Genomic DNA, 56,360 nt, shown 5'->3' with positions numbered 1-56,360 from the left:
TCGGCTTCAAGGGCGTGATCGTCAATCTGGTGGTCCGCAGGGTGAAGAAGATGGTGCCGGCCTGGTCGATCCCGGGCTCGGTCTCCTTCAACGATGCGCTGGCCGCCGGCCGCGGCATGAAGTTCAACAAGCCGCAGCTAACGCGCGAGGACGTCGCCTTCCTGCAATATACCGGCGGCACGACCGGCGTTTCCAAGGGCGCGACGCTGCTGCACCAGAACATCCTCGCCAACGTGCTGCAGAACGACGCCTGGCTGCAGCCGGCGCTGAAGAAGCCGCCGATTGTCGACCAGATGGTCATCGTCTGCGCGCTGCCGCTCTATCACATCTTTGCACTGACCGCGTGCTACCTCCTGGGCGTGCGCGCCGGCGGCACCAATCTGCTGATTCCCAACCCGCGCGACATGCCCGGCTTCGTCAAGGAGCTGTCGAAGTACCAGGTCAGCTTTTTCCCGGCCGTCAACACGCTTTACAACGGCCTGTTGAACACACCCGGGTTCGACAAGCTCGATTTCTCCAAACTGAAAATCTCCAACGGCGGCGGCATGGCGACGCAAAAGCCCGTGGCCGAGAAATGGCTGAAGACCACCGGCTGCACACTGTCGGAAGGCTACGGCCTGTCGGAGACGTCGCCGACGCTGACCTGCAATCGCGCCGACATTGAGGAGTTCTCCGGTACGATCGGCCTTCCGGTGCCCTCGACCCATATCTCGATCCGTGACGACGACGGTAAGGAATTGCCGCTCGGCGAGGCCGGCGAAATCTGCGCCAAGGGACCGCAGGTGATGGCCGGCTACTGGAACAGGCCGGAAGAGACCGCGAATGTGATGACGGCGGACGGCTATTTCCGCACCGGCGACATCGGAGTGATGGACGAGCGGGGCTACACCAAGATCGTCGACCGCAAGAAGGACATGATCCTGGTCTCCGGCTTCAACGTCTATCCGAACGAGATCGAGGAAGTGATCGCCAGCCATCCGGGCGTGCTGGAATGCGCCGTGATCGGCGTCCAGGACTCCAAGTCAGGCGAAGCGGTCAAGGCCTTCATCGTCAAGAAGGACCCGAACCTCACGGCCGAGGACGTGATCAAGTACTGCGGCACGCAGCTTACCGCCTACAAGGTCCCCAAGCAGATCGAGTTCAGGACCGACCTGCCCAAGACCAATGTCGGCAAGATCCTGCGTCGCGAGCTGCGCGACGAAAAGAAGGCCGCGGCCTGAGACCGAAAAGCGGAGCGAGCGTCCGATCATGTCTGACGCTCGCGACACCGTGCCGGCTGACATCCTGAAATTCTGGCGCGAAGCCGGCCACGACCGCTGGTACAAGCGCGACGACGCGTTCGACGCGGAAGTGCGTCAGCGGTATCTCGAGCTGTGGCGGAAGGCGGCCGGGGGCGAATTATCGTCCTGGGAAGCCAGCGATGACGGCGCGCTGGCGCTCACCATCGTGCTCGACCAGTTTCCCCGCAACATGTTTCGTGGTGACGCCCAGACCTATGCGAGCGACAGGCTGGCGCGCGACGTCGCGGCCCGCGCCATCGACCGGGGTACCGACAAGCGCATCGACCCGGCGCTGCTCGAATTCCTCTATCTGCCGTTCATGCATTCGGAACATTTGCCCGACCAGCTGCGCTGCATCGAGCTGTTCGGCGGCACGGCCAATACCGAAAACAAGGAATATGCCGAGCATCACGCCGACATCATCCGCCGGTTCGGGCGCTTTCCGCACCGTAACCGCATCCTGGGGCGCGAAACGACGCCTGAAGAACGGGCATTCCTCGACGCCGGCGGGTTTACCGGCTGATGACAGAACAGTGAACGCACGGCGGCATTGCCGTTTCCGGGACACCGAATATTGTGCCGGTCATCCGCAGAGGTTAGTCTTGTTTTGAGGCGTTTTCTTCACGCGAACCGGTACCCACTTCGCTCGAAAACGCTATAAGACCCATCCGCACATTGAGGGAGAATTCACGATGACGATCCAAGTTGGCGACAAGCTGCCGGAAGCCAAGTTTCGCGTGATGACGGCGGAAGGGCCGCAGGTCAAAACCACCGACGATATTTTCAAGGGCAAGAAGGTCGCGCTGTTCGCGGTGCCCGGCGCCTATACCGGCACCTGCCACAAGATGCATCTGCCGAGCATCTTCCTCAACGCCTACGCCATCAAGGACAAGGGCGTGAACACCATCGCGATCGTCTCCGTCAACGACGCCTTTGTGATGAACGCCTGGAAGCGCGACACCGACCAGCGTGACGAAGCCACCTTCCTCGCCGACGGCAATGCCGACTTCACCAAGGCGATCGGCATGGAGCTCGACGCCTCCGGCAACGGCCTCGGCATCCGCTCCAAGCGCTATTCGATGCTGGTGGAAGACGGCGTGGTCAAGAAGCTCAACCTCGAGCCGGCGCCCGGCAAGGTCGAGGTTTCCGGCGGCGATACGCTGTTGGGGCAGCTGTAAGAGCTGCGCTCGCACTTATCTTCCCTTCTCCCCTTGTGGGAGAAGGTGGCGCGAAGCGCCGGATGAGGGGTCTCTATCCGTAGAGGGAATTGCATCCGCGGAGAGAACCCCTCACCCGTCCGCGATGCTTTGCATCGCGTCCACTGCCCTGCTCCGGCGTGGGATCTTGCCGACACCAGCTGTTCTTGGCTTCAGCCCACGCGGCGAAGTTGATGACGGTCAACTCCGTTTTACTGGAGCCGGGCGGGCAGTTAACCAGCAGCCGCGGTATCTCCCCCCGGTGGACCGCCTCTAGGTGCTCGCAAATCTCCTCATGGTGCCAGTTGACCATGAACTTCGACCCGAACCGGGCCTTGAACATAAAGCGGGTGAAGAAGAGGAGGCTTTGCTCAGCCAGGGCGCGTGCGACGGCAATCTCTTCCGGCGTCACGCATCACACGTCCTCATTGATTTTCTTGGCAATCGCCGCTGCCGTCTTAGAATCGAGGGCGAAGGTAGGCCCGCCAACCGGCTTCCCGTTGGCGCCTGTCACCTCGTGTCGGTCGCGCCAATTCTCAGGGTCACGGTTTTTCAGCCAGAATATGCCTGCCGCCGTTTCAGGGGGATAATGCTCTGTGTAAGGGACAACCAGCGCCGAGCCGTTGGCGTTGAATATCTTCACGGCCGGGCCTTCATAGCCCACCGCCCTTTGGTAAAGGCTCCTCACAACACGGGCGTCAGCTTCGGCCTTGGCATCCTTGAGGGACTTTAGAAACTCAGGATACTTCTTCTTCCATGCGTTCAGCGTCACAACGCTCGTACCGAAGAATTCTGCAATGTCCTTATCGATCGCACCGAGCAAACAGAGCTTAGCGGCTTGCTGGATATACTCGGGCTTGAAGCCTGTCGGCCGCCCCGCCCCGGTGTTCTTATTCCCCACTCAGTATGCACACAGCATCGGGATTGTTGGCAATCAGTTCTTGCAAGGCCAATTCGATCAGTCGTTTACGGCAAAGTCCGTCAGTTTCCAGCCGGAACTATCCTTGCCAAAAACGTAGATGAGCGAGTCGCAAAAGGCAGAATAACTGACTTTGTCCTTCTGCTTGTCCATGACGGGTTTCTGCTTGGCAAGACACGCCCGATGTGCCGGTTTGAAAGCGCCTCTCCAGATCACAGGGAAGTCAGCCTCTTGCCGCAGATCATAGAGTAGGACCGGATATTTGATCATCTGCGATACGGCCTTCTGATCGCTCTTGGCGACTGCAGCTTTGAATTGCATCCAGAACGCTGCGAAACCGTCATCGCTCCCCGTCGCCAGCGCCGGTCCCGCTGATATAAGCAAACCAGCCACAAGCAGTCCCCTCCTGACTAGCGATCCAATCGAACTCATATTCGCCTCTCCGTCGCTTGTTCGGTGCCGCCGCTGTCGGGTTTGAAACAGGTCAGGCCTCGCCCCATACCAAGAATATCGTTACTTTTGTCGAAGAGAAGAACCGATGGGTTCAACAAGCAATAGCGCCCCGGAGGGCGCCGTTCTAAATAACCACGCGGGCCGCGCCACCGGTCATCAGGTTCGCTGGTGACTGTTGAAGCGGAGCGTCTAGACCAATCTTCACTCCCTGTATTCGTTCTATTTCAATGTTGAGCGCGCGCAGGTCAACATTCACCCTCTCTCACAAGGGGAGAGGGAAACAGAGGGCAGCTCCCCGAAACCTACGCCTTCAACCTTGCCATCGCGACGCCGTCGCGGGCCAGCTGATCGGCGCGTTCGTTCTCGTCGTGACCGGCGTGGCCCTTGATCCAGTGCCAGCGCACCTCATGCGCCTTCAGCGCCGCGTCGAGGCGCTGCCACAGGTCGACGTTCTTGACCGGCTTCTTGTCGGACGTGCGCCAGCCGTTGCGCTTCCAGCCATGGATCCATTCGGTGATCCCCTTGCGGACATATTGGCTGTCGGTGGTGAGGTCGACGACGCAGGCTTTCTTCAGCGCTTCCAGCGCCGAGATCGCCGCCATCAATTCCATGCGGTTGTTGGTGGTGTGCGCTTCGCCGCCCTTCAATTCCTTTTCGGTGTCGCCGAATTTCAGGATCGCGCCCCAGCCGCCGGGCCCGGGATTGCCCGAGCAGGCGCCGTCGGTGAATACCGTGACATGCGGCCTGGAATCGCTCACGCCGCGCATCCCGCCTGCATCAGGCCGTAATCGCGCGCGGACTGGACGCTCTGGTGGAAGCGCAGCTTGCGGACATATTCGACCGGGTCTTTCGGCTTCACCAGCGCGCCCGGCGGCACGTCGAGGAAATCGACCAGGCGCGTCAGCAAAAAGCGCAGCGCGGCGCCGCGCGCCAGCAATGGCAGCGCGTCCTGCTCGGCATCGGACAATTTCCGTTCGCGGCCATAGGCGCCGAGCAGCGCGCGCGCCTTGGTGACGTTGAAGGAATGGTCCGGCTCGAAGCACCACGCGTTGAGGCAGATCGCGACGTCATAGGCCAGGATGTCGTTGCAGGAAAACGGGAAGTCGATCAGCCCGGACAGCTTGTCGCCGAGGAAGAAGACGTTGTCGTTGAAGAGATCGCCATGGATGACGCCGAGCGGCAGATCCTTTGGCCAGTTCGCCTCGAGGTGATCGAGTTCGCAGGCGATGAAATCGCGCAAACCCGGCTGCACGCTGTCGGCACGCGGCGCCGACAGCTCGAACAGCGGCCGCCATCCCTCGACCGACAGCGGATTTTTCCGGACAAGAGGAAAGTCGCCGCCCGCCAGATGCATTTTGGCGAGCGCCTCGCCGACGCCGCTGCAATGCGCGGCGTTGGGCCGCCGCGGCCACATACCTTCGAGGAAATTGATGATCGCAGCGGGCCGCCCGACGAGATGGCTGTAGACTTCGCCCTGGCGGTTTTTCGCCGGCTGCGGGCAATGCACGCCGCGCTCGGCCAGATGCGCCATCAGCGACAGGAAGTAAGGCAGATCGTCCACCGCCACGCGCTTTTCATACAGCGTGAGGATGTAGGCGCCCTTGCTGGTGTGCATCAGGAAGTTGGAATTCTCGACGCCTTCGGCGATGCCCTTGTAGGAGAGCAATTCGCCGATATCGTAACTCTTGAGGAACTCCGCGAGGTCTTCGGCGGCAACGTCCGTGTAAACCGCCATGGCACACGCGCCCTAAGCTGCGTCGGGCCGCAGCGAACGCGGCAGCGGGAAGAATTCGTTTTCTTCCGCGGCCGAGACCGTCTCCACATGCAGCGTATAGCGCTCCGCGAACGCGCCCATGATCTCCTCGACGATCACTTCCGGCGCGGAGGCGCCCGCCGTGATGCCGAGGCTCTTGATGCCTTCGAACCGCGACCAGTCGAGATCGCTGGCGCGCTGCGCCAGCACCGAGACCGGGCAGCCCTCGCGCTCGGCGACTTCGCGCAGGCGCTGCGAGTTCGACGAGTTCGGCGCGCCGACCACGATCAGGGCGTCGACCACCGGCGCCACCTTCTTCACCGCAAGCTGGCGGTTGGTGGTGGCGTAGCAGATATCTTCCTTGTGCGGGCCGGAGATATTCGGGAAACGCTCCTTCAGCATCGCGACGATCTCGGCGGTGTCGTCGATCGACAGCGTCGTCTGGGTCACGAAGGCGAGGTTGTCCGGATTCTTCGGCGTGAACGTCTTGGCGTCTTCGTTGGTCTCGATCAGCGTCACCGCGCCCGGCGGCAACTGGCCGAGCGTGCCGACCACTTCCGGATGATGGGAATGCCCGATCAGCAGGATTTCACGGCCGCGCTTGAAGTGGATCGCGGCCTCGCGGTGCACCTTGGTGACCAGCGGGCAGGTCGCGTCCAGCGAGAAGAAATTGCGCGCCCGGGCGTCCGCCGGAACCGACTTCGGCACGCCATGGGCGGAGAACACCACCGGTGCGTTGGTATTGTCCGGAATTTCGGCCAGTTCCTCGACGAAGATCGCGCCCTTGGTCTTCAGGCTGTCCACGACATAGCGGTTGTGCACGATCTCGTGGCGGACATAGACGGGGGCGCCGTAGATCGCGAGCGCCCGCTCGACGGTGTCGATGGCCCGTACCACGCCCGCACAGAAGCCGCGGGGGGAACAAAGCACGATTTTCAGGTCTGGTTTGGCTGATGCCGATAAAGAGGTCATGGGGGCCATCTCGGGGACCGAATCACCCCTCGCCGGCGGGCGGGGAACGGCCAGTTCGTATAAGGACTTGGGGCTGCTTTTGGGCGCTGTCAAGGCACTTTAGCAGGCCATTGCGCCAATGGGGCCTCAAGGGGTATATAGGCCCGGAATTCCCGTCATCCCCGATGACCGCAGACTTCGCCTCCAAAAAGAGGTGGGCGAGGCACAAAGGAGATTTGCCATGAGCAATGCACCGCTGATGCCAAAGGCGACTGCCGTGTGGCTGGTTGATAATACCGCGCTGACCTTCGACCAGGTGGCCGATTTCACTAAAATGCACCCCCTGGAGGTCCGCGCCATCGCCGACGGCGACGCGGCGCAGGGCATCAAGGGCATGGACCCGATTTCGACCGGCCAATTGAGCCGCGACGAGATCGAAAGGGGCGAAAAGGACCCGAATTACCGCCTCAAGCTCGGCGAGAGCAAGGTTACCCTGCCCCCGGCGGCCAAGAAAAAGGGCCCGCGCTACACCCCGGTGTCGCGCCGCCATGAGCGGCCGAGCGCGATCCTCTGGCTGGTGCGCAACCATCCCGAGCTGAAGGACGCCCAGATCATGCGCCTGGTCGGCACCACCAAGACCACCATTGCCTCAGTCCGCGACCGCACCCACTGGAACGCCTCGACCTTGACCCCGATGGACCCGGTGACATTGGGCCTGTGCTCGCAGATCGAGCTCGATTTCGAGGTGCAGCGCGCCGCCAAGGAAAAGCCGGTCCCCGCCGCCTACGGCGGCGCCACCCTGCTGCCGGCCTCCGAGACCACCAAGAAGGAGCCGGAATTCGAGCCGACCGAAAAGCAGCGCGACGACCTCAACGTCGACGCCGTGTTCGCCAAGCTGAAGACGATCGGCGGCAAGAAGCAGGACGACGACGAGGAGTAGTTTTTCGTACTCCGGTTACGGGATTTCAAACGCGGCGGGGCAACCTGCCGCGTTTTTGTTTGGCGGCGAGCTGAAAACAAGCGCAACGCGCCGATATCTAGCTCTCCATTCCAACTTGATCGCCGGCCGGATTGGTCGGTAACCCACGCGCTGAATCCCGGTAACGTTCAGCGATGTGCTGCAACAGTTCGTCCGCGCGGAATGGTTTGATCAGAACGGAAATGCCGAATGCAGCGATCGATTGAACGATGTCCGAGCGGATGTCGCCCGTCATCACGATGGCCGGGACGTTGGTGCCGAGCGCCCCGCGCAGGGCGTTGACCGTGTCGACGCCGTTCGCCGATCCGCGAAGATTGTAATCGCAGATCAGCAAATCGGGACGGATGACGTGTCGGGTGACCTGATCCAGTGCGTCAGTCGCTGTTGCGACCATGATCGCCTTGATGCCCTTCAATTTCAGCAGGCGGCTTAGCGAGGTCCGGACGCTCTCCTCGTCCTCGACGACAAGAATGAGGTCAGGGAAGCCGTTCGTCTCGGGTGCCGGCGGCTCGGCTCGTTCCGCATCCGCATCATTTGGATCGCCACGCGGAACCTCGATTGAAAAAACGGTACCCTTGCCGGGGGTGGAGCGCACGTCGATCCTGTGGTCCAGCACCTCACCGATACGTCTGACGATGGCGAGGCCCAGCCCAAGGCCGCCGCGCTGCGCGCCTTGCTCACCCTGATAGTACTCCTGGAAAATCTGTGGCATCTGGTCCTGCGACATGCCGATGCCGCTATCCCAGACTTCGATCCGGATCCGGTCACCGGCGCGGCGGCAGCCGAGCAGGACTGTCCCCCGATCCGTATATCGCACCGCATTCGACAGCAGGTTACGCAACATTGCCTCGAGCATTGTCTTGTCGGTATGGACCCGGAGTTCCGAACGCACCAAGCGCCACCGCAACCGCTTCTCGGTAACCGAACCGAGAAAATCGGACGCGAGAGAGTCAAAGACTTCGTTGATTGCGAAGTCGCTCTTCGACGGACGGAGATTGCCGGCCTCCAGGCGATTAACATCGAGAAGGCTCGAGAGGATGCTCGACATGGTGTCGAGCGATCGGCTCATTCCGTCGACGATATGGCGCCCTTCTCCATTCGACAGATGCGGCTCGAGCGCGTCGTGCAGGAATCTCAGTGTTTGCAGCGGCTGTCGCAGGTCATGGCTGGCGGCAGACAGGAAACTGGATTTGGCCTGATTGGCCATTGCCGCCGATTTCCAGGCGCGGGAAATCTCCTCTTCAAACCGCTTCCGCTCCGTGACGTCGGTCGTCAGCCCATTGATGCGTATTGGCTTTCCCGCAACGTCAAAGTGGGTAACGGCAACTCGCTCCAGCCACACCTCTCCATGTCCATCCGGCCGCAGGAAGCGAAACGTCATCGAATGCGAGCGCTCGCTGAGACCCGCGGCGTTCAAGCGAGCCGCCACCATTGCACGATCGTCTGGATGAATTTGTCTCATCATATTCGCCGCGCTTAGCGACGGTTCCGAACCGAGACCGAGGATTTCCGTCGCATTCTGGCTCAACTGGATCATTCCAGTCCGAACTTCCCAGTCAAACGTCATTACTCTGCCAGCACGAAGCGCCTCTTCCAACCGTCGCTCCCTTTCGAGAATCGCGAGTTCGTGCATCCGCCGCTCGCTGAACAGCGCCGCCAGAACCAGCGCGCCGAACGACGTGGCCAGAATGGTCGCCTGCGCAGACAGGATACGTTCTCCAAGCGGTAAACGCGCATCGCCGAAAACACCGATGGCAAATACGGTGGTACATACAATCGTGATTGCGCACATGAAGGTCGCGACTGCCGTAAAGGCAGGTTGCAGGCGGGCAGCGATCCACACATACAGCGGACAGAACGCCGCGACTGCCAGCTCGAGTGTCCACGGATCCTTTGGCAGAACAACCAACAGCAAACATAGCGTGGCTACGATCGCGAGCGCGAAGGCACCCTCGACAATGTCGCGCCGCGGCGCAGGTTTGCGCAGCAGTGATGCGAACCCGATTATCATCGGCGCGACCGTAATGGTGCCCAGCGTTTCAGTGACGAACCAGTGCCGCCATATCGTCGTGGCCGATGAAGCCGAGGGGTGAAAGAACACAAATCCGAGCGTGCCGACGATACCGGTCAAGAAGGAAGTGGCTATCGTGGCGCCGAACAGTCCAAAGACGTGGCGCAACTCGTTGAGCTCGAATGGCGTGCCATAGAACCGCTGGATGAGTCCCGCGACGATGACCGGCCCACCAGCATTGGCCACAACAAATAGAGCCGTGCTGGCGAGATTGCGATCGCCGAGCAGATTGGCTGCAATCGTGGCCGAGGCCGCGCCGATGACGACCGGCCATCGCATGGTCGGACCGAAAGCCACCAGGAAGCCGGTCGCGATGCCCGCGGCCGGCCAGAACACCGCGATCCCATCGATCTTGTCGACCAACGACAGGCTAAGGCGCGCGGCAAGAAAAAACAGGATCGCGACGGTGATCGCAGCGGCCCATGGCCGCCACACCGTAAACGACCGGGCTGCAGGCGCACTGGTTTTGGCAACCTCCAGGCTCATCGGACAAACCCACCGGGGATGTGCAATTCAGCTCAAATGCAAACCGGCGTCAGGGATTTCTGCCGGCAAATTAGCGCCGCCAGACAGTATTTATTGCCATAATTGGCCTGACAAGAGCCATTCGTGCCATTCGGGCGCGCGACGGAGCGTCCGGCCGCTTCGATTGCGGCGCGTCAGCAAAAGGCCGGTCTCGACCTACCCGTATTTCAGCTTCATCACGAGGATTCCGCCGGCCAGCACGATCGTGATGGCATTGGCAACGATCAGCGGTCCATCGCCGGAGAATAGGCCATAGAGTAGCCAGAGCAGGATGCCGAGCACCATGACGAGAAACATTCCAAGCGAAATGTCTTCCGTCGAGCGGGTTCGCCAGACCTTTACGAATTGCGGGGCGTAAGCCAGCGTCGTGCACGTCGCGGCGGCAAAGCCCAGCAGCTTGATGGCAAGTTGTTCCATGAGCTTCTTATAGCATCGATTCGACGCACGAGATGGGCGCGAAGCCACCCTCTCCCACACGGGAGAGGAAAAGAGTCGCACTCAGCCCAGTTCGATCTCGTCGTTAATCTCGTGCGTGAGGCTGATGCCGCCAATAGTCAGAACCATCTTGGCCGGCAGCTTTTCGTTGCCCTTGAGACTTCCGTTGGCGAGGGCGTCGCGGACGGCTTTTTCGATTTCACGCTGCGAGGTGATGCCGACCTTCTTGAGAAAGCCGCGCAGGCTGGTGTTGAAGACGTCTTCGTTCATGATGACCTCCTGATCACGGCCGGACTGGATTGTTCAGCATTTGCTCGGCGAGGTTTCGCTGGGCACGGTCGGTGCGGGCGTTGGCATTGCCGCGCTGCACGTCGCGGTTCTTGCGGCAGATGACGTAGTCGTTCGACCCCGGCGCCACGTTGTTGGCGCGGCAGAACGCATCGTCGTCGGCGCTGGTGTCGACCATGGTCGGCTGGCCCTTCTCCAGGCAGCCCGCCAGCAGCGGGGCGGCGAGCAGGAGGGCGATGAGAAGTCGAGCAGGGTTATGTCGCATGACTGATCCATGGGTCCGGTTTCGTCATTGCCGGGCTTGACCCGGCAATCCATCGAAATCAAGGCATTTTCGGAGATTGATGGATGCCCGGGTCAAGCCCGGGCATGACGGAGAACTGTCATTCACACCCTGCCCTTCAGCGCGTCGCCGATTTCGTCGAGCACCTTGGGGTCCTCGATGGTCGCCGGCATGGTCCAGGCATCACCGTCGGCGATTTTCTTGATGGTGCCGCGGAGGATCTTTCCGGAGCGCGTTTTGGGCAGGCGACCAACCGTGATCGCGAGCTTGAAAGCGGCAACCGGGCCGAGCTTGTCGCGCACCAGCGCCACCACGTCCTTTTCGACATCGGCATGGCTGCGCGTAACGCCGGCCTTCAGCACCAGGAAACCGCAGGGCACCTCGCCCTTGATCGCATCCTTGATGCCGAGCACCGCGCATTCGGCGACGTCGGGATGCGAGGCCAAAATTTCCTCCATGCCGCCGGTGGAAAGCCGGTGGCCGGCGACGTTGATGATGTCGTCGGTGCGGCCCATCACGAACACGTAGCCGTCTTCATCCTTGTAGCCGGCGTCGGAGGTTTTGTAATAGCCCGGAAATTCGGTGAGATAGGCTTCCTTGAAACGCGCCTCCTGCTCCCACAGCGTCGGCAGGCAGGCCGGCGGCATCGGCAATTTGATGACGATCGAGCCCATGGTGCCCGCGGGCACCGGTCTTGCCGCCTCATCGACCACATCGACCTGATAGCCCGGCATCGGCACCGTCGGCGAACCGTGCTTGACCGTCAGCATGCCGAGCCCCACCGGATTGCCGGCGATGCACCAGCCGGTTTCGGTCTGCCACCAGTGATCGATGACAGGCACCTTCAACTGCTGCTCGGCCCATTCCACCGTCGGCGGATCGGCGCGTTCGCCGGCGAGGAACAGCGTGCGAAATTTCGAAAGATCATACTTGCGGATGAATTTTCCGTCCGGGTCTTCCTTCTTGATGGCGCGGAACGCGGTCGGCGCCGTGAAGAAGGCGACCGCCTGATGCTCGGAGATCACCCGCCAGAACGCACCGGCGTCGGGCGTGCCGACCGGCTTGCCCTCATACATGATCGAGGTCGCGCCATGGATCAGCGGTCCGTAAATGATGTAGCTGTGGCCGACCACCCAGCCGATGTCAGAGCCGCACCACCAGACCTCGCCGGGCTTGACGCCGTAGAGGTTGAACATCGACCATTTCAGCGCGACCAGATGCCCGCCATTGTCACGCACCACGCCCTTCGGAATCCCCGTAGTGCCCGAGGTATAGAGGATGTACAGCGGATCGGTTGCCTTGACCGGTACGCAGGGCGCGGCTTTGCCGGCATCGAGCGCGGCGTTGCGCAATTGCGCCCAGTCATGGTCGCGGCCTCTAGAGAGCTCGCAGGCCTGTTGCGGCCGCTGCAGGATGAGGCAGGTTTGCGGCTTGACGCTCGACAGCCGGATCGCCTCGTCGAGCAGCGGCTTGTATTGCACGATGCGGCCAGGCTCGATGCCGCAGCTCGCCGAGAAGATCAGTTTTGGTTTCGCATCTTCAATCCGGCTCGCGAGCTCCTTGGCCGCAAAGCCTCCGAACACCACCGAATGAACCGCGCCGATCCGCGCGCAGGCCAGCATCGCGAACACGGCTTCCGCCACCATCGGCATATAGAGGATGACGCGGTCACCCTTGGTGACGCCGAAATCCTGCATGACGGCCGCGAGCGTCTGCACCTCTTTCAGCATCTGCGCATAGGTGAAGCTGGAAACGGTGTTGGTCAGTGGCGAGTCGTGGATCAACGCCACCTGATCGGCGCGCCCGCCTGCGACATGGCGGTCGAGCGCGTTGTAGCAGGTGTTGACCACGCCATCCGTGAACCAGCGGCCGTAGGGTCCCATCGTGGGATCGAAGATTTTCTTCGGGGCCTCGATCCAGTCGATTTCGCACGCCGCCTCGGCCCAAAAACCTTCGGGATCCCTCAGCGAGCGGGCGTGGATTTCGTGGTACCGGCTTTTGTCGTGGACGTTCATGGCGCGCTCCCGGTCTGTCGCCTCCTCCTTCGTCATGGCCGGGCTTGTCCCGGGCATCCACGTTCTTTGCTCACCATTGGAGAAGCGAGACGTGGATGGCCGGGACAAGCCCGGCCATGACGGCGGGGCGACAATCATATTTGCCACGCATTGTCACGGGAAGCGGCGCGAGATCAAGCCGGAACAGCTTGGCGATCGGCTAAAGCCCGACCACCGTTCAGCGCGACTCGATCGCCAGCAATTGGTCGAGCCGCTCTTTCATGGCCCTGCGCAAATCGTAACCCGGCTGGCCGAAGGCGGCGCTGCGGCGGGCGACGAAATCATCCTGCTCACGCTGCAGGGCACGTGCGCGCGAGCTGTCGGCGCTCGCATCGCGGACCACCTTGGTGTTCACGGCACTGATCTCGCGGTCAAACTTGGCAAGGTCCGGACTGGCGCAGATCGCCTTCTCCACCGGCTGCTTCGTGGTGGCGCAGTTGAAGCTCGGCTTGTTGTATACCGCCATCAGCGCGCCGAGACGCTCGAGCTCCTGCGCCAGCGATTTGTAATTGCCGCGCGCGGTGGGATGCTTCGGGTTGAGTTTGATCGCCATGCCAAAGTCCTGCAAGGCCTTCGGCCGGTCGCCCTTCTTGCGCCAGAGTTCGCCGCGCGCGTTGAAGATATCCGCCAGCGCCGGATCGAGCCGCAGCACGCCGTCATAATCGGCAATGGCGCGGTCGATCAGATCCTTGCGATCGTTGGCGCCGCCGCGCGCGATCAATGCCTTAATGCGGTCGAGCCTCGCGGTCTTTTCGTTGCCGATCAACGCGCCGCAAACGCTGATGGTCTTGTCGTCATCATTGGCCGCCGCCGCCGCAATGCAAGGCGCGGGATCGACTTGCGGATCCTTGGCTGGCTCGGCGCCGGTTGCGAAGGCGGCTTGCGCGAACGCCGTCCACAGCAGGGAAGCGACGACAATATTGCGGATGATAGGACAACCTCGCATCAACAGACCCGAAAAAACGCTCTCGACGACGAACAATCCTAGCAAGCGAGGTGCGCTTCCGACAGCGGCCCACGCGAATTTCGTTAGCCGTTCGAAACCCGATTTTGGCTGAAACATGACGTCCGGGAAGCCGCGCTTTTTGCCTGCAAGTGTCCATATCGATTGAAGAATTTTCGTTGAACCTTTCCCCTTCCTGGTCGACTCAAAACCATGGCCATCCTCACCGACACCACTCCGCCGCGCGCGACCGCGTATTCCCAAACCGGTTATTTTTATTTTTACATGGCGCTGGCCTGCACGGCCGTCGCGTTTCTCGGCTTTGCCCCGACCTATTGGCTGCCGATGATGTCGCGATCGCTGTCAGCCTCGCCCGTCGTCCATTTTCACGGCCTGCTGTTCTTCGCCTGGTCGCTCTACTTTGTGCTCCAGACCTGGCTCGCCGCATCGGGAAATGTCACCCGGCACCGCGCGATCGGGATGATCGGCGTGTCGCTGGCGACGGCGATGACGATCTTCGGCTTCCTGGTTGCGGTCAACGCGATGAAGCGATCGGCGGCCGCCGGACTGACCAGTGAAGGCATCGCGTTTGCGATCGTCCCGCTCAGCGGCATTCTTTTCTTTGCGGTGGTGTTCGCGCTGGGAATCGCGAACATCCGCCGGGGCGAAATCCACAAGCGGCTGATGCTGCTGGCCGGCATTTCGCTGCTGGATGCGGCTGTGGCGCGCTGGTTTCTCACATTCCTGGCGCCTCCCGGGCCGCTCGGCCCGCCGCCGGTGCCCGTCACCATCCCGCCGGCCTTCGTCGCCTATCTGCTGCTCGTGGTTGCCATCGTGCACGACTGGCGCACGCGCGGCCGCCCGCATCCGGTCTATATCTATGGCGGCGCCGCGCTGATCGCCGTCAAGCTGCTGAACTGGCCGATCAGCATGACGCCGACGTGGCACTCCTTTGCCGGCGGCATATTGGCGATGGCGCAATAGCGGAAGCCCGAACCCGCGCTGCGCTTATGCCGACCTCGCCGTCATCCCGCCATCGACCACGAGTTCGAGCCCGGTGACGTAGCGGGATTCGTCGGAGGCGAGAAACAGCGCCGCATTGGCGACATCCCAGGCGTCGCCCATGTGCCCCATCGGCACCTGGGCGTCGCGCGCCCGCCACATCGCCTCGACATCACCCTTGGCATAACTCGCCGCAAGACCGGCGGAGTGCTCGACCATCGGCGTTTTCATCAGGCCCGGCAGAATGCAATTCACCCGGACATGATCGGCTGCGAACTGCACCGCCGTGGTGCGCGTCATCTGGTTCATCGCCGCCTTCGACGCCCCATAGGAGACGTAGGAAATCCCGACATGGCGGATCGAGGCGATCGATGAAATATTGATGATCGAGCCGCCGCCCCGCTTCTGCATCACCGGAATAACGTGCTTCATGGCGAGGAAGGCGCTCTTGAGATTGACTGCGAACACGCGATCCCATTCGGATTCCGTCGTCTCGACCACGCTGCCCATCTCGGCAATGCCGACATTGTTGTCGAGCACATCGATACGGCCATAGGCCTTCAGGCACGCCGCCACCATCGCCTCGACATCGGCGGCGCGGGAGACGTCGGCGGTGAAGGCCGCCGCCTTGCCGCCCTCGCCCGTGATGATCTTCACGGTCTCTTCGGCTGCCGCCGCGTTGCGATCGACGCAGAACACCTGCGCACCCTCGCGCGCAAAGGTCACCGCGGTCGCCTTGCCGTTGCCCCAGCCGGGACCGATCGAACCCGCGCCGACCACCATCGCCGTCTTGCCCTTGAGCCGTTCCATCGACTTCTCTCCCCTTGATTTGGACGGGAAGTTGAACGGGCATGTGCCCGCGGTCAACCCATCCGGCGCGTGGCGGCCGATGCAACCCTCGCATGGATGTAACCATCCCAAAGTCTCTCGATTTAAGCCCTTGCCACGCCTGCCCAAACCGGCATGAATGCGCCGCCATTGAAGGCCCGGCGATCCAGCCGGGAAGTGAAAGAGCGCTCCGGGGGAAGCATGGCCGCACAGGGTCAACCACCAGGCAATTCGTTGCCCAATGACGACGTCGTCGCCGTTTCCGACGAAGCGTTGCATAAGGCTGAATTGTTCATCGAAGCCGAGGAAGGCGCGGCCAACCGCCTGATGGGATGGGCGGGACGGATCTCGACCACCATTGCGGTGGTGATGAGCCTGTTCCACCTCTATGCGGCCTACGCAATCGTTCCGACCCAGGAACTGCGCTACACCCACGTCGCCTTCACGCTGGTGCTGAGCTTCCTGCTGTTTCCGCTGGCGACGCGGTTTCGCAACCGGGTGCGCTGGTGGGACGTGGTGCCCGGCATCTTTGCGGTCGCGACCATCGTCTATGCGCTGTGGGGCGGCGAGGATTTTACCGACCGCGCCACCTCGCCCGACCGCTGGGACGTGATCGTCGGCGTCGTCTTCATCGTGCTCGTGCTGGAGGCGACGCGGCGCACCACCGGCCTGATCATGCCCGTCGTGGCAATATTGTTCATCGCCTATGCGATGCTCGGCCCTCATTTGCCGGCGCCATGGACCCATCGCGGCTACGATCTGCCCCGGCTGGTCGGTCATCTCTTCATCACCCTGGAAGGTATTTTCGGCGTCGCGGTCGACGTCTCGGCGACCCTTATCATCCTGTTCACGATCTATGGCGCGTTCCTGGCGCAATCCGGTGCCGGCAAGTTCTTCATCGATTTCTCGCTGGCACTGATGGGCGGCAAGGCGAACAGCGCCGGCAGAACCGTGGTGCTGTCCTCGTTCCTGCTCGGCGGCCCCTCCGGATCCGGCGTCGCCACGACAGTGATGATCGGCACCGTGGCCTCCCCGATGCTGGCCAAGGCCGGCTTTGAGAAAAACGCCGCCGGCGGTCTGCTGGCGGCCGGCGGCCTCGGCGCCATCCTGTCGCCGCCGGTGCTCGGCGCCGCGGCCTTCCTGATCGCCGAGTTTCTCAAGATCAGCTATCTCGACGTGATCTGGATGGCGACGATTCCGACCTGTCTCTATTATATGTCGCTGCTGTTCATGGTCGAACTGGACGCGAAAAAATTCGGCGCCAAGGAAGTCAACTTCACGCCGGAGATGTCGCTCGGACAGATGACCCGGCGTTACGGCTTTCATTTCATCTCGCTGCTTGCTGTGGTCGTCTTCATGGTGATCGGCTACTCGCCGTCGCTGTCGGTGTTTTACGCCATCGTCGTGACCTTCGCGCTGAGCTTCCTGCGCAAGGAAACCGCGCTGGTGCCGAGCAAACTGGTCAAGGCGCTGGCGGAAGGCTCGACCGGCGCGCTGAACGCGGCGACCACCTGCGCCTGCGCCGGCATCGTGGTCGGCATCGTGACGCTGACCGGTCTCGGCCTCAAATTCTCGGCGATCGTGATCAGCTATGCCGGCGGCAGTCTGCTGCTGACCGCGATCTACACCTCGCTGATCGTGTGGATCATCGGTCTCGCGGTGCCGGTGACCGCCTCCTACATCATCTGCGCGGTGATCGCCGCGCCGGCGCTGATCAAACTCGGCGTGCCCGATTACGCCGCGCACATGTTCATCTTCTATTACGCCGTGCTGTCGGAAGTATCGCCGCCGACCGCGCTGTCGCCGTTCGCAGCGGCTGCCATCACCGGCGGCGATCCCTACAAGACCACGCTGCAGTCCTGGAAATACACCTTGCCGGCGTTCCTGGTGCCGTTCGTGTTCGTGCTCGACCCGCAGGGCGTCGGATTGCTGCTCGCGATCCCCAAGGGCGGATCATGGCTCGACATCCTCGAAATCACGATCAAGACCACCCTGGGTCTGCTGGCGCTGGCCTCGGTTGCCCAGAACTGGGCGCTGCGACAAAATACGCGGGTCGAGGGCGGCCTGCTTCTGCTATCCGGATTGCTGCTGGTATTTCCGAGTTTGATCGAGGCGATCGTCGAATGGATGATCGGCCGCGATATCAGCTACACCTACGTGCCCGGGCTGATCATCGGCTTCGGCGTGTTGCTGTGGCAGTCGAGAACGCGGGCGCCGAAACGACCGGCGCTTACAACTTAAGTCCAAGAAGAACGTCAAGAATAGGGTCAAGGGAGTAATTGAGATGAAAATAATGAAAAAGACCGTGGCCGTGCTGGCTGTGACTGTTGCGGCCGGACTCGCCTTCGCGGGCATCGTCCACGCCCAGCAGAAGACGATGTCGATCGGTACCGGCGGAACCGGCGGCGTTTACTATCCGCTTGGCGGTGCCGTCGCCAACGTGCTGTCAAAGAGCCTTCCCAACGTGCAGGCCACGGCCGAGGTCACCGGCGGCTCGATCGACAATCTCAAGCTGATCGGCACCGGGCAGAGCGAGATGGGCTTCACCATGGCCGACGCCGCACTCGACGCGCTGCAGGGCCAGGACAAGTTCAAGAGCGGCAAGCTGCCGCTGCAGGCGCTACTCGTGGTCTATCCGAACCGCATGCACGTGGTGACCGTCGAAGGCACCGGCATCAACACCATGGCGGACCTGAAAGGCAAGCGCGTCTCGACCGGATCGCCCGGCGGCGCCACCGAAGTCATGGCGTTCCGCGTCATCGAGGCGGCCGGCCTCGACAAGGACAAGGACATGAAGCGCGAGCGGCTCGGCGTCGCGGAATCCGTCAACGCCATCAAGGACCGCAAGATCGACGCGTTCTTCTGGGTCGGCGGCATTCCGACCGCGGCCGTGACCGATCTGGCGGCCACGCCCGGCTTGAAGATGAAGCTGGTCGACCACGGCGATCTCGCCGAGAAGATGAATGCCAAGTACGGCAAGCTCTACACGACAAGCAAGATCAAGGCGGGCTCCTATCCCGGCTACGACAAGGACAATTCCATCGCCGAAGTCTGGAACCTGATCGTGACCGGCGACAAGATGAGCAACGACGACGCCTACACCATCGTCAAGACGCTGGTGGAGAAGAAGGCCGACATCGTTGCCGTGCACAAGGAAGCCGAGAGCTTCTCGCTCGACAACCAGGTGCAGGACCGCTCGCCGATCCCGTTCCATCCCGGTGCGCTGAAGTATTTCAAGGAAAAAGGCATCGGCGGCTAACGCCGGCTGCCATCATTCGATCGATTGAAGTTGACCGCGGTCTGCCAAGGACCGCGGTCATTTCTTTTGAGCTTGCTGTTTCGCGCTGCAGTCGCTGCATGTCGACCTGATCGGGTTCTGTGCCATGATGCCGGAGACCCCGGGCATGACGCCGACGGGGGTGGTGGTCGCGCCGATTAACCAATACGGTCCGCCGAAATTCTGGAGGGACCGCCATGGCTTCGAAGATTATCCATCCGTACCGCCTCAACCGCCGCGCTGTGCTGACCGGCGCCGCTGCCTTTGGCGGTATGTCGCTGTTGCCGCGCCGGGCGGGCGCCGATCAATGGCCGACACGGCCGGTGAAACTGGTCGTGCCCTTCGCGGCCGGCGGCACTACCGACATTTTGGCGCGCGTGGTCGCGGCAAAAATTTCCGAGGAATTCGGCCAGCAATTCTTCGTCGAAAACAAGACCGGCGCCGGCGGCAACATCGCGGCTGAATTCGTCGCGAAGGCCGAGCCCGACGGATACACCTTCGTGGTGGGAACGCCGGGCACGCACGCCATCAACCAGTTCGTGTTCAAGAACATGAACTACGACCAGGCCAGGGATATCGCTCCGGTCATCATCATCGCGCGGGTACCCAATCTTTGTTCGGTCACCAATTCGCTGCCGGTGAAATCGGTCGCGGAGCTGATCGCGTATGCCAAATCGAAGCCCGGCGAATTGTTCTACGGCACGCCTGGGCTCGGCAGCACCGCGCATGTCTCGACCGAATTGTTCAAGTCGATGACCGGCGTCGAGATGACCCATGTGCCGTACAAGGGCAGCGCACCGGCGCTGACCGACCTGATCGCCGGCCGCGTGCAACTGACGATCGACAATTTGCCGGCCTCGCAGCCGTTCGCCGAATCCAACTCGATCCGCCCACTGGCGGTCTCCTCTGCCAGACGCTGGCCGGGGCTGCCGGATCTGCCGACGATCGCGGAAGCCGGCGTACCCGGTTACGAGGCGGCATCCTGGTTCACCATCGGTGCGCCGGCCAAGACGTCAAAGGAGATCATCGACAGGCTCAACGCCAGCGTCGACAAATTCCTCAAGACCGAGGACGGCATCGCGCGGCTGCGCAAGCTCGGCGCCGAGCCCGCCGGCGGGTCGCCCGCAGACATGCAGGCTTACGTGCTGGCGGAAACCGAGAAGTGGGGCAAGGTGGCCAAGTTCGCCGGCATCAAGCCGGAGTGACGATCGCGTTCAGGTGATGCCGCGCGTCGAAGCGATTCTTGTGTTCGGTACGAACATAAACTGTGGTCGCGCCGACAAGCGACCACAGGCGTTAACGCGCGTCCAGCAATGAAACAGCGCACAAATGCACGCATCCGTTCATAGCGCATGCCCACGACAGCAACGAGCACGGATCGGTCTCCGTCGGGCTCACGAGTTGCCATGTTACAGCCAGATGACTTGCCGTTTTCGTTACAATTCTAGTTTCATTGGCGGCTTTAACCTTACCCGCGCATTCATCACTGCGTCCCTAAAACTCCATGATTAGCGCCGCCGCGCGGATGTACGACTAGCGTCGATATCTGTGCAGGGGGACGGAATGAATCTGATCAATGCTAATGCGCATGCGCGCACCGGTGGCTTCGGGCTGCGAAGGGTGATGCCCCGCGCCTGCGTGGCCGATGCCAAGAAACACCTGCGATTGTTCCTCTCTGACGCGCTCGAGGAACTCGGCTTCATCACCAGCGCATGCGCTTGTGCAAGCGAGTTGGCGGGAGTGCTTGACGCACAACAGCCCGACCTCGTCGTGCTCGGCGTGTCCGTCAACGGGACCGAGGTCGGCGAAATTCTCGAAGTTCTGGTCCGGAAAAATTTCGGCGGCAAGGTGCTCATCATCGGCCCACCGGACTCGATTATGGTAAAGGCGGTTCGGCAAATTGCCGAGGAATACGATATCGCGATGCTGCCCTCGCTGCCGACGCCCTTCAGCGCCGGAACGTTGCGGGCCAGCGTCGCTTCGCTGCTGCCCACCGAACCGGCGCCGAGCCCGGCGGTGGACGTGGCCGAGGCGCTGAAGGCCGGGTGGCTCGAATTGTGGTATCAGCAAAAGATCAATGCGCGCACGCTGGTTCCGAGCGGCGCGGAGGCGCTGGTGCGGATGCGACATCCTGCCTGGGGGGTCGTTCCACCGGCCTATTTCATTCCGGACGACAAGGATCCGCATTATCGCGCGCTGTCCGAGTTCGTGATCGGCCGCGCGATCGAGGATTGGCATTACCTTCTGGAGCAGCATGGTCCAGTTGATCTCTCGATCAACCTGCCGGTTTCGTTTTTAAGGGGCCGCGAAACGGTGCGCGACCTGTGTCTCGGAATGCCCGACCATCCCGCGTTCGGCGGTTTGATCATCGAGATCGACAGCGCCGAGGTGACGGACAATCTGGATCTCGTGATCGACGTCGCCAGGCAGGTGCGCCTGCATAATATCGCGATTGCCGTCGACAATGTCGGCCCGGAATGGCCCGCGCTCATGGGGCTCCGGAACTTTCCATTCGTCGAGCTGAAAGTCGATCATCAGTTTGTCACCGGCTGTGCGGATGACCGCTTGAAGCAGACCGTATGCCGCCACATCGTCGAGCTGGCGCAGGACCATGGTGCGCGCGCCATCGCCCAGGGGGTCGAAACCCGCACCGATTTTCTCGCTGCGCATGACATGGGTTTCGATCTGGTCCAAGGCTATCTGTTCAGCAAGCCGCTCGGGGTCAAGAAATTTGCCCGCTCGCCCCCCGTGCTGCCATCCCCCGCCGCGCAAAAGCCGTGAGGGATCGTTCGGTCCGACTCACCCGAACTTCATCAAAACTGGCTCACGGATGAACCAGCCGCGTGCGCGCGCGGCCATGTTCATCGAAATTCTCGTCCGCGAGCCACGCGGCAATGGCGGCGCGGCGCGACGGCCACTCAGCGGCGATGATCGAGTGCCACGCCACGTCGCAGCGACGCCCTTTGCTGAGGGCCGAGCCACGCCATGTCCCCTCCGGCGTAAAACCGTAGCGCGCGGCCGCGTTCAGCGATGCCTGGTTTGCCGCGTTGCAGCGCCAGACCAGCCGCTGGTACTGCAATTCCTCCATCGCATATTGCATCAGGAGAAAGATCGCTTCGGTCGCGGCCCGGGTTCGCTGCAGCCGCGGCGAAAACCAGATCGCCCCGATTTCGATCGCCCCCTCGGCCGGATAGATATCGCACAGCGATAGCCAGCCTTCAGCCACGCCGCTGCTGTTCGGCCGAACCACCCAGAACGGCTGATCCGCCCGCCCGGCGAATTCGGTGACCAGCGCCAGCAAGTCGCACTGCTGCGCGAACGGCCCGTAACGCAAATAGGCAAATGACGCGTCGGCGCCCTGCGCGGCGCGCCAAAGCTCGTCCGCGTGTCGGGCGGCAAGCGGTTCGAGCGACACCGAGCGTCCCTCAAACCGGATTCGTTCAGGAAACGGCCAGGGCGGCGGCGGCGCGGAGGGGGCGGCTGTCACGCCCGCCGCCCATCAATCGAACTTCATGTCGAGACATTTCGAGATGTCGGAGCCGAGGCCGGACGAGATGATGATGCAGCCGCGCACCTTGCGTGCATTGTTGTCGCTGGCCCACACCGCATAGCCGCCGGGTCCGAAGAACGAGTTGGTGTTCGGCGGTTCGGTCTCGGTAGCGTCGAACGAATAGTTCGAATCGGTCTCGAAGATGCGGGGCTTCTTGGCGCAGTTGCCGTCGGCCTGCACGTTGATGACTTCCTTGTTGTCACGCGTCAGCGCCAGCGTGACCTGGCATCGATAATATTCCGAGGTCTTGATATTGAAGACATACGCGTACGATCTGCAGGTCGCGGTGTTGAGCTTGCCGGGGCTCAGGCCGCGGCTGCAGGCAATCCGCTGGTTGTTGCTGAGCTTGAATTCGTCGGCCTGGACAGCGGAAGCCAGCGTCATGAAAGACAGCGCAACACCGAAACCAATCTTCATGACGAGGTTCATCCGAATCATCCCTATAACGTTTCTGGCAATAGCGCGGTTGTAACCGGAAACCGGAACATAGTCGCGAAGTCGAAGGCGGGAAATCACAAAGTCGCAGAGAAGGCGTGATGCGGCAAAGGTACCATTGACGGAATAATGACGTTCGTGATTTGTTCAAACGAATGGGGCAGAAGCCAATTTTGGCCGCCGGGAGGGACAACGATGACGGGAATTTCAGCCAAGACCTTTTTGATCGTGGCCGCGCTCGGCGTGCTGACGTCATCCGCATTCGCACAGGCCGCCGCACCGACGCCCTGGGAGCTGAACTCCGGCACGGGCTATGCCTACGGCAAGGACGGCAAAACGCTTGCGTACAAGTTGGGCACCAGCAATGCCGGCACGCTGCTGAAGGGCGCCAAGAAGGTGCCGAAGGGCACGCTGTTCTTCGTCGGCGAGAACGGCCAGCTTTACATGCGCACCGGCCCCTATCTCGAAGACGACGGCAAGTTCAAGTTCGGCGCGAATTGAGGAGCGCGCTTAACCACCGCTGTCGTCCCGGCCTTGAGCCGGGCCCCCATACTCCGCAGCGGTCATTGTAACGGAAGGTCTCTAACGCCAGCGCCCACACCGATGGGCCGCGGCGAATGGGTCCCGGCTCAAGGCCGGGACGACGATGCTTCAGCAGGGTTGCCTAAAACGCCGCCGCCAGTTCCTTGGCACCGGGCTTGCTGCTGTTAACGTCCATCCGCTCGTCGGTGATCGCCAGCAATTTTGCCACCGTGTTGTGGCGGATCGCGACCGGGTTGCGCTCGTAGCCGCCGCGCTGGAAGAAATTCGAGGTCGGCACCTGCTCGCGCATCGCCTGCGGCATCGTCACCATGTCGAGACCGGTGCTGTCGCCGGTCAGGTTCATCATCTCGAGTTCGGCGGCGCTGAGCGGTCTGGTATAGCCCTTGGCGCGCGCGAACAGCACCGAGGTCAGCAGCTTGTGGGTCTGCAGCAGCGGGCCGACGTCGATGTCCAGTACCAAGGCGTGGACTCCCCAGCCCTGCGGCGTGTTGGCGAGCTTCTCGTGCTCCGACCATTGCACCGGCACCGAGCGCGTGAACGCCACCATCCGCTTCAATACCGCCAGTTTGTGGTCCATCGCCTTGCGCGCCGGTCCTGACAGGCCGGTGGCCTTCTCCGTCAACGCCTTGACGATGTCATGCCCCTGTTCGGCGAGCAGCGAGACGGTGTTGGTGGTGAGCAACTGGTTGTAGCCAACCGCCGTCGAGATCGCGCGCGAGCCCGGGCGCGAGGAGCTCAATCCGGATTGCATGTCGTGATTGCCGTTGCCGCCGGTCTCGAACGAATAGACGCGCACGATCTGCTCGCGCGTCAGCCCGGACGCCAATGCGACGTGGCCATAGGCGCGCTTGAACTCGACCTCGCTGGCGGGCCGCTGCGGCGTAAACTGGAAATGCGACGCGGCGGCTTGCAGGAAATCGGAGACCACCGGAAGCGGCTTGCGCTCGGGCCTGTCTTGCGGTTCCGGATCCACCGGCCGCTTCGGCCCGTCGTACAGTGGCGGTTGCGTCAGCACATAATCATCGAGCGTGATGGCCTGGCGCTCGCGCCGCTTGGCGTTGCGGCCGCGCCGCTTTTCGGCAATCGCGGTCCAGTAGGGTTCGGCTTCCTGCTCGAACGCGGCGCGCGCGGCCTGATATTCCTTCAGCTTGCGGCGATATTCCGCGATCGCCTGCGGCGAGGCCGCCTGCGCCATCGCATCCACCGTTGAGGCCGGCAGCGCGTCCATGGCCAAAGCCGGCGGCCCGCCCGCGGGAAGCGCGAGCGCGACAAGGCAGAAATAAAGGCGAATCAATTGCAGGCGCATGGCCCCGTTGTATCAATTGCCGGGCGCAAGTCAGTTAACAAAGTGCCTGCAGCCTTTTCCGTTCCGATTGAATCGGAACGGGGCTCTAGATTCTTGATTTGACGCGTTTTCTTGACGCGAACCGGTATCCACTTCGCTGGAAAACGCTCTAGAGACGGCGCGACGCCGTGCCGCTCACTCCTGCTCGACGCCGCTGGTCTTGATCAGTTGCGACCACTTCTTTTCGTCCTTGTCGATGAAATCGGCGTAATCCTCCGGCGTGCCCGGCGTGATCTCGGTGCCGTCATTGGCCAATTGCCTCTTGACCTCGTCGGAGCCAAGCGCGTCGCGCAGCACCTTGTTGAGCTTGTCGATGATGGGACGCGGCGTGCCGGCAGGCGCCGCGAGGCCGTAATACAGCGACGCATCGAAGCCGGCCAGGCCCGCTTCCGCCATCGTCGGCACGTCCGGCAACAGGCTGGAGCGGGTCGTGCTGGTCACCGCGAGGGCGCGCAGCTTGCCGGCCGAGACGTTGGGGTGCGAGGCCGGGATCGGCGCGAACGCCATCGGGATATGGCCGCCCAACAGATCGGTCAGCGCCGGACCGGTTCCCTTGTAGGGAATATGCACCAGCGTGATGCCGGCGGTGCGGGCGAAATATTCACCGGTGATGTGACTGACAGTGCCGGCGCCGGCCGAGCCGAAATTGACCTTGCCGGGGTTGGCCTTGGCGTGCGCGATCAGTTCGGCAACGGTCTTGGCCGGGAACGACGGATGCACCACCAGCGAATTCGGCGCATTGCCGATCAGGCCGATCGGCGCGAAATCCTTGCGCGGATCGTAGCCGGCGCTCTTGTAGAGCGAGGGCCCGATCGCCAGCGTGCCGGTATAGCCCAGCACCAGCGTGTAGCCATCGGGATCGCTCTTGGCGACGGCCTTGGTGCCGATCGTGCCGCCGGCGCCGGGACGATTGTCGACCACGACCTTCTCGCCGAGCAGTTCGCTCATCTTGTCAGCGATGCCACGGCCGACGATCGAGGTCGAGCCACCAGGTGCGAACGGAATCACCAGTGTGATCGCGCGCGTTGGATAGTTTTGAGCTTGCGCGCTGTTGAGGCTGGCGGCGAAACCGACGGCGATGATGACAGCTAAAGCGTTACTGCGCATTCAGCGCTCCCTTGGGATCATTGTTCTTGTTGGCCGCATGGTCGCTGAAACAGCCGACATCCGCAACCCGCGTTCCGGACAATCCTACCCATCGTCATTGCGAGCCAACGGGTCGCAATGACGGACTCGATGAGCCCTATTTCCAGGCGAACACCGGCTGTTCCAGCTCGGCCACGCGGGTGTTGCGACCCGCCAGCACTTCGCTGAATTGATAGATCAGTGCCGCCGTCGGCGCGTGGATGTGTTGGCCGGCGAGGCGAAAGCGGATCACGCGCCGCGTGCTTTCGGGAATTCTGGTGAAGCTGAACGCGTCTTGCTGCTCGATCTCATCAAGCGCGATGCGATGCACGGAAGCCACCTCCGCCGGGTTCGGCACCAGCGCGGCCTTCGTGCTCGCCCACACCACGACCGGCGTGATCAGATAGCCGGACCTCGTCGGATAGTCGTCGAGCAGGCCCAGCACATCGCCCTCGCCGAGCTCCAGGCCGAGCTCTTCATGAAGCTCGCGCAACGCCGACTGGACCTGCGTCTCGCCGGGATCGCAGCGTCCGCCCGGCAGCGCCCATTGCGCCGAATGGGAGCGCAGGCCCTCGGCACGCCGCGTCAGGAGAAATGCCGTTTCGGCACCATCCTCGCTTTCTGTGAGCGCGATGACGACGGCGGCCCGCTTCAGCGCAGGCTCCGGCTCATCCGCCGTCGCCCGCGAGAAAGCTGCAACGAGCTCTGCGATATTTCGCCGGGTGGCATCATCAAATGAACGGGCCATGACGCTTGACTACAATACTCCCGCGTTTGATGAAATGACTGTCGAGACATGACCGCCTGCAGGAAACGGAATGCATCAGATGACGACCAGGGCCGCCACGGAGAAACTCAAATCCGATGGCTGGAAAATCGTCGAAACGACCGGCTTCCTGCATCTGATCGGACCGCTGTGGCAGCGAATAGTCGACGGCGAGCTTGAGTTCGCGCTGATCACCGAGGACAAGCACCACAACCGCCGCGGACTGGTGCAGGGCGGCGTGCTGATGACGTTCGCCGACCGCACCTGCGGCATCACCGCACGACACGTGTCGGGCAAGCCGACGCTGGCGACCGTGCAGCTCGACACGCATTTCGTCGAATCCGGCAAGATCGGCGAGGTGCTGATCTCCAAACCGCACGTGGTGCGCGCCACCCGCAGCCTGATTTTCATCACCACCGAAGTCACCGTCGACAAGCGCTGTATCGCGATGGCATCGGGCGTGTTTAAGATATTGAAGAACGAGACGTAGCTTTCTGTCCTTTCTTAACCTCGCCCCGCTTGCGGAGAGAGGTCGGATCACATCGCAGATGTGATCCGGGTGAGGGGGCACAGGTCTCTCGGCAGTCTTTGCTTGGAGAGAGGCCCCTCACCCCAACCCTCTCCCCGCGAAGAGCGGGGCGAGGGAGTCGCTAGAGCCGTCGATGTAAGGAGCCCGCCCGATGCAATATCGCCAACTCGGCCGCAGCGGCCTGAAGATTTCGCCGATCTGCCTCGGCACCATGATGTTCGGCGGGCCGACCGACGAGGCGACGTCGTCGCGGATCGTGGCGAAGGCACGCGAGGCCGGGATCAATTTCATCGACAGCGCGGACGCCTATAATGGCGGCAAGTCCGAACAGGTGGTCGGCCGCGCCATTGCCAACGTCAGGCACAATTGGGTGCTCGCGACAAAACTCGCCAACCAGATCGGCGACGATCCCAATTGCGGCGGGCTGTCGCGGCGCTGGGTGCTGCAGGCGGCGGAAGAGAGTTTGAAGCGGCTCGGCACTGATTACATCGACATCTACTATCTGCATAAGGAGGACCATTCGACGCCGCTCGAAGAGACCGTGCGCGCGATGGGCGACCTGATGCGGCAGGGCAAGATTCGCTATTTCGGCGTTTCGAACTATCGCGCCTGGCGCGTCGCCGAAATCTGCAACATCTGCGACCGTAACGGCATCGACCGCCCGATCGTCAGCCAGCCCTACTACAACGCCATGAACCGGATGCCGGAGGTCGAGCACTTCCCGGCCTGCGGCTATTACGGCCTCGGCATCGTGCCCTATAGCCCCTTGGCGCGCGGCGTGCTGACCGGCAAGTACCTGCCTGATGCCGCGCCCGACAAGGACAGCCGCGCCGGCCGCAACGACAAGCGCATGATGCAGACCGAATGGCGGCCGGAATCCTTGCAGCTCGCACAGCAAATCAAGGAGCACGCCGAAGGGCGCGGCATCACCGCCGGGCAATTCGCGGTGTCATGGGTACTGAACTCGTCGTTCGTCTCGGCTGTGATCGCCGGTCCCCGTACCGAGCAGCAGTGGGACGATTATCTTAAAGCGCTCGACTATCGTTTCACGGCGGAGGACGAGGCGCTGATCGACCGGCTGGTCGTGAGTGGGCATCCATCGACACCGGGGTTCAACGATCCCGCCTATCCGATCGAGGGACGGCGCGCGCGCACGGCGACTTAAACGAAAGTCGCATACGCCATCGCCGCTTGAGAAATTTTATTCAGCGCCTTCGGAATAAATCCGGAAGCCGCCATCGACGTTGTTCACCATCTGCCGCGTCGAAGCGTCGCATCTTCCCGAACATTCTTGCCAAACACCTGCGCAAGCCTTTGTCTCCCTTCCAATAATAAGGGCGCATCCTTGGTTGGATCGCCGTCAAAACGGGAGAAACCATGACGACATCCAAAAAGGACACCACCAGCCGCCGCCGCTTCCTGAAAGTGGCCGCCGCGGGCGCTGCAGCAACGGTCGCGGCGCCCAGCGTCGTAAGCGCGCAAGGCGCGACCAGCATGCGCTTCCAGAGCACCTGGCCGGCCAAGGATATTTTCCACGAGTATGCGCTCGACTACGCCAAGAAGGTCAACGACATGACCGGCGGCGACCTCAAGATCGAGGTTCTGCCGGCCGGCGCCGTGGTGCCCGCCTTCGGCCTGCTCGAGGCGGTCTCGAAGGGGACGCTCGACGGTGGCCACGGCGTGCTCGCTTATCATTACGGCAAGCAGAACGCGCTGGCGCTGTGGGGCTCCGGTCCCGGCTATGCGATGGACGCCAACATGCTGCTGGCCTGGCACAAGTACGGCGGCGGCAAGGAGCTTCTGGCCAAGCTGTACAGCTCGATCGGCGCCAACGTCGTCTCGTTCCCGTATGGGCCGATGCCGACCCAGCCGCTCGGCTGGTTCAAGAAGCCGGTCACCAAGGCCGACGACCTGAAGGGTATCAAGTTCCGGACCGTCGGCATTTCGATCGACGTGTTCAGCGGCATGGGCGCTGCGGTCAACGCCTTGCCAGGCGGTGAAATCGTCGCCGCACTCGACCGCGGCCTGCTCGATGCCGCCGAATTCAACAACGCCACGTCGGACCGCGTCCTCGGCTTCCCCGACGTCTCCAAGATCTGCATGCTGCAGAGCTATCACCAGAATGCCGAGCAGTTCGAGATCATGTTCAACAAGGACAAGTACGACGCGCTGCCGGCGAAGATCCGCGCGATCCTCGACAACGCCGCCGAAGCGGCCGGACAGGACATGGCCTGGAAGGCGATCGACCGGTATTCGAAAGACTACGCCGAGATGCAGACCAAGGATAACGTCAAGTTCTACAAGACCCCCGACTCGGTGCTGCAGGCGCAGCTCGATATCTACGATCAGGTCGTCGAGAAAAAGTCGGCGGAGAATCCGCTGTTCAAGGAGATCGTCGCGTCCCAGCTGGCGTTCGCCAAGCGCGCGACGCAGTGGGAGCAGGACACGGTGGTGAGCCGCCGCATGGCGTACAACCACTACTTCGGACCCAACGCCAAGAAGCGGACCTGAGGCAACAGAATCGACCCACAGACCCCGTCCGGGATGGCAATCCCGGGCGGGGTCTTGTATCGTCGGCTGGCATCGCCTGTGCATTCACGACGTGAACGCGGCCGGACGCGGCGCCGGATCTTAAATCGGCCATTACGCCCGACCTCGTCCGGACCATTCCTTTACCAGCAGCTATCTACCAAGCAGCCCGTACCAAGCAGTCCAGATTTCATGAACAGCGACCGTTTTCTGCATACCATCGACGGTATCAGCACCTTTGCCGGCAAGGCAGCCGCCTGGCTGATCATGGCGCTGATGTTTCTCGTCTGCGCCGAGGTTTTCAAGCGCTACATCCTGAACATGCCGACCGCATGGATCTTCGATGCGTCGAACATGATGTACGGCGCGGCGTTCATGCTCGGCGGCGCTTATACGCTGGCGCAGAACGCCCATGTCCGCGGCGACTTTCTCTACTCCTCGATGCGGCCGCGCACCCAGGCCGGGCTCGATCTGGTGCTTTACATCGTGTTTTTCCTGCCCGGGATCGCGGCGCTGGCCTATGCGGGCTGGGACTATGCCGCGCTGTCGTGGCGCATCAACGAGCACTCCAACGTGACCGCGGACGGACCGCCGGTGTATCATTTCAAGGCGATGATCCCGCTGGCGGGCATATTGCTGCTGCTGCAAGGGTCCGCTGAAATCGCGCGCTGCGTCATCTGCCTCAAGACCGGCGTGTGGCCGAGCCGCCTCAAGGACGTCAGCGAAATCGACGTCGTCGAGGAGCAACTGGCGCTGAGCGAGCATGTCGACGACGAAGCGCGCCGAAGCGCGATCGAGCATGCGCAGAACATCGAGGAGAGCGCGCGCCAGCGCGGCCTGGGCGGAGCGTCACAGCCATGAGCGATCCGGCACTCGGGCTTTTGATGCTCGGACTCATCGTCGTCGTCATCATCATGGGTTTCCCCACGGCGTTCACGCTGATGGGGCTCGGCATGTTCTTCGGCTTCTTCGCCTATTACCGCGGCGGCGAATCCTGGGCCGACAACCACATCTTCGACCTGATGGTCCAGCGCACCTACGGCGCGATGACCAACGACGTCCTGATCTCGATCCCGTTGTTCGTCCTGATGGGCTACGTGATGGAACGCGGCGCGCTGGTGGACAAGATGTTCTACGCGATCCAGCTGGCGTTCCGCCGCGTGCCGGCGGCGCTCGCGGTCGCCTCGTTGATCGTCTGCACCTTCTGGGGCATTGCCTCCGGCCTGGTCGGCGCCGTCGTGGTGCTGATGGGCGTCATCGCCTTCAACCCGATGCTCAAGGCCGGCTATGACGTGAAACTCGCCTCCGGCGTCATAACCGCCGGCGGCACGCTCGGCATCCTGATCCCGCCCTCGGTCATGATCATCGTCTATGCGGCGGTCGCCGGGCAATCGGTGGTGAAGCTGTACGCCGCGGCGATGTTTCCGAGTTTCTTCCTGGCGTTCCTCTACCTCGTCTACATCGTCGGCTGGGCGCTGATTAACCCCAAGATCGCGCCGAAGCTGCCGGAGAGCGAAACCCGGGTGCCGGTGCGGCCGTGGGTAACGCAGGTCCAGCAGCTCTACTCGCGAAAAATGCTGCCGGCATTGCTGGCCGCGACGGTGGCCCCGTCGCGGGCCCTTGCCATCACCGTGGATGGCGCGCGGCTCGGCTACGGCACGATCCTCAAGAGTCTGTCGTTCGTGCTGGTGCCGCTGGTCATGACGCTCGGCACCCTGTGGGGCATCTGGTGGTACGTCGTGATCCACCAGCAACCGGACGCGCCCACCGCCATCGAACGCAGCGAGGCGCCGACCCCGCTCGGACAGGGCGCGCCGAGCAGCGAGCCGGTCGAGGAAAAGCTTCAGGAACTGGGCAGCTCGGTCCAGCAGTCCGGCGCAGCCAAAAAGGGCGAGCCGGAGGTGCTGCAGCAGATGGGCAATCTGCAGAGCGAGACCGCCGCCCCGCCGTCGGCGTCCGGGCCGCCGGAAGGCTTCTACCTGTATTTCGCCTTCACGGCGGCGGTCCTGCTGCTGCTGCTGTTCTACTATTACGCGATCATGGAGGCCGAGCAGTTCGAGGTGCTGCGGCTGTTGATCACCTCGGTGATGCCGCTTGGCCTGCTGACCGTGGTCGTGCTCGCCGTGATCCTGTTCGGCATCACGACCGCCACGGAATCGGCGGCGGTCGGCGCCGCCGGCGCCTTCCTGCTGGCGTTCCATGCCCGCACGCTGAACTGGAAAAAAACCAAGGAGGCGGTGTTCCTCACCCTCAAGACCACGTCGATGGTGTGCTGGCTGTTCGTCGGCTCGGCGCTGTTTTCGGCGGTGTTCGCGATTCTCGGCGGCCAGGCGCTGCTGGAGAGCTGGGTGCTGTCGCTCAATTTGACGCCGGTCCAGTTCATGATCCTGTCGCAGGCGATCATCTTCGTGCTGGGCTGGCCGCTGGAATGGACCGAGATCATCGTGATCTTCGTGCCGATCTTCCTGCCGATGCTCAAGCACTTCAGCGTCGATCCGATCCTGTGGGGTGTGCTGGTGTTCGTGAACCTGCAGGCGGCCTTCCTGTCGCCGCCGGTGGCGATGTCGGCGTTCTACCTGAAAGGCGTCGCGCCCAAGCACGTCACGCTGAACCAGATCTTTTCCGGCATGATGCCTTACATGTTCATCGTGATCATCTGCATGGTCATCATGTATATGTGGCCGGGCATGACGCTGTGGCTGCCGAAATATCTCTACGGCGGTTGAGGCGGGCGGACGCTGGGCCATATGCCCGGATTTGCCGTGGCCTGCGGCGGTTAGGCGCGGTTTGCCGGGAACAATGACCTGAATGGGCCGTTGAATCCTCCGGTGCGCGGCGAACACAGCCGTTGGCGCCAGCGGAGAATTCCGATGGAAATGATCCTGATTATTGTTCTTGTAGTACTCTTGCTGGGTGGCGGCGGATATTGGGGTCGTAGCCGTGGCCACTGGTGAAAATCACCATGATCGACTTTCCAAACCATAGCCGCAGCTATGACCACACCAGGCGCGCCGTACGATTTTGGGGCTACGACAGCGCGATCGAGGCCTCGTTCTATGTGAACGAGGCAGCGCTGGCGCGAATCCAGCCGGGCGCGCCGCTCGATGAATCCGGCTGCCTGAACGCCTTCGACGCCAATCGCGACAGGATCTGCGCCGCTGCCGCCAAGGTTTACGTGCGCGGCACCCGCGGCTCCTACGATCTCGGCGCGGCAAACTTTTGAGGACGTAACGGCCTCAATCCGCCGGGCACAGCCCCTCTTCGATCGCGGCCGATTGCAACTGGCCGGCGTCGGTGACGCCTGCCGCGGCGGTCGCCAGGATGCGCGACGCCATCTTGACCTTGATCGCCGGCGTGGCGGGCTTGCCCGACGCGCTGTCGACATGGGCCGACGCCAGTTCCAGCACCGATCTCATCATTGAAACCAGTTCCGGATTGAAGTTGTTCGGCGAAATCTTGGTCATGCGCGCTCCCGTTGGCGCTCATGTAGCGCGGCAACGTGACTCCAATACGACCCTGGTGTGAACGGTTGTCTCAGAGGTTAATTCGTCCGGCGGCTACGCCGGAGCGCGGCCCCGGCTTGCTCTAATTTAATTTTCAAATAGCCCATCTGTTGGTCGTCCCGGCGAACGCCGGGACCCATACGCCGCGGCGGTCGTTGTTGGCAAAAGGTCTCTAACGCCGGGGCTTTAACAGATGGGCCGCGGCGTATGGGTCCCGGCGCAAGGCCGGGACGACAGCGCTGTTTGGCGCGCGAGCACCATCATGCAAACACACCTTCACGTTCTCGCGACGCATTGCGCCCGAGCTTTGCCGGAAATTTCATTGCCCTCCAATCAGAGGGCGCAGGGAAGACCGGGTGCGCGCTGCACCCGCGGTCTCGTGTGCAATTGTGCATAAGAATGCGCACACGAGCATACAGGTCCAGCGGAGAGCATCCGGCCTTCCCTGCGCAATGGCTTTACGGCTTATAACCCGCTCTCCCCGGTGAGACGGCCTCTATTGCCACCGTCGTCCCGCGGAAGCGTTAGCTCCCGCGGGACTTGACGCCGTTACGGGCGCCAGGACCACACGCCTTCGCCGTACGCTTCAGCCGCGACCGTCAATCGCAACCTCAGCGTCCACCGCAACCCGCCCCTCGTCGTGACGACGGCCGACGCCCCTCTTGATAGGACGGGATGGCGATAGATGCGCAATGATTTAAGTCGGATGGCAACAGGAATATTTTTGATTTTCAGAAATATTGGGCTTGACATGACTTCGGTAAATTGCAAGTGAGTTGCCCGTCGGGCTACTATGTCGCACCCAGACGTCATTGCGCGCCACCGGGTCGCGCGAATGCGCGCCCGAGGCTCCGAGAAGCAATCCACGCCTCGGCTTGGTGCAATATGGATTGCTTCGCTCCGCTCGCAATGACGGGGAGAGGACGGCGTCTAGGCAGTCATTCCCCGCGGCCCATCTTTCGAAACATTAATTTCACCGCCAGCGTCCGGTAATGGCGGGGCTGGTAATCGTGCGGCCGACCAACAAAGCGCGAGGTTTCGTTGTGGGACGTGCGTTGGAATACAATTTTACAACGCTGCGAATTTCCCGAGCCTATGTCAGCCTGGTGTCCCGCCCCGAGGGTGAGGCGATTTCCCTGGCGTGGATCGGCGATTATGAAATTCGCATGCACGCAGCCTCAGCGGCTTGCGCCGCGAGGCAGCCCCTTTTTATCGTCGAGATCTTCGACCATGACGCGCAAATCTTTATTGACAGCCGCGCGTGCCACACCCTTGCAGAAGGCGCCGTCGCATTCGACGAATTCCTGCATCTGGCCGAGCCGGTAGCAGACGGACCGCACGACAAGCGGCCCGCCTGATCGCGCCCGCGCGTCTTGCGCGGCGCCGGCTGGAGCGCATTCATTTCACCATGGCGCCGTAGACGATGTCCTGAACTTGCTCGCGATAATACTTGCGCAACTCGCCGGGCGCGGCCGTTCCGACCACCACGACGAGACGCTCCTTCGGGTCGGCGAAAAACTGCGTGCCGTAGGCGCCGTTCCAGGAGAACTCGCCGGGATTGCCGGGAACCGCCGACAGGCCTTCATGGGTGCGCACCGCCACCGAAAGGCCGAAGCTGAAGCCTGCGCGATGCGGCTCGACGTTCGCCACGTTGTTCTTGATGCCGGGCCCAAGGTGGTTGCTGGTCATGTGGTGCACCGTCTTCGGGCCAAGCACGCGCTGGCCGTCGAGTTCGCCGCCGTTGAGCAGCATCTGGCCGAAGCGGATGTAGTCGCCGACGGTCGCAAACGCGCAGGCGCCGCCACAGTCGGACCTGGTTGGCGTGTCCAGCAGTTTTATGGCCTGCGGCTTGCCCGTGAGCGGGTCGTTCGGGAACGGGCGGGCGAGACGCTCGCGCTGCGCCTCCGCGGGGCGGAACGTGGCGTCCTTCATGCCGAGCGGCTTCCACACATTCGCGGCGAGATATTCGCCGAGCCGCTGTTCACTGACCTTTTCGACGACCGCGCCCAGCACGTCGATCGAGAAGCCATATTCGAATGCCGTCGCCGGCTGATGCGCCAGCGGCAGTTTTGTGATGCGATCGATGAAGGCCTGGGTATCGCCCTCGATGGCCGGCGCGGTGCCGTCGGGATAGAGGCGCGCGACCAGGCTCGAACTGTCCGGCCGTCCGCCATACATCAGGCCCGAAGTGTGACGGTAGAGGTCATGAATGGTAATCGGCCGGGCCTGCGCTTCCATCTTCAGCGAACCATCCGGCTGCGGGACGCCCACCTGCATCTCGGCAAACGCCGGATAATATTGCGAGAGGCTGGCTTGCAGCGGCAGGCGGCCCTGCTCCATCAACGTCAATCCTGCGACCGCGGCCATCGGCTTGGTCATGGACGCCAACGCGAAGATGGCATCGAGCGGCATCGGCGTGCCCTTGGCCGGATCGAGCTGGCCATAGGCTTTGTAATGCACGAGCTTGCCGTCCCGCGCGATGGCGACCACCGCGCCGGGCACGCGTTTCGCCAGCATCTCGCGGGCGAAGAAATCATCCAGCCGCGCGAGCCCGGCTTGCGAGAATCCCGCCTCGTCCGGCTTTGCCTCCGGCAATGGCGCGGCATTGGCCGCGGTGAAAGCGATTCCGGCAACCACGGCCGCGGCAATGAGCCTTTTCATGATGTCCTCCCGACGGCGGATACATCCCGGGCGATTGCGTCGCCATTTCGGTGTCCGCCGGCTATAAGCTTAAGTCGCGCCTCCCGAAGCGACAAGTCGCACGGGATGGCAGCGGGTATGCGCCGGCAATTTTGGCCGGTGATCGGGCGTGGAAACAAGCAGTACGCCTGATCAAGCCTGACTAGCGCCTGCCTGCGAGAAAGCGGCGCATGGCGTCCTGCGCTTCGCGCGAACGCCCCAATTCGTCGGCAGCCTGCATCTCGTGCCGGTAGCCGTCGAGTACCCCCATATCCTCCACTTGCGCGAGACTCGCACGCGCAAGTTCGATGGCCCTGGGGTCGCGCCCGGCGATGTCTCGCGCGATGTGGTACGCGAACGGCATCAGCTCGCTCTCTTTCAAACATGCCTCGATCGCGCCGCGGCGATACAGTTCTTCGGCGGTGAGCTGAAGCCCCGTGAGCAGCATGCGATTGACCGTCGAGTGGCCGAGCAGGCGCATGGCGTGACGCGCGCCACCGAGCATGCCGACATTGATCTCCGGAATGCCGAACACCGCATTCTCGCTCGCCGCCAGGATGCAGCATGAAGCGGCTATGCCAAGCCCGGCACCGAGCGCCGGGCCATTGATCGCAGCAATGGTCGGCTTCCTGCCATGGAGCAGCGCGTCATAAAGCTCCACGCCAAGGGAGGCCGGTCCGGCGCCGCCGGTTTCCAGCGCATGAAGCTGCTCTTTCAGATCAACGCCCGCCGAAAAGCATTGCCCCTGGCCGGTAAGCACGACCGCACGGACGTCGGGATTTGCATCCATCGCCGACAGGGCTTCAATGAGCTCCCGTATCATCTGATACGATAGAGCGTTGACCGGCGGCCGGGCGAGAACGATCGTTCCGATGTGCTCTGAAATGCCGAGCTCAATGTTCATCAAACCTCCAAGAGAAGGGTTCAACTCGTCCAAAATCCGATGCCGCCGTTTTCGTAGGATGGGTGGAGCGAAGCGATACCCATCAATTGCCGCCGTTGATGGAAGCGATGGGTATCGCTTCGCTCCACCCATCCTACGATTTCTATTTTGTCTCCGCGCGATCTTTCAGGATGACCGCCAGCGGATTGGGTGCCGCCGCCCCGACAAGCTTCAAGGTGTTGGTGTCGTGATGATTGAAGGGCTGGTCTCTCCCCTTCACCAGAAGCTCGGTTTCAAGGAGATAGGTCCAGCTGCCGTCGTCGTTGAAGGTGATGTCGCACCGGTAGCTTTCGGTGCGGAAAGCTTCGTCCAGAAATTCCGTCGAGCAGATTCCGTAACGCGTATCGCCGCGCTTGGCCGTGACGGAGATTCGCCTGTCATCCGGCTTCGCATTGCCCGCTGCGAGCAAGACCTGGCCTCGCGGAATGGTCACGCTTTGCAGGATCAGGCCGGTTGCGGGCTCCCAGAGCCAATAGCCGACCTGATCGTGGAAGGTGATGTCTTCTTCCGGCGTGTTGATGTGGATGTGATAGCGCAAACCGTAAAACAGCTGCGGTCCGTTGGCCTGCGGATCGATCGGGTCCATCCGGATATGCTCGCGAAACACCCGACGCTCCGGGCCGTCGGCTTTGGGGTTGACGTCCACGCCCTTGTCCGCCTGCCAGATACCCGCGAGATGACGGAGCGGTCCGAGATTGGCGAGGCTATCCGGCGATACGTTGTCCGGCTCGGTAAAGATGTCGGCGGGAATGGGCAGCATAGGAAAACCTCGCGTGATCGCGGTTTCGGCACTATCAGGCTTCCCGGGCGATTACGTCGCCATTTCGGTGTCCGCCAGCTATAAGCTTAAATTGCACCCGCCAGAGCGACAAGTCGCGCAGGAAAGCAGCGGGTATGCGCCGGCAATGTTTGCCGGTGATCAGGCGTGGAAATAATCATGATCAAGAACGGGCTCTATTCGCTCTCTGCCAAATCCCGCGACGGCGTGGCCGACGACGTTGGCGGCATCCTGATCTTCCGCGACGGCCAGATCCATGGCGGTGACGCGTATGTCTATTACACCGGCAGCTATGAGTGCTCGGGTGGAAGCTGGAAAGGCAAGATGACCAGCAACGAACATACCCCGACAGACCGACCGATGGTGGCCCGCGTCCAATACATCGGATTTTTTGGCACGTATAACGACACCGGCGCCAAGGTCGATGCGATGGCCCTCGTTGGGGATCAGAGTGTTCGGTATGATGCGGTGTTGCGATTGTTGGTGGCGGGGTGAGTTTGATTCTTGAGATCTCGACTGCGGATCGCGATGGGTGGGCACGAGGTTGATGGCGCTTCCCGATTTTTCCGCCTATGTACGCGGCCCGGATCGCAGCTCTCTGGTGGAGCGTCAGCCTCGACCGCGCCGTTCATCAATTGCTTCCTCCACTTCCCGAGCCAACGTGCTCAGGTGCTCGGCAAGCTGTGCGAAGAATTCTCGCTTCCTCTTTTCGGTTGCAAGGTCGCGGATCAGCGCGCAGTCGACAGCGTCGGTCCGGAGCTTTTCCACGTAGGTTTTCAAGTTGCGCATACGCCCTGCTCCGACTGGCACTTGTCCGCCTGGAAACGGAACATGCCCTCCAAATTCGGCCGGGGATATTGTCCTTTGAGGCGATGCCCCCATCAGATCAAAAATACCGTCCTCGGCTGGGCCGCGCCGACATCCCTGACAGCCAGGGTTTTCTTGCATTATTTTCCCGACCTTCCGATGCCTCGGAAGAAGCATTGGCACAAACTGCATAGTCTAACAGGACAAGACTATTGCCGTTTTTTCCCGAATAAAAATTCGCCTGTTGCAACCCGGATACACGGTGAAGAAAGCAAATCATCCATACTGGGTCGTGGAATGGGAATGCATGTAGAACGCCGCGGCTGGAAAGATCGTCGGCTACACCGGAAGGGGATATGCAATGAAGAAGTTTCTGATGGGTACGGTAGGTGTGATTGCGCTGGGCATGGGCGCTCCGGCATCCGCCGCCGACATGGCCGTCAAGGCAAGGCCTATGGCGCCGCTTCCGGTAATCTACGACTGGAGCGGGTTCTATATTGGCGCCAACGGTGGCTGGGGCCAGAGCCGTAATTGCTGGGATTTTGTCACCGTGGCGGGAGTAGTGGTCGCGGACGGTTGCTCGGACCGATCCGGAGGTCTCATCGGCGGGCAACTCGGATATCGCTGGCAGTCCGGCGGCTGGGTCTTCGGCCTGGAAGCGCAAGGCGATTGGGCCGACCTCAGCAACACGCGCCTCAGCTTCATCAATCCGGCATTCTCGACGCGCGTGCGAACCGACGGCATCGGTTTATTCACCGGCCAGATCGGTTACGCCTGGAACGCCGCGCTGCTGTACGTCAAGGGCGGCGCTGCGGTGACCAGCAATAGCTTCGATATTCTCACGACGCTCGGCGGTGTCAGTGTGGCGTCAGCCAGCGCAACGCGCTGGGGCGGTGCGATCGGTGTCGGCCTTGAATATGGCTTTGCACCGAACTGGTCGGTCGGCGTCGAATACGATCACCTCTTCATGGGGGATGCGAATAATTCGTTCTCGGTGGCCAATCCCATCGTGGCCGGCGCGCTCAACCGCATCAATCAGGACATCGACATGGTCACGTTGCGCATCAACTACCGCTTTGGCGGTTACGGGGCACCGGTGGCCGCGCGCTACTGACGAGCAGCTAACGTCCAGCGAACTTGAAGCCCCGGCCTCGTCCGGGGCTTTTTGTTGAGATGTCGGGAACTTTCCCAATTCCCGGATATCGTTTCGCTGATCCGCGCTACGCTCGCTACGCGCCAACTTCGGTGAAACCGGGCGGGCGCAAGGGCCACCGACCTGTCACGCCACCGCCTGCCGCTCGCTCTCCGGAAGGACCTGCAGCAACAATTCGCCGAACGGCACGGGCTTGCTGAAGAGATATCCCTGGCCCAGGGCAATTCCGAGCGCGCGAATCTTTTCGACCTGGTCGTAGGTCTCGACGCCTTCGGCGACGATCGAAAGGTTCAACGTCTTCGCAAGCTGGACGATCGATCCGAGCACGGCAACGGTCTCGGCGCGACCGATCCTGTCGATGAAGGACTTGTCGATCTTGACCTTGTTGAACGGAAAAGCGGTCAGGTAGGACAGTGACGAATAGCCGACGCCGAAATCGTCGAGCGCGATGGAAACACCGAGCCGCTTCAGGCGTTCGAGCGTCTTGAGATTTTCCTGGCTGTCGGCCAGAAACACGCTCTCGGTGATCTCGAGCTCCAGCCGTGTCTCGGCAAGTCCGCTCTCAGCCAGCGCGGCCATGACGGAATCGACGAGAGTGCCGCCGGCAAATTGCAGAGCCGAGAGGTTGACCGCAACCTTGATATCATCCGGCAGCATCACGGCATGGCGACACGCCTTGGCGAGCACGAGATCGCCGAGCTCGCCGATCAGTCCGCCGCGTTCCGCAACCGGAATGAATTCGGCGGGAGGGATCAGGCCTCTAGTCTTGTGGCGCCAGCGCGCCAGGGCCTCGACCGATTTCGCGCGGCCCGTCGAGAGTTCGAATATGGGCTGATAGAACACCTCGATCTCTTCGCGCCAGATCGCCTCGCGAAGCTCGATTTCAAGGATGTCGCGCTGGTCGGCTTCGGCCTTGAGCTCGGGTGAGTAGAGATGGAAACCATTTCGACCGGCATTCTTCGACTTGTAGAGGGCAAGATCGGCATTGCGAAGAATTTCATCAATGCGCGTGCCATGCTCGGGCACCACGGCGACACCGATGCTGCATCCGATCACGACCGGGTGGCCGTCTATTTCATAGGGTTCGGCAATGGCCTGGACCAGGCGCGCGGCAAGTGTTGCGGCGTCGTCCTGCAGCGCGGACGGCCCCGGCACCACGATCAGCGCAAACTCGTCGCCGCCGATCCGGGCCGCCGTATCGACGGTTCGGGCCTGCGCCTTGATTCGACCGGCGACCTGCTTGAGAAGCGCATCGCCGCAGTGGTGGCCGAGCGCGTCGTTGACGGACTTGAACTTGTCGAGATCCAGCAGCAGCACGGCGAACGGCGTCTGGTGCAGAAGATACTCGTCCAGCGCTTCGTCAAGGCACCCCTTGAAAAGGTTGCGATTCGCAAGGCCGGTCAGGCTGTCATAGTGCGCCAGCCTCTCGATGCGGTCCTCGGAAGCCTTGCGTTCGGTGATGTCCTCATGCGTCGCAACCCAGCCACCACTCTCGCGCCGTCCATAGGAAATATGGATGACGCGCCCGTCCGGAAACTGCACCGTGTTCGAGGTGTTTTCCGATTTGGCGAGCCGGTCCTTGAGGTCAACCAGGTAGGCGTCGAGATCACGCACCGCCTCCTGATGTGCAAACACCTCGCGGAAATTCATGCCGACCCTGATGTTGTCAGGCGAAAGCTCATAGGCATCGAGCCATTGCCGGTTGAACGCGATCAGGCGATCCTGGCCATCGAACATGCTCAACCCTTGCGGAAGGTTTCGCAGCGCGTCCTCGAATTTGCTCAGGGAGTCGCGCAGTTCGCGCTGTGCCGCGTCGAGCGCCTTCTGTCTTCGCCAGTGCAGCGCGGTCGCCATCAGGATGATGAAGGTGAGCAGGAGCGCGCCACCGAGATAGATTTTCTGCCTGGCTTGAGAGCGCGAATAGATCTCCTGCTCCGAAATGCCGGCGGTGAAGATCAGCGGAAAAACCCGCGATCTGCGCGCGGTGATCAACCGGTTGCTCCGGTTCGCGCGACCTTCGCTCCCGCTCCAGTTCCAATATTGGCTATAGGAGCTGTCCCGTAATGCGCCTTCGACGTGGCCGGGATTGCGCTGTCCCAGTACCGTGCCCTGGTCTATGCCCCGCGCGGCGAGCACGATGTAGTCGGCATTTCTGAGGACAAGCGTGCCTCCGATACCGAGCTTCGCGGTGTCGTAGAACCTGCCGACCAGGTCCACGCTGATCGAGCCTACGACGACGCCCGCCGGACCTTTGCCGTTGTCGAACAGCTTTCTTGCGATCTGGATGGTCCATTTGTTCGATGCCCGCCCGAACACCGGCTTTGCGACATAGAGCCGGTCTTCGGCCAGTTCCATCACCTTGGCGAAGTGCTCCCGGTCCCCGAGATAGAGCGGCGGGCCGGAGTAGCCGGTCGTCGTATCGGACAAATAGCCGTTCGGTCCGATCAGCGAGAACTGAACCACGTCGCCGCTCGCCATCTGCGCCTTGCCGGCCCAGAATTTCAGGCTGAAGGCGGCAGGATCCTGGGCGTAAAGCGCACGCACGACCAGCAGTGACTGATCTACCCGCTCGAAGATCCGCTCGGTATTTTCCTCAAACAGCTGAGCGACGCTGTTTCCGTGCGCCCGCGCCTGTTGCAGCGCTTCCGTTCGTTCCGAAGACGTGATCGCGAAGTAGCCGATCCACACCAGCGGCAGGAAGAACAGCGCGATTTGCAGCGGGGCATTTCGCAGGATTGCCTTGGCAGCCTTGCGGACCAAACTGCGGGCGTTAATCACAGCACGCAACCCCGCGCGAGCCGGAAACCCACGGTTGCACTCTCAGAGCCTAGCAACGCCTTCAAATATGACATCGACTATCTTCGCCTGAACCGCCCGGGGATCCGCATCGCCGCGGCCGGGCATCGCCGAGATCTTGCAATCCCCGAACGTAGCGTCGGCAGCCTTAAGCTTTGGTGTTCGGACAAGCTTAATGTTTATGTCAAAAACCCCGTAACATCACGGAGATAGCCGCGATCCTGGGCCCCAGCCTCTGCCCGCGGGTGGAAGCCGGGCGGGGCCGCTGCAATCAGGCTCTCGGGTTCATCAAATGGGCGGGATCGAACCATCCGGCTTCGCCCAAACGGGCTACGCCGGGACAAGCCCCTGCTCGGCAACTCTTTCGGGATGCGGCAATACTGAGATTAATGGTGCCCAGGGGCGGGTTGTCGACCACTGACCGCAACATCAGCAAAATCAATATCTTAGGTGACTTCCGATTTTGGCCTGTGTACCACCAAAATGTATCAATGTCACCGACCTGGGGATCGCTCCGACTTCAATAGCCTAGTATGGGCGGATGCCGAGCACCTTTTGGCTAGGACTCCTCGTTCGAGGAAGATTGCCGGATCCAGCGCCTCATGGATCCCATTCGCCGCCGTCATCAGGCCGGCGTCTGCTCGGGCAAGCGAAGCAAGATGCGTGCATCGTATGCTGGTGCCGTCATGGTTCGTCCGATGAAGTGAGATCCATCAACGAAGTCCCATTCCAACTCCTACCGGCACGCCGTTGTTCACGCGGATGCAGTTGTCAAGCTCGCGGATCAGAGAATGCGGCTCAGCCGGATTTTTCGCTCGCAAGGCGGCCCCCGCATAGGGCATCCGAAGCTCTCTTCACGGCCAATCTTCCTTCGTGGCCGCCTCCAGCGCCGACACGCCGTCCCAGACCACCCCCAAGGGGTGAAAGAAAGCCCGATGTCGACCATCAGCGGCGCCCAGCATCGCCGACCCAGCCGCGTTCTGCGCACCCAGCACGAAGGCGCCGAGTATCACGTCTTCCGAGAAGCCCTTGCCGCTTTGCGCGAAGATCTTGCCATCGCGCATGAAGAAGACTGCCTGCCCACCGTCGGACCAGAGCAGGACGCGTCGGTACCAAGGGAATAGCCGCCGTAGCCCGCATTCTCGCTGCGCAGTCAGCGGAGATGCGTTACTACCGGCCAGACGCGACGGAACTGACTCGGGAAGCGTCTGCCGAATTGGAACTAGAATTCGCGCAAAGGACGATAGTCGAACACCCGAGCATCTCCAATTTTCCCTACCAGAAACTCTGTCGCACCATTGGTCGAAGAGGTGCGATAATACGAACGCCAGAACATTTGCGCTGGATGCGTTTGAACCGATCGCATACCGCAAGGTCACTGGTCGCTGGTTATAACCACTAAGATTGGAAAAATGATGATGACAAGCCCGACCGCCGGTCTTGATTGGGTTCACGGGCTTGATTGTGAAACCATGCACCGCATCGTTGATCAAGCGCGCATTGATGCTGATGCGTCAAAAATTCCCTATGCGCTCGATCGCTTGAAGGAGATTTGGGCCATCTGGCACGTAGAAGACGCCCGTGCCAGTCCGTTCAAATATCGGCCGGTAATTGACGCGCGAATCGATGCGATACGAAATCAAATGCAGACAGTTCGGGCAACTCTGGATAATTGGCGGTCGAATATGCCTGATCCAGAAGAAGAGAAGCTAAGCTCCCTTACCTTTAAGAAGCTGGAGTTTGGATATAACCTTTGGAAACTCAAGCAGCCGCCCGACGCGAAATCAAGCAGCTTCTACGAGTTGGTCGAGGATATCGTTCAACAGTTGAACCTTGCTGAACAGATGTTTGCCTATCTGGATAAGCTCCAGACTGATTTTGACAGTCTGAATGGAGAACATAAGAGCTCAGTGTTTTTCGGTTCGAACCTTGAACAAAATGCCCATCTCGCCTTTCAGGGTCTGTACCCCTATCTTTTGAGATATAATTACAAGACACCCGCGCTTCGTCGAATGCTTCCGCAAATCGGCCGCCTCTACGAGTTCCTTACCAATAAGAAATTTACGATAGCAAAAAATCCTGACTATACGCCAGGCGATAACCAAGAGAAGAATCTAAAGATTTCGCAATATTCGTCGCCCGCACTTCGTTTCGCCTACACGCTCCTGCGCGAATGCGGTTTGGTCAGCGAAGTATTTGACCACCCTGAACCGCCCTGCCGGGGCGAAGGATTTCGCAGGTGTACCGATGAGCTTTGCGAACCCTGTCGCGCACTTGAAGTTGTCGCTAAGAACGCCATCGGACATCTCAATAGCAATCTTAGGAAAGAGACGAAGGAAGCGCAGCCATAAATCGACGGCTACGATCGACAAAGCCAGCCAGCCCATCGATCTCCAGAATTTCATCTGCGGTCCAGAGTTCCAAGAGATGGGTCCAGATGAGACGCCAATGCAGGTTATGTCTGCCCGCAAGATCCTTCACCAGCGCCGCGAGGCGCGACAGCGGGTCATCCGGCAAATATAGGAAAGCCGCATCGTGCGGTTCGTGTCCGGTGAGAGCGAGCTCAAGCTCCGCGAGCACGAGGCGCATGCGCTCAATTGTTAGTAGTTGTACTCTTGCTACACATTGGTCGCCCTGCTCTTCTGAGCCGAGGAGATGCTCGCACAGCGCTAAAGTGGCTGCGGTCCAGTGAAACCCCAAGGCGGAGCGGACCTGGACCAAGTCAGAAGCTCTTGCTGCAGCACAAAGTGAGGCGGAATGCTTGATTCTTCCGGGCAATCCCTGCGCCGCTCTAACGATCAGCGCAATGGCCTGGGGATCCCGATGCACCGGACAATTACGCGCAGAGAGCTCGCGAACAGCGAAAGTGGTCGCCTCGTCCTCGTTAAGCGGGCGAACGTGCCACACGTCGCTCCGAGAGACGATGGCAGGGTTAAGGCTGGCGACATCCTCAACGCAGAAAATCCAGGTTGCGCCGTCCGCCCCGTTTTCGAGGGTTTTAAGGTATCGTGAGTTAAGAGATTGAAGCTGGTCGAAATTTAACAGCGCCAGAGTCGAGTGATCTACGCGAAAGGACGCGCGCACCATGTCCAAGCGATTTCTCAGTTGTTCTTCAATCGAGCGATCAAGAACCGCCTGCGTGACGTCAAAGACAACATAATCGAATGAACCGTTTTGCGCGATTGTGGTACACGCCTCGCAGGCAAAGCATGGTCGTGACCGCGCAGCGCCGGCGCAGGCCGAGAACATCGCGCTATAGCGCGCCAAAGTTTGCTTTCCGGAGCCCACTGGTCCAGCGAGAACGAGCGGCGCCGTTCGTCGGCCACGTGCTTCGCGGCTCTTGATGAAGTCGAGGAAGCTGGCCGTTCCGAGCAGCTGGTCAACCGACGTCTCCTCACTCGTGGACGACCTCAGCACCCGTGTACTTGAAGCTCCGCTAATCTGATCGACAAGCACATTGCGAAAATGGCGGGCCCAAGGAACATCGATTGGATCAATCGACGCCAAAAGAGTGGCCGTGGCCTCGACAAGATCGGTCAAGGGACCGATCGTAGGCTTATTTAAGGCGTTACGTATATCTGACCAAAGGTCATTAAAGGGATCATCGAAGCCCGAGCGCGTCAGACGCGTCCACGTGTCAGAAAGCATTTGGTGCAGGTTGTTGGTCGAAAGGCGCGGCTGGTAACCAAAAGCTTGCTCGGGCGTTAGCTCGTCGATGATGGCCGGAGCCCAGGCAATTAGTGAGCCGACAAAAATGAGGGATGCGCGCGCCCGTGAGTTGATGAACGAGAGTGTGTCAGCCGACGATTGGAGGCGACTTAGTCGCATGCTCGCTCGTTTGCCGAGCTCACTTAAGATCTCGGACCTGCGGTCCGAGCTCGTGTGCCGTTTTGCCAGAGCGATCACAAGCGGCAGGATCGATGATTGATCGTTTTGCTCGAGCAACCTCTCCAAATGACGCGCAATCTCGATACTCGTTTGACGTGCGGCAAGAAGAACCGCTTGACGTTCGAAGTCGCCTGTATCTCGGTCGACGTAGCAAACCACGGCTTCATTGAACGCCTCAACAAAGTCGTTCAATGTCAAATCTTCCGACATGACGAGCTCTCGAAAATAAGCAATGAAGTCGCCCTGTCGGCTGAGGCGACCTCGAGATCCGAGCGTTGCATGATGATCGAGGTAGCTGACGAGCTTTTCCACTGTTTGCTCGGTTGGATTAGTCTCTTCAACGATCAGACTTGTCGCGCTGATCTCAGGCCAACAAGAATGACGAAATAGCGGGCAGCGTCTATGTGCGAAGAATACCGACCTGGCATTAGGCGGGCTTCGCAGGAATGATCTGACCATCTCACGATTGGAGCCTCGTTCACGCCACTCCCAAAACGGAATGAACTGGTCAAACAAGCCACCGGCGTGCTCGGTGAACTCGTCGCCAGGTCGCAAGGCCTTGCGGACTGCTTCGTGCATCGCGGGGATCAAAATGCCAGTTCGATACCGATAGATCACGGGCTGTTTTAACTCCGGCGGAGCGACGAGGTAGTTTATGTCCAACATCATTTCAGAACCACGTGGTCCAGGATCGTGATCGCCGACGATGGTCGTCGGTCCAGCTGTCGAACAGTTTCGCGCGTGCTGCAGTGTCGTCCTGGAGGGATGTTTTGCTCAGCTTCTCAAGCTGTTGGAGTCGGTTATTTCTAAGGCGTAACCGATCTCGAGATTCGTCCAGCTCCCAGCCGGCTTTGACATGAGGCCACGCCCCGTCTTGCACCGCAGAAAGATAAGGCAGCCGAGGTTCGGCGTTTGTCCGGAGGGCAGCGCTGGACACACCACCATAAAACTGAACAATGGGCTGTGCTGACGGTATCGGCCCCGATATGTAGGTCCGGCCGGCGAAGAGCGCTTGCTTCAGTTCTTTAGGCCATTCCATCTCCGGCAGCGACGCAAACAGCGAACCCACAGCGCGCCAATGAAACTTCAATGTCGACCGATTGTCATCAATGTAGAACGAGGATTGCTCAACGAGATACTTATTGTTTTCAAACCAATCGAGGGTTTTTCGGTAGCAGTCTGTGAGAGCGGAGGGCCCCCGAAGGCGGCCCGCGATGCGACCGAACACGCCAGCCCCATCCCGTGCAAGTACAGACATGACGGCTTGTGACGTCGTATTAAAATCGTCGAATGCCAGAAGTCTTTTTACAAAGTGTTCGACCGATCGGACGGCGCGAACGGTATCCTCACGATCATCCTCTGGCGGAAAGTAGGTGAGCATAATGTTGAAGGGCGCGCCGCCGCCTTGCACAAAGCACGATGCGCGGTGAATAATTTGACGGACATGACCGAAATCGAGAGATCGCGTCCCCGCGTAAAGCGCGTCGGGCTGATCTTCGCTGACGGCGCTATCAGCCGACGACGGATAGGGAATGCGTTCGGGCGGCGCGATGGTTACGTTTGACCTCCGCCTTAACAGTTGCGGCTCTGCAACAGCGGCGCTGAAACCCGCAAAGCGCAGTCGGATTTCGACCTCGGAAAGGCACCGGCTTCCCGTCCATATCTTCATGAGGGACGGCCAGTAGTCTCGGAGCTCGCGCGTGTCCGAAAGTTTCCAAAGTTGGCGAAAGCCCTCCAACACCTCTTGTCGTATATCGGAGTCAATGACATCTACCAGTGGATCAACATATGAGTTGAAGTGGCGCAGCGTTTGCTCCAGAGTAACAAGAAGGCCTGCACCCAACGTGATTTAGAACTCCAGCTAGCGGGCCAGTCGTGGAGAATAGCGGTTGCAGCGTCGGCGCCTTCGTTCACAAGCGCTCGGAAGTAGCTGAGCAGAAAGTCGTCAGAAGCGAGCCCAAGGCGTGCGCGAACCTGTGCGTCAGTGATTTGCTGATGGGAACCGGATCGTCGGTCCACGACCGTGTCTAGATTTGTCAGAAGGTCCCGCGGGTGGCCTTTACTGAGCGCGGCAATCAAGCGTAACGCCCGCTCATCGAGGTCGAGGCCTTCTGCTTCGGCGACCTCCTCAAGGAAGCGCACGGAATCCCATGGCGATAAAACTTGAACTTCAACGCGGTGTAGCCGTGAACGCAAAGCCGAGCTTATCTCCCATGGCGCCGTCGTTGCCAATATGTACGTTGCGCTACAAGGTACGGCCTCGAACCTTTTGAGAAGAGCGTCGGCGTCACTTTCGTGAAGCGCATGGGCTTCGTCCAAAAAGATGACTGGTCGATCGGTGCAGTTCTGCATCCGAAGGTTGATTAGTTCGAGTAGATAGCCCGGACTGTCGCCCTCTTTTGGTACGTCGAACTCGAGAAAGTTGCGAGGGTCCGAGCAATGAGAACATGAATTGCACGGAGAGCCATCGACGTCGGGTCGTTTGCAATGCAACGCTCTCGCATAAAGGCCAGCGAGGGTACTTTTTCCAGCGCCATAAGCTCCATACAACAGAACATGGATCGGCGCCCGGGCTCGGACGAAGCCGGCCAAAATGGCGACCGCTCGGTCTTGACCGCTTAAACGATCAAAGCGGGTTGGCCGATGCTTGTGAGCAAGAGGGATATCAGCGCTGTTCATTTCGATGACGGTTGACTTGGTGGACTTGGTGGACTGGTGGACTTGGTAGACGGTTCTCAAATAGCAGAGCCACTCGTGTGACCGCTATTTCAGGATATAGGTCGCGCTGTCGGGAAGGCGGCCGCGGCCCCTGAATGGTGAAGTCGGATGACCGAGAAACGAGTCCATGAGTTGTTTAAACCGGAACTGGCCAATTTCCTCGCCCATCAATCGATTGAAATAGTGTCGAACGGCATCGGCCTTGATTTGCTGTCCTCTGGTGTCGTTCATCAGCTTTTCATCGTTGGGATCGAACCGCTGAAAGAAGGTCAAAACTTTCGGATTCGCCGTGAGCTGTTGGTGCTGTCGTCTTGCGTCGCGAAAAGGAGTTATCGGATTGATATCGGCGCCTGACGATGCCTGTTCCGGTAGGGCTAAGATCGAGCACCAGAGTAGTAGATAGTTGATCGACTTTACGGTGTCCCACACGATGGTATCGCCTCCGATGCCATCGGGCCCGGTCTTGATGGGCAGCATAACAAAGCGACGGTGCCCGCTAGGGTCTGGGACAAGCTCTTGGATCGGAAAATTCGATGTGCCAATCGCCGTGAACTTGATCGGAACTCGCGTCGACATCGACGTCATCAAGATTCGGCGGTGAACTGCCGAAGCGGTGAGAACACTTTTCGCTCGCGCAACTTTGTTTCTCGCGATCGGCTCCATGTCGTCGAAGAAGAGCGCATAGTAACTGAAAAGGTGAGCGGTTTGCTCCTTGGTGAGGTCCGAGAACAGCGCAGCATCGCTGGCCAGTTCTGCGAGCGGTTTTAGCAAGCAATGCACAAAGGTGGTCTTGCCCGATCCTTGGGCTCGACTATAGATAATAGGCACACAATGGTCGGAAACGGAATTGCCAGGGATCTTGCGCTTGACGGACCAGACGTAGCTCTTGATCTCCGCAATTGCGAGCTCGGGGTCCATGTCAAAAATGGTCCCCACCTTGGCCCATTCAGCAGCCGCCACAGCATTCTCCTCTGCTGAAAGCATTGAGAAGAGCGGCTGGGTGATCAGCACCTTCCGGTGGCGCCCGCGCATTTCGATTGCAAGACGAAGGGCCGAGGCAAGTTCAGCGCGCTTGGCCGTGGATCCCCGCAAACGCGCCTCATGAACCAGCTGATCAAGTAAGTTCGTAAAGGTCGGGTGATCCCGACCGACGACTGCCGCAAGATCCTGCAGGCTGCGAGCGTTAAGAGGCAAAGAACGGTACCTCAGCGTACTGTCAGCCAACACGTCCACCTGACGGAGCTCTAAGAAATCGTTGACGAAGTTGAACTCCGCCGACCGCGGCAATTCGGACATTGGTCTCTCCCACTATGTGGGAGCGACGAAAGCCGATCGGATGCGCTTGCTCAGCTCGGTATCGGCGCAGGAAAAAAATTGCGGAAACCGATTCCAAAAGTGGGGCCAATATGGCCGCGGTGGTAGAATAATATTCCACAAAAAGCCGTGTGGACCCGGCGCGGGGCAACCATTGTTCCAAGCTCAAAAACGGTCTTGCTGCCGGCAAACCTCGACATGCGGTATCGTTGCGCGCGCCGTGAGGGACTTCAATACAGGTGCGGCGCTGATCGATTAGCAGCGCTGCCGTTAGAAGCCTTAGCCGGAACGTCGCGCTGATTAGCGAGTTCCGAAGCGGAAAGCGCATGAGATTCGTCGCAATCGTTTTGCCGGCTCTGTTGCTCTCTACCGCGGCGTCGGCAGAGAAGTGCAGGAAGTACGCCCCGGCCCGTCCAGGTTCGCTTGTGCAAGCGCTAAAAATCCGAGCTGGTGGCGCGACGCGAATGTTGTAACCAGGAACGCGAATACAGGCCTGCGAAGGCTGAAGGGTCTTAACGAGTTCATGATCTACGTCCAGGCTTGATCGCGCGGTCTCTGACTCGGATCACTACAGCAGGTCAGGCCTGGCCGGAAATGAAGACGACGCCGCGAAATCGTGAGCCTTCAGGACAAAACTCTGGATGCCCTCCGCAGAACGTTGCTGGGGATACGAGCTCGTATCCGCTAAGAGGCGAACACAAACTCTTACCCTCTGGCTTAAGAATGAGCTCAAAACAGCTGCGGATCAGCTGGCGATCCAGCTATTATATTTACCCTTCGTCTGCTGCAGCAGACACTGCAACTGCATCTCTCTCCCTCTCTCCCTCTCTCCCTGCTCTACATCCGCTCTCCCTGAGCCCACAGATCAGGCAGTCGCGACCTAACGAGCGAAAAGCTTAAAAGTCACGTCGGGTGTTGCGATATAGGTAAACTTCAGCCATAGCTGCACGAATCTCCCTTGCACACTGATGTGCTTGGAGATTCATATGCCCGCTTCCTATGCTGCGCCGGCGTTGCCGCGCATTCCGCTTGTTCCGCAGTCGCTCCTCAAGGCGCATGGGGTCGACTGTATCATCGACACTCGGTTTCGTGCGGCCGCTCGCCTCCTTCAAAGCCTATGGCTGAAGGACAACAATATTGCTACGGGCCTCCATATCCGACCAGAGACCAATGGGGATGTACTCATCCCACTGGAATCCTTGCTGTCTCGCGAGGCAGCCAATGCTGGACGCAACTTCCTCTCGCCGTCGATCCACACCTTCGTCCGCCACGAGCTAATCCTCCGCGAAGAGGGCGCGTGCTACGATGAGGAGCGCCTTTTCGGCAATGCGCTTAGCTCCATGCCCCTTGCCTTCAATGTGTTCGCACCGTTGGCGATGGACCTCACCCTCGCCTCGACCGTTTTCCGGCAACTTCTTCCTGACTTCGTCAATGACGTCTTAGCCATTCGTTTCGAAACGTCACCCGGGCGGCGAGAAGAGCGTTTCCTCAATGACGGGACAGCATTCGATCTGGCAATCGAAGTCACAACTCCAGACGGTGAAAGCGCGACCATCTTCACCGAGCTCAAGTACAGCGAATCGATGGAGGGCCCTGCCGCACGGTATCGTGAGCGATATGATCAAGCTTCGCGCGAAGTCGGCCTCTACATCGATCCCGATGCTTCGATGCTAAGGTCGCTGGCTCTCGAGCAGCTCTGGCGCGAACATATGACCGCAACTCTCGCCGTCAACGAAGGTGTCACACCTCGTGCGATGTTCCTCGCAATCGGTCCCCGTCTTAATCGCCGCGTCCAGGCCGCCTTTCGCTGTTACGCGAATGAGCTCATCCCAGAGGGCGACCTGGCCGATGACAAGGTTCGTTTTCAAGCTGTCACGCTCGAGATCGTCATCGATGCCATCCACCAGGCTGGTGCGGTCGAGCTCGCTAAGAAGCTATGGGCGCGTTACTGCGACTTCGAACGCGTCTTTCATCTCGCTATGGCGGAGTACACGCAACCCGATCCGTCCAACGGTGATCCAACAGACAAGCCACGCGCTTCATCGCCCACAACTCGCACTAGCAAGGCGAAGAATGGAAGCCGCGGCATCGGCGAGATATCTGACGCGTCCGTGACCAGGTAGGCCGTTTTCATTCGTGCCCGGTTCCAGTTTGGAGACCGGGCACTCGGTCTTTGCGCCAGCGAGCGTTGCCGGGAACATCCCACTTTTCCCGGCGGACCGGCATGCGGCCAAACGTTCACCCCCTAACTTAAGAATGAACCCGAAACTGCTGCGGATCAGCTGGCGAGCCTATTATATTTACCCCTTTCCGTCTGCAACGCAGACGCCACCTACTCTCACTCTCACTCTCACTCTCACTCTTCCCCTGCTCACTCGCGCCGCTCCTCGGACGCAACATTTCCAACGCACCACGGAATCCATCTCAGGCATCGAATTGCGGGAGATGGCCAAATGAAAATTCCCGACTTACTCACCGACGCAGACCTCGACCAGCTCTTAGCGAATGCCCTCGCCGGCGAGGTTGACCACCATCCGGTCGTCAAGCTTTTCACACCGGATGCCAACGCCACTTGGCTCATCATCGAAGTCGACCCAGACGACCCCGACCGCCTGTTCGCTCTATGCGACCTCGGCTCAGGATGCCCAGAACTAGGCTACGTCTCGTTAGCCGAGCTCTCGGCACTCAGAGGCCCGCTCGGCCTTTCTGTCGAACGCGATGCGCACTTCAAGCCGAAGAAGCCGCTGTCAAATTATGCCGACGAGGCCCTGGCCAAAGGCCGCATTGTCACTTGACATGCAATCGCGACTCCTGTTGCAACGCCGACGATCGGTATGAGCCGGAAGGGTGTTCGTCATGACCGGCTACGTTGGCATTTTCTGGGGCATTCCAGGTCCCGACCTCTCATGGACAATTCTAACGGATGCGACCTCGCTCGCCGACGCCGAAGTCTATGGCAATTTCCTCACCACCCCCGAGGCCATTACGATGTCTGGGCCAAATGGCAGAGACCGCGCGGGGCACCGGTCGCAGATCGGTCAATTGCAAAAGCCATCCTCGAGCACGAGTATGAGACGCTTCCTCGCGGCCGGATCGTCTATCATGCGACCGATCGCCGTTTCATTCTGTACGCCGACCAACGCCTCCAGGAAGACCAGACAATTGCAGCCATTGCGGGCAAGTTCGGGCTGTCAGCGGGCACATTCGAGGTGCGCTCCGATGAACATTACCGCAGCTAGCGGTTCATCAAAATGGATATATTGGGCTTCAATGCCTAGTAGATGACTGGGACACCAAGGAACCTTGACGAATACCTACGCTATCGGGGACTCACACGGCTGCCGAGACCAACTCGCCCGCCTATTCGAACTATGCGAGCGAGAAGCTGGACAACAAAGATCTAAATTCATCCTGCTCGGTGACTACATCGATCGCGGCCCCGATAGCCGCGGAGTCATCGAGTTTCTGCTCGATATGCAGAAGTGGTCGCCGGACGAAATCATTTGCCTCAAGGGTAATCACGAGGATCTATTCCTTGCCGCACTCGATGGTGAGGATGCCGAAATGAATTGGCTCGCAAATGGTGGGGGTGCAACCCTCCGCAGCTACCGAGCTTCTCGCGCCAGAGATATTCCGACCTCACACATCGACTGGATTCGTTCTCTGCCTCTCTCCCACGATGACGGACAGCGTTTCTTCGTCCATGCTGGCGTACATCCTGATCGTCCTCTCGATCAGCAACGAGCGCGTGACCTTCTCTGGATTAGAGAACCATTTCTTTCCAGCAACAAAGATTTCGGACGGCTGATCGTTCATGGCCACACGCCGCTCAAGAGTGGCATACCTGATCTCAGACCTAATCGGCTGAATCTAGATACCGGTGCCGTCTATGGACGCGCGTTGACATCGGCAGTTTTCTCAAGACAAAAAGTCGATCCGGTTAAATTCCTCACAACAAGCTCTCTCGAACCCAGATAAGTCCCAGCATCTTCGAACCATCGTGCTCATTTGCAGACCGACAGGTGTCTCATAGCCTCGCGCGTGGAAGGGCCCGTCGTCACGATGTGCGCTGATCCAGAAGCGCCGCCGGCTGGCTCAGCGCGTCCCCGGCGCATTGGGCGCAACACCGATCCCGGTGCTCTCGACACTGATCGCGTGGTTTGACATGTCATTCACTCCCATGAGGAAAAGCGTCGCCGCAATGATGGCTCCCCTGAATTTCGCCGCAGACAGCGCAGCGCGCGCAGAATCGGCGGCGGCCGATATCCGGCAGAAGCAGGCTGCAGATTGCGTTCGTTTGGGGAAAATGGAGGCATTCCGTTCCATGTGCATTCACCTCGACGAGTCGAGTGCTGCACAGTTCTTGGACCGAAGCCTCAAGGGGAGACTGTACTTCCCCTAGGCACTTGATAATTCAACAGGGCAACAAATGCAACATCGAGCAGCGGCTCAGGCCGAATGAACAGGGATCAGTTATGGACAGCAAAAGCCTTGTACATCTGCTGGCAGGTTTCGCTCTGCTGATTTCGACGCCGTGTCCAGCACAGGACTCGCTCGTTACCTACAAATCCCTGACGCCCGGAACAGCCCTCGAATTGGCGCAATCCGCACTCGCGAATTGTCAGCAGCGCGGCTACCAGGTCGCGATAGCCGTTGTCGACCGCTTCGGCGTAATACAGGTGATGCTGCGCGACCGCTATGCCGGGGCTCATACCCCCGCGACTGCATCGGGCAAGGCGTGGACCGCGGCAACCTTCCGCACCAGCACCAGTAATCTGTTCGCCATCAGTCAGCCCGGCATGATGCAGGCGGGAATTCGCAATCTTCCGGGCGTGGTTGTCATTGGCGGCGGACTCGTCGTCGAGGCGGGCGGTTCGCTGGTTGGCGCGATTGGCGTCTCGGGAGCGCCCGGAGGCGATGCCGACGAAGCCTGCGCCAGGGCGGGGGTAGAATCGATACAAGGGAAGCTCGATTTTTAAGTTGGGCGCTTATCGTTTTAGCAACGGCTCGCGGCATGTCTCTTCATGGCACTTTTCGGACATCGCCAATGGTCCGAATGTCCGCTTCGACGCCGATTATGTTGAAGAAGTCGGCGAACTAATCGTTCTGGATAGATCGAAGAGACAACGCACGCGGGCCTCTCTGCGCTCAAGCGGGCTTCAAAGCAGGCGGCACGATCATCTTTGCCAGCTTTCGGAGGTTCTGGGCGGTGGCCGCCAGGAGGAACTCGTCCCGAGCACCAAGGGGGCCTCTCAGCCTGAGGCGATCGAGGCGCAGGATGCGCTTCAGGTGCGCGAACAACATCTCGATCTTCTTCCGTTCACGTCGCGACCTAACATAGGCATCGGTCTTCGCGATGTCGCGCGCAACGTCTCGGGCCTGTTCGTGGATCGAACGCGGGACCTTGCGGGCAGGCATTTTCGGACAGCACCGCGGCTTCAGTTCGCAAGCATCGCAGTCATACTTGCTGGCGCGATAGTGCAGTGTTGTCCCGTCATTCACCAGAGTCCCGGTAGAACTCAGCACCTTGCCGGCTGGACAGACGTAGAGATCGCGCTCCTGATCGTAGGCAAAGTCTTCGCGGGAGAACGTCCCATCGTCGCGAGCCGACTTGTCGAACACTGGAATGTGCGGCTCGATCGCGCGCTCGTTAACGAGCCGCCCGAGCATCTCGGCTGAACCGTAAGCACTGTCGGCGGCCAGGCGCTCGGGACAGAGCCCG

At 60.8% G+C, this 56,360-nt stretch carries 56 protein-coding genes (1 of these 56 running past the window's edge); 25 read left to right on the top strand and 31 right to left on the bottom strand.

Features of this window, described 5'->3' with window-relative positions; all coding sequences use genetic code 11:
- The 3 genes from JQ575_RS27540 to JQ575_RS27530 all read left to right on the top strand — a co-directional run.
- Positions 1-1,220 carry the 3' portion of a long-chain fatty acid--CoA ligase gene (locus JQ575_RS27540; RefSeq protein WP_212036320.1) on the top strand. Its footprint begins 463 nt before the window's first position, so 1,220 of the gene's 1,683 nt are visible here — the last part of the coding sequence; the start codon falls outside the window, past its left edge; its stop codon occupies positions 1,218-1,220.
- A 28-nt stretch (positions 1,221-1,248) separates the two neighbouring features.
- A complete protein-coding gene (locus tag JQ575_RS27535) occupies positions 1,249-1,803 on the top strand; it encodes a DUF924 family protein (RefSeq protein ID WP_212036315.1) in 555 nt (184 codons plus the stop codon).
- 169 nt (positions 1,804-1,972) lie between these two features.
- On the top strand, positions 1,973-2,458 hold the full coding sequence (locus tag JQ575_RS27530) for a peroxiredoxin (RefSeq protein WP_192735294.1): 486 nt from the start codon (positions 1,973-1,975) through the stop codon (positions 2,456-2,458).
- A gap of 73 nt (positions 2,459-2,531) precedes the next feature.
- Here JQ575_RS27530 and JQ575_RS27525 read toward each other — a convergent pair whose 3' ends face one another.
- From JQ575_RS27525 to ispH, 6 genes are all read right to left on the bottom strand, one after another.
- On the bottom strand, positions 2,532-2,888 hold the full coding sequence (locus JQ575_RS27525) for a hypothetical protein (protein WP_212036408.1): 357 nt from the start codon (positions 2,886-2,888) through the stop codon (positions 2,532-2,534).
- 3 nt (positions 2,889-2,891) lie between these two features.
- Positions 2,892-3,377 (bottom strand): helix-turn-helix domain-containing protein, encoded by a 486-nt coding sequence (locus JQ575_RS27520; protein ID WP_212036312.1) that lies wholly within the window; start codon positions 3,375-3,377, stop codon positions 2,892-2,894.
- A 57-nt stretch (positions 3,378-3,434) separates the two neighbouring features.
- The gene (locus tag JQ575_RS27515; RefSeq protein WP_312016036.1) at positions 3,435-3,788 is read right to left on the bottom strand and encodes a hypothetical protein; all 354 of its coding nucleotides are present in this window, start codon (positions 3,786-3,788) and stop codon (positions 3,435-3,437) included.
- A gap of 362 nt (positions 3,789-4,150) precedes the next feature.
- A complete protein-coding gene (rnhA, locus tag JQ575_RS27510) occupies positions 4,151-4,615 on the bottom strand; it encodes a ribonuclease HI (RefSeq protein ID WP_212036308.1) in 465 nt (154 codons plus the stop codon).
- Entirely contained in the window at positions 4,603-5,583 is a 981-nt protein-coding gene (locus JQ575_RS27505; RefSeq protein ID WP_212036307.1) for a homoserine kinase, read from the bottom strand. The genes rnhA and JQ575_RS27505 overlap by 13 nt, the downstream gene beginning before the upstream one ends.
- Before the next feature lie 12 nt (positions 5,584-5,595).
- Positions 5,596-6,573, bottom strand: coding sequence for a 4-hydroxy-3-methylbut-2-enyl diphosphate reductase (gene ispH, locus JQ575_RS27500; RefSeq protein WP_192735297.1), 978 nt, complete (start codon positions 6,571-6,573; stop codon positions 5,596-5,598).
- Between the two features lie 220 nt (positions 6,574-6,793).
- Here ispH and JQ575_RS27495 point away from each other — a divergent pair, with 220 nt between their 5' ends.
- The gene (locus JQ575_RS27495) at positions 6,794-7,492 is read left to right on the top strand and encodes a DUF1013 domain-containing protein (protein WP_192735298.1); all 699 of its coding nucleotides are present in this window, start codon (positions 6,794-6,796) and stop codon (positions 7,490-7,492) included.
- 97 nt (positions 7,493-7,589) lie between these two features.
- Here the strand turns inward: JQ575_RS27495 and JQ575_RS27490 are convergent, their stop codons facing one another.
- The 6 genes from JQ575_RS27490 to JQ575_RS27465 all read right to left on the bottom strand — a co-directional run bounded on the left by JQ575_RS27490 (position 7,590) and on the right by JQ575_RS27465 (position 14,133).
- Positions 7,590-10,088 carry an ATP-binding protein gene (locus tag JQ575_RS27490; RefSeq protein WP_212036306.1) on the bottom strand — a complete coding sequence of 833 codons (2,499 nt, stop codon included), beginning with the start codon at positions 10,086-10,088 and terminating at the stop codon, positions 7,590-7,592.
- A gap of 195 nt (positions 10,089-10,283) precedes the next feature.
- Positions 10,284-10,544, bottom strand: coding sequence for a SemiSWEET transporter (locus JQ575_RS27485; RefSeq protein WP_212036305.1), 261 nt, complete (start codon positions 10,542-10,544; stop codon positions 10,284-10,286).
- An 81-nt stretch (positions 10,545-10,625) separates the two neighbouring features.
- A complete protein-coding gene (locus JQ575_RS27480; protein ID WP_212036304.1) occupies positions 10,626-10,832 on the bottom strand; it encodes a DUF6494 family protein in 207 nt (68 codons plus the stop codon).
- A 13-nt stretch (positions 10,833-10,845) separates the two neighbouring features.
- Positions 10,846-11,115, bottom strand: a complete 270-nt coding sequence (locus tag JQ575_RS27475; protein ID WP_212036302.1) for a hypothetical protein — start codon at positions 11,113-11,115, stop codon at positions 10,846-10,848.
- Between the two features lie 122 nt (positions 11,116-11,237).
- The gene (locus JQ575_RS27470) at positions 11,238-13,148 is read right to left on the bottom strand and encodes a propionyl-CoA synthetase (RefSeq protein WP_212036300.1); all 1,911 of its coding nucleotides are present in this window, start codon (positions 13,146-13,148) and stop codon (positions 11,238-11,240) included.
- 217 nt (positions 13,149-13,365) lie between these two features.
- Positions 13,366-14,133 (bottom strand): hypothetical protein, encoded by a 768-nt coding sequence (locus JQ575_RS27465; RefSeq protein ID WP_212036298.1) that lies wholly within the window; start codon positions 14,131-14,133, stop codon positions 13,366-13,368.
- Between the two features lie 210 nt (positions 14,134-14,343).
- Here JQ575_RS27465 and JQ575_RS27460 point away from each other — a divergent pair, with 210 nt between their 5' ends.
- Entirely contained in the window at positions 14,344-15,114 is a 771-nt protein-coding gene (locus JQ575_RS27460; RefSeq protein ID WP_212036297.1) for a hypothetical protein, read from the top strand.
- 24 nt (positions 15,115-15,138) lie between these two features.
- On the opposite strand, the gene JQ575_RS27455 is transcribed toward JQ575_RS27460, so the two are convergent.
- Positions 15,139-15,942 (bottom strand): SDR family NAD(P)-dependent oxidoreductase, encoded by an 804-nt coding sequence (locus tag JQ575_RS27455; protein ID WP_212036295.1) that lies wholly within the window; start codon positions 15,940-15,942, stop codon positions 15,139-15,141.
- A 219-nt stretch (positions 15,943-16,161) separates the two neighbouring features.
- Here JQ575_RS27455 and JQ575_RS27450 point away from each other — a divergent pair, with 219 nt between their 5' ends.
- From JQ575_RS27450 to JQ575_RS27435, 4 genes are all read left to right on the top strand, one after another.
- Positions 16,162-18,201, top strand: a complete 2,040-nt coding sequence (locus JQ575_RS27450) for a TRAP transporter fused permease subunit (RefSeq protein ID WP_212036293.1) — start codon at positions 16,162-16,164, stop codon at positions 18,199-18,201.
- Positions 18,202-18,244: 43 nt separating this feature from the next.
- Positions 18,245-19,219, top strand: a complete 975-nt coding sequence (locus JQ575_RS27445; protein WP_212036292.1) for a TAXI family TRAP transporter solute-binding subunit — start codon at positions 18,245-18,247, stop codon at positions 19,217-19,219.
- Positions 19,220-19,434: 215 nt separating this feature from the next.
- A complete protein-coding gene (locus JQ575_RS27440; RefSeq protein ID WP_212036290.1) occupies positions 19,435-20,442 on the top strand; it encodes a tripartite tricarboxylate transporter substrate binding protein in 1,008 nt (335 codons plus the stop codon).
- A gap of 358 nt (positions 20,443-20,800) precedes the next feature.
- Positions 20,801-22,018, top strand: a complete 1,218-nt coding sequence (locus JQ575_RS27435) for an EAL domain-containing protein (protein ID WP_212036288.1) — start codon at positions 20,801-20,803, stop codon at positions 22,016-22,018.
- 43 nt (positions 22,019-22,061) lie between these two features.
- Here JQ575_RS27435 and JQ575_RS27430 read toward each other — a convergent pair whose 3' ends face one another.
- Both JQ575_RS27430 and JQ575_RS27425 read right to left on the bottom strand, forming a co-directional pair.
- The gene (locus tag JQ575_RS27430) at positions 22,062-22,724 is read right to left on the bottom strand and encodes a GNAT family N-acetyltransferase (RefSeq protein ID WP_212036285.1); all 663 of its coding nucleotides are present in this window, start codon (positions 22,722-22,724) and stop codon (positions 22,062-22,064) included.
- Positions 22,725-22,736: 12 nt separating this feature from the next.
- Complete coding sequence (locus tag JQ575_RS27425; RefSeq protein WP_212036283.1) at positions 22,737-23,216, bottom strand: hypothetical protein; 480 nt, start codon at positions 23,214-23,216, stop codon at positions 22,737-22,739.
- Between the two features lie 201 nt (positions 23,217-23,417).
- Between JQ575_RS27425 and JQ575_RS27420 the strand changes: the two genes are divergently transcribed.
- Complete coding sequence (locus JQ575_RS27420) at positions 23,418-23,723, top strand: hypothetical protein (RefSeq protein ID WP_212036282.1); 306 nt, start codon at positions 23,418-23,420, stop codon at positions 23,721-23,723.
- Positions 23,724-23,886: 163 nt separating this feature from the next.
- Here JQ575_RS27420 and JQ575_RS27415 read toward each other — a convergent pair whose 3' ends face one another.
- From JQ575_RS27415 to JQ575_RS27405, 3 genes are all read right to left on the bottom strand, one after another.
- Positions 23,887-25,071 (bottom strand): hypothetical protein, encoded by a 1,185-nt coding sequence (locus JQ575_RS27415; RefSeq protein ID WP_212036280.1) that lies wholly within the window; start codon positions 25,069-25,071, stop codon positions 23,887-23,889.
- Between the two features lie 174 nt (positions 25,072-25,245).
- Positions 25,246-26,217: a tripartite tricarboxylate transporter substrate binding protein gene (locus JQ575_RS27410; RefSeq protein ID WP_212036279.1), complete on the bottom strand. Its 972-nt coding sequence runs from the start codon at positions 26,215-26,217 to the stop codon at positions 25,246-25,248.
- Positions 26,218-26,353: 136 nt separating this feature from the next.
- Complete coding sequence (locus tag JQ575_RS27405) at positions 26,354-26,983, bottom strand: CoA pyrophosphatase (protein WP_212036277.1); 630 nt, start codon at positions 26,981-26,983, stop codon at positions 26,354-26,356.
- Between the two features lie 79 nt (positions 26,984-27,062).
- On the opposite strand from JQ575_RS27405, the gene JQ575_RS27400 reads away from it, so the two are divergent.
- From JQ575_RS27400 to JQ575_RS27375, 6 genes are all read left to right on the top strand, one after another.
- A complete protein-coding gene (locus tag JQ575_RS27400) occupies positions 27,063-27,491 on the top strand; it encodes a PaaI family thioesterase (RefSeq protein WP_212036275.1) in 429 nt (142 codons plus the stop codon).
- Between the two features lie 190 nt (positions 27,492-27,681).
- Positions 27,682-28,695 carry an aldo/keto reductase gene (locus JQ575_RS27395; RefSeq protein WP_212036274.1) on the top strand — a complete coding sequence of 338 codons (1,014 nt, stop codon included), beginning with the start codon at positions 27,682-27,684 and terminating at the stop codon, positions 28,693-28,695.
- Positions 28,696-28,907: 212 nt separating this feature from the next.
- The gene (locus tag JQ575_RS27390; protein ID WP_212036272.1) at positions 28,908-30,041 is read left to right on the top strand and encodes a TRAP transporter substrate-binding protein; all 1,134 of its coding nucleotides are present in this window, start codon (positions 28,908-28,910) and stop codon (positions 30,039-30,041) included.
- A 210-nt stretch (positions 30,042-30,251) separates the two neighbouring features.
- Complete coding sequence (locus JQ575_RS27385) at positions 30,252-30,920, top strand: TRAP transporter small permease subunit (protein WP_212036270.1); 669 nt, start codon at positions 30,252-30,254, stop codon at positions 30,918-30,920.
- The gene (locus JQ575_RS27380) at positions 30,917-32,785 is read left to right on the top strand and encodes a TRAP transporter large permease subunit (protein ID WP_212036268.1); all 1,869 of its coding nucleotides are present in this window, start codon (positions 30,917-30,919) and stop codon (positions 32,783-32,785) included. Before JQ575_RS27385 ends, JQ575_RS27380 begins: the two co-directional genes overlap by 4 nt.
- Before the next feature lie 236 nt (positions 32,786-33,021).
- Positions 33,022-33,282, top strand: coding sequence for a DUF1488 domain-containing protein (locus JQ575_RS27375; RefSeq protein ID WP_212036266.1), 261 nt, complete (start codon positions 33,022-33,024; stop codon positions 33,280-33,282).
- A gap of 13 nt (positions 33,283-33,295) precedes the next feature.
- On the opposite strand, the gene JQ575_RS27370 is transcribed toward JQ575_RS27375, so the two are convergent.
- Complete coding sequence (locus JQ575_RS27370; protein ID WP_212036264.1) at positions 33,296-33,523, bottom strand: hypothetical protein; 228 nt, start codon at positions 33,521-33,523, stop codon at positions 33,296-33,298.
- Positions 33,524-34,554: 1,031 nt separating this feature from the next.
- Between JQ575_RS27370 and JQ575_RS27365 the strand changes: the two genes are divergently transcribed.
- Entirely contained in the window at positions 34,555-34,920 is a 366-nt protein-coding gene (locus JQ575_RS27365) for a hypothetical protein (protein WP_212036262.1), read from the top strand.
- A 40-nt stretch (positions 34,921-34,960) separates the two neighbouring features.
- Here JQ575_RS27365 and JQ575_RS27360 read toward each other — a convergent pair whose 3' ends face one another.
- From JQ575_RS27360 to JQ575_RS27350, 3 genes are all read right to left on the bottom strand, one after another.
- The gene (locus tag JQ575_RS27360; RefSeq protein ID WP_212036260.1) at positions 34,961-36,223 is read right to left on the bottom strand and encodes a serine hydrolase; all 1,263 of its coding nucleotides are present in this window, start codon (positions 36,221-36,223) and stop codon (positions 34,961-34,963) included.
- 181 nt (positions 36,224-36,404) lie between these two features.
- Complete coding sequence (locus JQ575_RS27355; protein WP_212036253.1) at positions 36,405-37,178, bottom strand: enoyl-CoA hydratase-related protein; 774 nt, start codon at positions 37,176-37,178, stop codon at positions 36,405-36,407.
- A 109-nt stretch (positions 37,179-37,287) separates the two neighbouring features.
- Complete coding sequence (locus tag JQ575_RS27350) at positions 37,288-37,944, bottom strand: FABP family protein (RefSeq protein WP_212036252.1); 657 nt, start codon at positions 37,942-37,944, stop codon at positions 37,288-37,290.
- A gap of 13 nt (positions 37,945-37,957) precedes the next feature.
- Here JQ575_RS27350 and JQ575_RS27345 point away from each other — a divergent pair, with 13 nt between their 5' ends.
- A complete protein-coding gene (locus JQ575_RS27345; RefSeq protein ID WP_212036250.1) occupies positions 37,958-38,119 on the top strand; it encodes a hypothetical protein in 162 nt (53 codons plus the stop codon).
- Positions 38,120-38,121: 2 nt separating this feature from the next.
- Positions 38,122-38,457: a GrlR family regulatory protein gene (locus tag JQ575_RS27340; protein WP_212036248.1), complete on the top strand. Its 336-nt coding sequence runs from the start codon at positions 38,122-38,124 to the stop codon at positions 38,455-38,457.
- A 114-nt stretch (positions 38,458-38,571) separates the two neighbouring features.
- Here the strand turns inward: JQ575_RS27340 and JQ575_RS27335 are convergent, their stop codons facing one another.
- Entirely contained in the window at positions 38,572-38,751 is a 180-nt protein-coding gene (locus JQ575_RS27335; RefSeq protein WP_212036246.1) for a hypothetical protein, read from the bottom strand.
- Between the two features lie 379 nt (positions 38,752-39,130).
- On the opposite strand from JQ575_RS27335, the gene JQ575_RS27330 reads away from it, so the two are divergent.
- Positions 39,131-39,883 carry an outer membrane protein gene (locus tag JQ575_RS27330; RefSeq protein ID WP_212036245.1) on the top strand — a complete coding sequence of 251 codons (753 nt, stop codon included), beginning with the start codon at positions 39,131-39,133 and terminating at the stop codon, positions 39,881-39,883.
- A 165-nt stretch (positions 39,884-40,048) separates the two neighbouring features.
- Here JQ575_RS27330 and JQ575_RS44940 read toward each other — a convergent pair whose 3' ends face one another.
- The gene (locus tag JQ575_RS44940; RefSeq protein WP_212036244.1) at positions 40,049-42,700 is read right to left on the bottom strand and encodes an EAL domain-containing protein; all 2,652 of its coding nucleotides are present in this window, start codon (positions 42,698-42,700) and stop codon (positions 40,049-40,051) included.
- Between the two features lie 872 nt (positions 42,701-43,572).
- The gene (locus JQ575_RS27320) at positions 43,573-43,782 is read right to left on the bottom strand and encodes a hypothetical protein (RefSeq protein ID WP_212036243.1); all 210 of its coding nucleotides are present in this window, start codon (positions 43,780-43,782) and stop codon (positions 43,573-43,575) included.
- Positions 43,783-44,130: 348 nt separating this feature from the next.
- On the opposite strand from JQ575_RS27320, the gene JQ575_RS27315 reads away from it, so the two are divergent.
- On the top strand, positions 44,131-45,069 hold the full coding sequence (locus JQ575_RS27315) for a hypothetical protein (RefSeq protein ID WP_212036237.1): 939 nt from the start codon (positions 44,131-44,133) through the stop codon (positions 45,067-45,069).
- On the opposite strand, the gene JQ575_RS27310 is transcribed toward JQ575_RS27315, so the two are convergent.
- The 4 genes from JQ575_RS27310 to JQ575_RS27295 all read right to left on the bottom strand — a co-directional run bounded on the left by JQ575_RS27310 (position 45,038) and on the right by JQ575_RS27295 (position 50,620).
- Positions 45,038-47,275 carry a hypothetical protein gene (locus tag JQ575_RS27310; RefSeq protein ID WP_212036235.1) on the bottom strand — a complete coding sequence of 746 codons (2,238 nt, stop codon included), beginning with the start codon at positions 47,273-47,275 and terminating at the stop codon, positions 45,038-45,040. The two genes, JQ575_RS27315 and JQ575_RS27310, sit on opposite strands and share 32 nt — an antisense overlap.
- A 1-nt stretch (position 47,276) precedes the next feature.
- Positions 47,277-48,449 carry a hypothetical protein gene (locus JQ575_RS27305; protein WP_212036233.1) on the bottom strand — a complete coding sequence of 391 codons (1,173 nt, stop codon included), beginning with the start codon at positions 48,447-48,449 and terminating at the stop codon, positions 47,277-47,279.
- Positions 48,377-49,285 (bottom strand): AAA family ATPase, encoded by a 909-nt coding sequence (locus JQ575_RS46585; protein ID WP_409364830.1) that lies wholly within the window; start codon positions 49,283-49,285, stop codon positions 48,377-48,379. Before JQ575_RS46585 ends, JQ575_RS27305 begins: the two co-directional genes overlap by 73 nt.
- An 84-nt stretch (positions 49,286-49,369) precedes the next feature.
- Complete coding sequence (locus JQ575_RS27295) at positions 49,370-50,620, bottom strand: VapE domain-containing protein (protein WP_212036230.1); 1,251 nt, start codon at positions 50,618-50,620, stop codon at positions 49,370-49,372.
- Between the two features lie 1,004 nt (positions 50,621-51,624).
- Here JQ575_RS27295 and JQ575_RS27290 point away from each other — a divergent pair.
- The 3 genes from JQ575_RS27290 to JQ575_RS27280 all read left to right on the top strand — a co-directional run bounded on the left by JQ575_RS27290 (position 51,625) and on the right by JQ575_RS27280 (position 54,616).
- A complete protein-coding gene (locus JQ575_RS27290) occupies positions 51,625-52,761 on the top strand; it encodes a PGN_0703 family putative restriction endonuclease (RefSeq protein ID WP_212036229.1) in 1,137 nt (378 codons plus the stop codon).
- 330 nt (positions 52,762-53,091) lie between these two features.
- On the top strand, positions 53,092-53,433 hold the full coding sequence (locus tag JQ575_RS27285; protein WP_212036228.1) for a DUF2958 domain-containing protein: 342 nt from the start codon (positions 53,092-53,094) through the stop codon (positions 53,431-53,433).
- A 508-nt stretch (positions 53,434-53,941) separates the two neighbouring features.
- Complete coding sequence (locus JQ575_RS27280; RefSeq protein WP_212036227.1) at positions 53,942-54,616, top strand: metallophosphoesterase family protein; 675 nt, start codon at positions 53,942-53,944, stop codon at positions 54,614-54,616.
- Positions 54,617-54,733: 117 nt separating this feature from the next.
- On the opposite strand, the gene JQ575_RS27275 is transcribed toward JQ575_RS27280, so the two are convergent.
- Positions 54,734-54,964, bottom strand: a complete 231-nt coding sequence (locus JQ575_RS27275) for a hypothetical protein (RefSeq protein ID WP_212036226.1) — start codon at positions 54,962-54,964, stop codon at positions 54,734-54,736.
- A gap of 149 nt (positions 54,965-55,113) precedes the next feature.
- On the opposite strand from JQ575_RS27275, the gene JQ575_RS27270 reads away from it, so the two are divergent.
- A complete protein-coding gene (locus JQ575_RS27270; protein ID WP_212036225.1) occupies positions 55,114-55,617 on the top strand; it encodes a heme-binding protein in 504 nt (167 codons plus the stop codon).
- A gap of 169 nt (positions 55,618-55,786) precedes the next feature.
- Here JQ575_RS27270 and JQ575_RS27265 read toward each other — a convergent pair.
- Positions 55,787-56,360: transposase (locus tag JQ575_RS27265; protein ID WP_212036224.1), on the bottom strand; the 574-nt coding region annotated here is incomplete at its 5' end.

The organism is Bradyrhizobium sp. JYMT SZCCT0428 (assembly GCF_018131075.1).
In the GTDB taxonomy this organism is placed as follows: domain Bacteria; phylum Pseudomonadota; class Alphaproteobacteria; order Rhizobiales; family Xanthobacteraceae; genus Bradyrhizobium.
This window is presented reverse-complemented; position numbering and strand designations above follow the sequence as displayed.

Bases quoted from the DNA above. Each gene is read 5' to 3' on its own strand.
- JQ575_RS27460 (WP_212036297.1), top strand. From the start codon at position 14,344: ATGGCCATCCTCACCGACACCACTCCGCCGCGCGCGACCGCGTATTCC.
- JQ575_RS27385 (WP_212036270.1), top strand. From the start codon at position 30,252: ATGAACAGCGACCGTTTTCTGCATACCATCGACGGTATCAGCACCTTT.
- JQ575_RS27320 (WP_212036243.1), bottom strand. From the start codon at position 43,782: ATGCGCGATGGCAAGATCTTCGCGCAAAGCGGCAAGGGCTTCTCGGAA.
- JQ575_RS27495 (WP_192735298.1), top strand. From the start codon at position 6,794: ATGAGCAATGCACCGCTGATGCCAAAGGCGACTGCCGTGTGGCTGGTT.
- JQ575_RS27535 (WP_212036315.1), top strand. From the start codon at position 1,249: ATGTCTGACGCTCGCGACACCGTGCCGGCTGACATCCTGAAATTCTGG.
- rnhA (WP_212036308.1), bottom strand. From the start codon at position 4,615: ATGCGCGGCGTGAGCGATTCCAGGCCGCATGTCACGGTATTCACCGAC.
- JQ575_RS27315 (WP_212036237.1), top strand. From the start codon at position 44,131: ATGATGATGACAAGCCCGACCGCCGGTCTTGATTGGGTTCACGGGCTT.
- JQ575_RS27410 (WP_212036279.1), bottom strand. From the start codon at position 26,217: ATGCGCAGTAACGCTTTAGCTGTCATCATCGCCGTCGGTTTCGCCGCC.
- JQ575_RS27270 (WP_212036225.1), top strand. From the start codon at position 55,114: ATGGACAGCAAAAGCCTTGTACATCTGCTGGCAGGTTTCGCTCTGCTG.
- JQ575_RS27310 (WP_212036235.1), bottom strand. From the start codon at position 47,275: ATGATGTTGGACATAAACTACCTCGTCGCTCCGCCGGAGTTAAAACAG.
- JQ575_RS27375 (WP_212036266.1), top strand. From the start codon at position 33,022: ATGATCGACTTTCCAAACCATAGCCGCAGCTATGACCACACCAGGCGC.
- JQ575_RS27330 (WP_212036245.1), top strand. From the start codon at position 39,131: ATGAAGAAGTTTCTGATGGGTACGGTAGGTGTGATTGCGCTGGGCATG.
- JQ575_RS27400 (WP_212036275.1), top strand. From the start codon at position 27,063: ATGACGACCAGGGCCGCCACGGAGAAACTCAAATCCGATGGCTGGAAA.
- JQ575_RS27435 (WP_212036288.1), top strand. From the start codon at position 20,801: ATGAATCTGATCAATGCTAATGCGCATGCGCGCACCGGTGGCTTCGGG.
- JQ575_RS27480 (WP_212036304.1), bottom strand. From the start codon at position 10,832: ATGAACGAAGACGTCTTCAACACCAGCCTGCGCGGCTTTCTCAAGAAG.
- JQ575_RS27475 (WP_212036302.1), bottom strand. From the start codon at position 11,115: ATGCGACATAACCCTGCTCGACTTCTCATCGCCCTCCTGCTCGCCGCC.
- JQ575_RS27360 (WP_212036260.1), bottom strand. From the start codon at position 36,223: ATGAAAAGGCTCATTGCCGCGGCCGTGGTTGCCGGAATCGCTTTCACC.
- JQ575_RS27370 (WP_212036264.1), bottom strand. From the start codon at position 33,523: ATGACCAAGATTTCGCCGAACAACTTCAATCCGGAACTGGTTTCAATG.
- ispH (WP_192735297.1), bottom strand. From the start codon at position 6,573: ATGACCTCTTTATCGGCATCAGCCAAACCAGACCTGAAAATCGTGCTT.
- JQ575_RS27425 (WP_212036283.1), bottom strand. From the start codon at position 23,216: ATGAACCTCGTCATGAAGATTGGTTTCGGTGTTGCGCTGTCTTTCATG.
- JQ575_RS27455 (WP_212036295.1), bottom strand. From the start codon at position 15,942: ATGGAACGGCTCAAGGGCAAGACGGCGATGGTGGTCGGCGCGGGTTCG.
- JQ575_RS27505 (WP_212036307.1), bottom strand. From the start codon at position 5,583: ATGGCGGTTTACACGGACGTTGCCGCCGAAGACCTCGCGGAGTTCCTC.
- JQ575_RS27490 (WP_212036306.1), bottom strand. From the start codon at position 10,088: ATGAGCCTGGAGGTTGCCAAAACCAGTGCGCCTGCAGCCCGGTCGTTT.
- JQ575_RS27275 (WP_212036226.1), bottom strand. From the start codon at position 54,964: ATGGAACGGAATGCCTCCATTTTCCCCAAACGAACGCAATCTGCAGCC.
- JQ575_RS27470 (WP_212036300.1), bottom strand. From the start codon at position 13,148: ATGAACGTCCACGACAAAAGCCGGTACCACGAAATCCACGCCCGCTCG.
- JQ575_RS27465 (WP_212036298.1), bottom strand. From the start codon at position 14,133: ATGCGAGGTTGTCCTATCATCCGCAATATTGTCGTCGCTTCCCTGCTG.
- JQ575_RS27440 (WP_212036290.1), top strand. From the start codon at position 19,435: ATGGCTTCGAAGATTATCCATCCGTACCGCCTCAACCGCCGCGCTGTG.
- JQ575_RS46585 (WP_409364830.1), bottom strand. From the start codon at position 49,285: ATGAACAGCGCTGATATCCCTCTTGCTCACAAGCATCGGCCAACCCGC.
- JQ575_RS27485 (WP_212036305.1), bottom strand. From the start codon at position 10,544: ATGGAACAACTTGCCATCAAGCTGCTGGGCTTTGCCGCCGCGACGTGC.
- JQ575_RS27450 (WP_212036293.1), top strand. From the start codon at position 16,162: ATGGCCGCACAGGGTCAACCACCAGGCAATTCGTTGCCCAATGACGAC.
- JQ575_RS27530 (WP_192735294.1), top strand. From the start codon at position 1,973: ATGACGATCCAAGTTGGCGACAAGCTGCCGGAAGCCAAGTTTCGCGTG.
- JQ575_RS27335 (WP_212036246.1), bottom strand. From the start codon at position 38,751: ATGCGCAACTTGAAAACCTACGTGGAAAAGCTCCGGACCGACGCTGTC.
- JQ575_RS27380 (WP_212036268.1), top strand. From the start codon at position 30,917: ATGAGCGATCCGGCACTCGGGCTTTTGATGCTCGGACTCATCGTCGTC.
- JQ575_RS27340 (WP_212036248.1), top strand. From the start codon at position 38,122: ATGATCAAGAACGGGCTCTATTCGCTCTCTGCCAAATCCCGCGACGGC.
- JQ575_RS27290 (WP_212036229.1), top strand. From the start codon at position 51,625: ATGCCCGCTTCCTATGCTGCGCCGGCGTTGCCGCGCATTCCGCTTGTT.
- JQ575_RS27405 (WP_212036277.1), bottom strand. From the start codon at position 26,983: ATGGCCCGTTCATTTGATGATGCCACCCGGCGAAATATCGCAGAGCTC.
- JQ575_RS27395 (WP_212036274.1), top strand. From the start codon at position 27,682: ATGCAATATCGCCAACTCGGCCGCAGCGGCCTGAAGATTTCGCCGATC.
- JQ575_RS27295 (WP_212036230.1), bottom strand. From the start codon at position 50,620: ATGTCCGAATTGCCGCGGTCGGCGGAGTTCAACTTCGTCAACGATTTC.
- JQ575_RS27390 (WP_212036272.1), top strand. From the start codon at position 28,908: ATGACGACATCCAAAAAGGACACCACCAGCCGCCGCCGCTTCCTGAAA.
- JQ575_RS27365 (WP_212036262.1), top strand. From the start codon at position 34,555: ATGGCGGGGCTGGTAATCGTGCGGCCGACCAACAAAGCGCGAGGTTTC.
- JQ575_RS27350 (WP_212036252.1), bottom strand. From the start codon at position 37,944: ATGCTGCCCATTCCCGCCGACATCTTTACCGAGCCGGACAACGTATCG.
- JQ575_RS27415 (WP_212036280.1), bottom strand. From the start codon at position 25,071: ATGCGCCTGCAATTGATTCGCCTTTATTTCTGCCTTGTCGCGCTCGCG.
- JQ575_RS27285 (WP_212036228.1), top strand. From the start codon at position 53,092: ATGAAAATTCCCGACTTACTCACCGACGCAGACCTCGACCAGCTCTTA.
- JQ575_RS27420 (WP_212036282.1), top strand. From the start codon at position 23,418: ATGACGGGAATTTCAGCCAAGACCTTTTTGATCGTGGCCGCGCTCGGC.
- JQ575_RS27445 (WP_212036292.1), top strand. From the start codon at position 18,245: ATGAAAATAATGAAAAAGACCGTGGCCGTGCTGGCTGTGACTGTTGCG.